Genomic DNA, 57,671 nt, shown 5'->3' on the forward strand with positions numbered 1-57,671 from the left:
AGCCGACCCCACAGTAACAGCAGGTGGACGCAGTGATCTGGCGGGCCATCAGCCTGCATCCCGCAGGGCCAGCATCACCCGGCCATTTTCCACCCGAGCCGGATGGTGATGGGCGCAGCCGATGTCCGGGGCCAGGGCTTCGCCGCTTTCCAGGTCGATTTGCCAGTTGTGCAACGGGCAGGCCACCCGCTTGCCGTAGATCAGACCTTGGGACAGCGGCCCACCCTTGTGCGGGCAACGGTCGTCGAGGGCGAACACTTCGTCGTCGCTGGTACGAAAAATCGCGATGTCGCCCTTGGGGCCGGCGACGATCCGCGAGCCCAGGGCATTGATCTCTTCCAGTGCGCAGATATCCAGCCAGTTCATGCCAGCACCTCCAGGTTTTTCACGGGGATGACGTCGAATTCTTTCTTCAGTTGTGGCTGTTCCAGGCGCTCTTTCCACGGGTCCTGTTCGAACGACAGGGAGAATTGCAGGCGATCGTTGAGCGCCTTGCGCCGCTCCGGGTCCTCGAGCACGGCTTTCTTGATGTGGTCCATGCCGACCCGTTGCAGGTAGTGCACGGTGCGTTCGAGGTAAAAGGCTTCTTCGCGATAGAGCTGCAGAAATGCACCGTTGTATTCGCGGACTTCTTCGGCGGTTTTCAGTTTGACGAAGAATTCCGCGACTTCGGTCTTGATCCCGCCGTTGCCACCGATGTACATCTCCCAGCCGGAGTCCACGCCGATGATTCCCACATCCTTGATGCCGGCTTCCGAGCAGTTGCGCGGGCAACCGGAGACAGCCAGTTTCACCTTGTGCGGTGACCACATGTTGAACAGGTCATGTTCCAGTTCGATACCCAGTTGTGTGGAGTTCTGGGTGCCAAAGCGGCAGAACTCGCTGCCGACGCAGGTTTTCACCGTGCGGATGGATTTGCCGTAGGCGTGGCCGGACGGCATGTCCAGGTCTTTCCACACCCCCGGCAGGTCTTGCTTGCGGATGCCCAGCAAGTCGATGCGCTGACCACCGGTGACTTTGACCATCGGCACGTTGTACTTGTCGGCAACATCGGCGATGCGCCGCAGTTCCGAAGGATTGGTCACACCGCCCCACATCCGCGGGACTACAGAGTAAGTGCCGTCTTTCTGAATGTTGGCGTGGGCGCGCTCGTTGATCAGGCGCGATTGCGGATCATCCTTGGCCTCGCCTGGCCAAGTGGAAATCAGGTAGTAATTGAGCGCCGGGCGGCACGTGGCACAGCCATTGGGTGTGCGCCAGTTCAGGTAGCTCATGGTGCCGGCGATGGTCAGCAGGTGCTGGTCGCGGATGGCCTGGCGGATTTGCCCGTGGTTGAGGTCGCTGCAACCGCAGATGGCTTTTTCGCTTTTCGGTTTGACGTCCGCCGCTCCGCCCACGGTGTTGATCAGGATCTGTTCGACGAGGCCTGCGCAGGAGCCGCAGGAGCTGGCGGCCTTGGTGTGTTTCTTCACGTCGTCGACGCTGAACAGCCCGTGTTCCTGGATGGCCTTGACGATGGTGCCTTTGCACACGCCGTTGCAGCCGCAGACTTCGGCCGTGTCGGCCATGCTCATGGCTTTGTCCTGGCCCTGATGTCCTACGTCGCCAAGCGCATTTTCACCGAACATCAAGTGATCGCGGATCTCGTCGATGGCGTGACTTTCACGGATCTGCCGGAAATACCAGCCGCCGTCTGCCGTATCGCCGTACAGGCAGGCGCCGACCAGCACGTCATCCTTGATCACCAGTTTCTTGTAGACCCCGCCAATCGGGTCCGAGAGGGTGATGGTCTCGGTGCCTTCACCGCCCATGAAGTCGCCGGCGGAGAACAGGTCGATACCGGTAACCTTCAATTTGGTCGAGGTCACCGAACCCTTGTAGGTGGCAAAACCCAGTTGGGCGAGGTGGTTGGCGCAGACTTTGGCCTGTTCGAACAGCGGCGCCACCAAACCATAGGCGATGCCGCGGTGGCTGGCGCATTCGCCGATGGCGTAGACCCGGGGGTCGTAGGTTTGCATCGTGTCGTTGACCAGAATCCCGCGGCTGCAAGGGATGCCGGATTTTTCCGCGAGTTCGGTGTTGGGGCGAATGCCGGCGGCCATCACCACCAGGTCGGCGGGGATGATGTTGCCGTTCTTGAACTGCACCGAGCCGACCCGGCCGTTGCCGGCGTCGTGCAGGGCCTGGGTCTGTTCGCACAGGCGAAAGTGCAGGCCACGAGCTTCCAGGGCGGTTTGCAGGAGTTGGCCGCTGGTTTTGTCCAGTTGCCGTTCCAGCAGCCATTCGCCGATGTGCACCACGGTGACGTGCATGCCGCGCAGCATCAGGCCGTTGGCGGCTTCAAGGCCCAGCAGGCCGCCGCCGATGACCACGGCGTGCTTGTGGGTCTTGGCGGTGTCGATCATCGCCTGGGTGTCGGCAATGTCGCGGTAGCCGATCACGCCCTGCAAGGTATTGCCGGGGATTGGCAGGATGAACGGGGTCGAGCCGGTGGCAATCAGCAGGCGATCGTATTCGGCTTCGGTGCCGTCTTCGGCGATGACCCGGCGTTTGACCCGATCGATCTCCACCACTTTGCGGTTGAGCAGCAGCTTGATGTTGTTTTCCAGATACCAGTCCAGATCGTTGAGCACGATCTCTTCGAACGTCTGCTCGCCCGCCAGTACGGGCGACAGCAGGATGCGGTTGTAGTTGGTATGGGGTTCGGCGCCGAAGACCGTGATGTCGTACAGTTCATTACTCAGCTTGAGCAGTTCTTCCAGGGTGCGAACCCCGGCCATGCCGTTGCCGATCATCACCAGTTTTAGTTTTTTCATCAGGTTCTCCGGGGAGCTCAGGCCTGCCTCATCAGGGTTCAGGCCATGCTCGACAAAATTTTGCGCAAACAAAAAAAGGCGTCCCGCTAGTTGCCTAGCGAGGACGCCTTTGTCCTGGTCCCGTTCTCTCGGGAAGTGCAGCCTTCGTCGTTGAAGCCCGCGCTTTATGTCTGTTGAGAGAGGTAATGCAGTGGTTGTGCCAACTCTCGCAAGGGCCTGATTTATGGGCTCTCGTCATGGGAGGAGGGTGTTTTCGTGCACCGGTTCAAGGCGCGATGCCCGGTTTTGAAGCAGAAAGATCTTTTGATCTTTTGGGTAATGAAAAACTCAGCCATGAAACAGCAAAAACAGCAGCACCAGATTCACCAGTAACGACACCAGCGCCAATGTCCGCCAGACTTTCAGCGGCTCGCGCTCCAGCAACGGTCTGGGGCGCACGCTCAAACTACGACGTTCTCCCTGTTCCAGTAGCAACAACCATTCTTCCGCCGTTTCGAAACGCCGATCCGGAGCCGCAGCCACCGCGCGCTCCAGGCTTTGCGCGATCCATTCCGGCAGGTCGGGCCGGTAGCGACTGGCGCTGACAGGCACACCAAACCGTGGTCGCTGGAACGCTTCGATTTCGCCGTAGGGATAATACCCGGTCAGCAGGTAATACAAGGTCACGCCGACTGCATACAAATCCTGTTGTGGCGTAGGAGGGTCGCCTCGAAAAGCCTCCGGCGCGATATAACTGGGCGTTCCGGGCAAGGCGCAAGCTTGATCTTCGGACAGCCCGGGGCAGTAGGCGAGGCCGAAATCCAGCAGGCGCAACTCGCCGTCGTCCCCCAGCAACAGGTTCTCCGGTTTGATATCGCGATGCAGAATCTGCCGTCGATGCAGGATGCCGACGGCCCGCAGCAGGCGTTCGGCCAGGTCCAGCCATTGAGCCAGTGGCAGCGTTGCGACACGCTCATGCAGCTCAGCCAGGGTAGACCCGGAATATTCACGCATCACGTAGTACAAATGCTGACGCTGACTGGAGGCATGGACTTCAGGAAAATGCCGCCCGGCCACACGCTTGAGAAACCATTCCTCCGATAACAATGCCTGCCCGGCCTGGTGATCGTCACGGAGCGCACCGGGCAAGGTTTTCAGCAACCAGGGTTGTTGCTGCGCGTCGCGCACCCGATACAGCAGCGATTGCTGGCTCTGGCCGAGGATCCCTTCCACGTGCCAGCCTTCGAAGGTCTGGCCCGGCTTCAGTGCAGGCGGGAGTGGCCATTGCTGCAGATGAATCAGCGCATCGCCAATGCTGGTTTCGCCAAGGGCATCGACCCGCACCAGCAGGGCGCTGGCATTGTCCTGGCTGCCGGCCAGGTGCGCGGCGCTGACCAGCGTTTGCGCGGCACTGTCCAAATCAGGCTGATCCCGCAGAATCGCCGCAATGGCCGTGTCGCCCAGCACGGCCCAGATGCCGTCGCTGAGCAGCACGAAACTCTCGTTCAGCCGAAGTTCGCCATCGAGAAAGTCCAGCACCAAGTGTTGATCCAGCCCGAGGGCCCGCTTAAGCACATGCTGCATGCCCGGCTGGTCCCAGACGTGATCCTCGCTCACCCGTTGCAGCGTGTCGGCGTGCCAGCGATAAACCCGGCAATCGCCAACGTGAGCCAAGGTAAAACGCCGGCCGCGCATCACCAAGGCACTGACGGTGGTCAGCAGCGGTTGGCCGCCACCGTTAGCCTGCAACCAGCGATTTTGCGCCAGCAGCAGGCGATCCAATGCCTGGGCGACGCCCCAGGTTTCCGGGGTGGCATAGTAGTCCAGCGCCAGGGCCTGCAAGGTCGAACGGGCCGCGAGACCGCCATCGGCACATTGGCTGACGCCGTCGGCGATGGCGAACAGATAACCTTTGCTCGCCGCCAGCGCCGGGGCCGGAGTGACCAGGCGCAGAGCGTCCTGGTTCTCCTCGCGGGGGCCGATGGCGCTGTGTTCGGCGAAGCTCAGTTGCAGGCTCATGCAGTCCTCACACCCGTGCAGCGGTGACGGCTGCCGAACCCCAAGTGGTTCTCCAGCGACGTTTCACCCCATGTAGACCGAACCAGGCGAGTACGCCGAGGCTGGCGAACAACCACAGCGCCAGTTGATAGCTGCCGGTGCTTTGCTTGATCGCGCCCATGCCGGCCGCCAGTGCGAAGCCGCCGATACCGCCGGCCATGCCGATCAGCCCGGTCATCACGCCGATTTCCCGACGAAAACGCTGCGGGACCAACTGGAATACCGCACCGTTGCCCGCACCCAAACCGAGCATGGTGCAGACGAAAAGCGCCAACGCTGCGTAGGAACTCGGCAGATTGAAACCCACCGTCGCAATGCAGATCGCCGCCACGGTGTACATCACCAGCAAGGTGCGAATCCCGCCAAAGCGATCCGCCAGTGCACCGCCCAACGGACGCATCAGGCTGCCACCGAACACACACGCAGCAGTGTAGTAGCCGGCAGTGACCGGGCTCAGGCCGTACTGGTCGTTGAAATAACCGGGCAGGGCACTGGCCAGGCCGATGAAACCGCCGAACGTCACGCTGTAGAAAAACATGAACCACCAGCTGTCACGATCGCCCAAGGCCTTGAAGTAGTCGGCGATGGCTTTGGCTTTTGGCCGCTCGGGGGCGTTTTTGGCCAGCCAGGCGAAGACGATCAAGGCCAGAATCAGCGGGATCAGGGCGAACCCGAACACGTTGCTCCAGCCAAACGCCGCCGCCAGCACCGGGGCGATCAATGCGGCGAACACCGTGCCCGAGTTCCCCGCACCGGCGATGCCCATGGCCTTGCCTTGATGCTGCGGTGGATACCACTGCGATGCCAGGGGCAGGGCGACGGCGAAAGAAGCGCCGGCCATGCCGAGGAACAGACCCAGCAGCAACGCTTGCTCGTAGCTGTGGATACCGAGTTTCCAGGCGCCGAACAATGCGCAGATCACGATGACCTGACCGATCAGGCCGGCAGTTTTTGGCGACAGGCGATCAGCCAGCATCCCCATCACGAAACGCAAGACCGCCCCGGCCAGAATGGGCGTGGCGACCACCAGCCCGCGTTGCTGCGTCGTCAGGTGCAGGTCGGCGGCGATCTGTACCGCCAACGGACCGAGCAGGTACCAGACCATGAAGCTCAGGTCGAAGTAGAGGAAGGCTGCGAACAATGTGGGTGTATGGCCAGATTTCCAGAAGCTTGAATTCATCGCGCACCTCAGCTGTGAAGAGTCTCGGAAGGAGTCATGAGCTTGCAGGTGGGGCGCCGTTACGGCCGCACCACCGGCCCCGTGCTGTGGGGCCAAAACGAAAAAACGCCGCCACCCGATTCGCCAGGGGCAAATGAGGTGCGCGACGTCTTTGTCGTAGGTGGGGCAACCGCCGTTGGTTACCTGTATCGATTACCTAGCCAGATCTGTGCCATATCGGAAATTTAGGTAAAGCAAAAAGATCGCAGCCTTCGGCAGCTCCTACAGAGAATGTGTGCGTCCCGTAGGAGTTGCCGAAGGCTGCGATCTTTATGTTGTTCAACCCAGCAGTTCGCTCATGGCAATAATCTGCTCCGCCACCTGAATCAGCTTCTGCTGGCGGCTCATCGCCTGGCGGCGCATCAGCGTGTAGGCCTCTTCTTCGTTGCAGTCCTTCATTTTCATCAGCAGTCCCTTGGCCAGTTCGATGCGCTTGCGCTCGGCCAGTTGCTGGTCGCGGGCCTGCAACTGGGCACGCAAGGCCTGATCGCTTTCGAAGCGCGCCATGGCCACGTCGAGAATCGGTTGCAGGCGTTGTGCGTGAATGCCTTCGACGATGTAGGCACTGACTCCGGACTTGATCGCCTGTCGCATCACACCGGGGTCGTGTTCGTCGGTGAACATCACAATCGGTCGTGGCTGGTCGCGAGTCACCAGCACCACTTGTTCCATGACATCGCGACCCGGTGACTCGGTATCGATCAGAATCACATCCGGACGCACCGTTTCGACGCGTTCGGGCAGGTCGATGGTCAGGCCGGATTCATCGATCACTTCGAATCCGGCCTCGGTCAGGGCGGCCTTCAGGCGTCCGACTTTTTTTGCGGTGTCGTTGATCAGCAGGATACGCAGCATGTTCGTGGTCTCCTGTCAGCGGCTGGCGGATCGAGGGGAGCTGTCGCTCATGGCGTGCAGTTTGAAACTGCGGGCATAACCGGCCGGGTCCGAGCCGTCCCAGATTTTGCCGTCGATCAACTGGCTGCTGCGCATTTCCTCGGCTGGCGAGGCGACGCCGACGGCACTGGCGGCCTCACGGTAGAGGTCCAGTTGCTGGACCTGCCGGGCCACCGCGAGATAGTCCGGGTCATCGCGCAACAAGCCCCAGCGGCGGAACTGGGTCATGAACCACATGCCGTCGGACAGGTACGGCAGGTTGACCTCGCCATCCCCGTGCAAGCGCAGTGCGTGCGGGTCTTGCCAGCGATGGCCAAGGCCGTCGGCGTATTCGCCCAGCAGGCGCGGTTCGATACAGTCCAGTGGCGCGTCAAGGTATTGATCGGCACTGAGCAATTGTGCGGTACTGCGACGATTCTCGGTGCTTTCTTCGATGAAACGGCTGGCCTCCAGAACCGCCATCACCAATGCCCGGGCGGTATTGGGGTATTGCTCGACGAACGCGCGGGTGCAGCCCAGGACTTTTTCCGGATGATCGGGCCAAAGGGTCTGGGACGTGGCCAGGGTGAAGCCGAGGTCCTGTTGCACGGCACTGGCGGACCAGGGTTCGCCGACGCAGAACCCATCGATACGCCCGGCTCGCAGGTGCGCGACCATTTGCGGTGGCGGCACCACCACGCTGTCGACATCCTGCAATGGGTGAATGCCCTGGCTGGCGAGCCAGTAATACAACCACATGGCGTGGGTGCCGGTTGGGAACGTCTGGGCGAAGGTGAGTTTTGAGCGAGTTTGGTGCACGTGCCGATCCAGTGCTTCAGGACTGGTCACTCCAAGTGCCTGCAAGCCGCCGGAAAGATTGATGCTTTGGCCATTCTGATTCAGGCCCATCAGCACGGCCATGTCGGTCGCCGCCACGCCACCGATGCCCAGGTGTACGGCGTAAATCAGACCGTAAAGGCTGTGGGCTGCATCGAGTTCGCCGCTGACCAGTTTGTCCCGCAGGTTGGCCCAGGACGACTGGCGCTTGAGGTTCAGGGTCAAGCCGTGGGGCTGGGCGAAGCCCTGGGTGGCGGCGACCACCACCGAGGCGCAGTCGCTCAGGGCCATGAAGCCGAGATTGATTTCGGTTTTTTCCGGGGCATCGCTGCCATTGACCCAGGCCAGAGGGCCGGCTGACGGTTCGTTCATCGCGTGTTCACCTTGCAAAAAAAACGTCGTCCCGAGTCCTCGCATGAGCAGGCCGTGGACGACGCCATTGTCTTTGCACACATTCCGTCGTCGGCATGGGTGCTGGTACCTGGATTGGTGCAAGGCATATGCCATTAACCGCTGATTTGCTCACGCGCCTCGCTTGCAACCCCGATGCCCGGCTATAATCGCCGCCTCAATTCGCCGCCAATCGAGTCAAATCCGCCCATGTACACCCTGGCCCGTCAGCTGTTGTTCAAACTCTCCCCGGAAACCTCCCACGATCTGTCCCTGGACCTGATCGGCGCGGGCGGGCGTCTTGGGCTCAACGGCTTGCTGTGCAAGGCCCCGGCGAAGATGCCGGTGAATGTCATGGGCCTGGACTTCCCGAATCCGGTGGGACTGGCCGCCGGCCTGGACAAGAACGGTGCGGCCATCGATGGTTTCGCCCAACTGGGTTTCGGTTTTGTCGAAATCGGCACCATCACGCCGCGTCCGCAGCCAGGCAACCCGAAGCCGCGCCTGTTCCGTTTGCCGCAAGCCGAGGCGATCATCAATCGCATGGGCTTCAACAACCTCGGCGTCGATCACCTGCTGGCTCGTGTGGCGGCGGCCAAGTACAAGGGCGTGCTGGGCATCAACATCGGCAAGAACTTCGATACGCCGGTCGAGCGTGCCGTGGACGACTACCTGATCTGCCTGGACAAGGTTTACGCCCACGCCAGCTATGTGACGATCAACGTCAGTTCGCCGAACACGCCGGGTCTGCGCAGCCTGCAATTTGGCGACTCGCTCAAGCAGTTGCTGGCCGATCTGGCCGAGCGCCGCGCGGAACTGGCATTGCGTCATGGCAAACATGTACCGCTGGCGATCAAGATCGCGCCGGACATGAGCGACGAAGAAACCGCACAGGTTGCGCAAGCGCTGATCGAAACCGGAATGGATGCCGTCATTGCGACTAACACCACCCTGAGCCGCGTAGGCGTCGAAGGTTTGGAGCATGGTGACGAAGCCGGTGGTTTGTCCGGCGCACCGGTTCGCGACAAGAGCACCCACACCGTGCAAGTGCTGGCGTCGGAGCTGGGTGGTCGGCTGCCGATCATCGCTGCCGGTGGCATTACCGAAGGCAAGCACGCCGCAGAAAAAATCACCGCAGGCGCGAGCCTGGTGCAGATCTATTCGGGCTTCATCTACAAAGGCCCGGCGCTGATTCGCGAGTCTGTGGACGCAATCGCAGCGCTACGCTGATCCCCTGTAGGAGCAGCCGGTCGACGCTCGATTGCTCGCGATGGACCCGAGAACACCGCGTGTATCCAGAAAGCACGCGTTATCGTTATCGACCATCGCGAGCAAGCTCGCTCCTACAGGGATTGTTTAGGGCCAACGAGCAGGCATAAAAAGGGCTCCATGAAGGAGCCCCTGGGCCGGAGCCCGCCGTCCGGATGGGACGCGCATGGTTAATTCAGTACAAAATCAGATTGTCGTGTCGGAGTGTTATGCCCTGTAATTAGCCGACGGCGTGAAGTTCGTTGAGTCTGTGGATTCCCGCAGTGCCGGTCATACCGTCCCAGTTGTCGCCGCGTCCTTCTCGCCAGCCGTTGATCCAGGCTTGACGTACCGACGGTAGAGTAAATGGGCAAAGCTCACGGGATTTACCACCAACGCCATATTGATATCCGCGCAAAAATGCTCTTTCCAACGGATCACGCTTAAGTCTTCTCATAGGGTGTTGCCCTCACTTGTTGACTGTATTTATCGCGTCGACCTCAATTGAGGTCTGGCAGAAAACTCTGCCGTTGGGGGCTCGTTGCCGGCGTGACGAGCCAAGGTGTTGGCGTCATTGCGGCGCCAACCTGTATTGAGTTCTAACCAATGCGTCACATCGAGGGAATGATCGTTTTGTCATAAGGACGTAACTGTTCATGTGCTAACGCCATAAGTAACAGCGTGTTTTACCGTATTTGTTGACCAAACCCCGGTATGATCGGCCTTGCGCTGGATGATGAGCTTAATCCTTTAGTGAGAATGGCTCCCGTTGCCGGGAAGCACTATTCGACGAAGGGTCGACTTATGACATTTTGTTGCATCAACTTTTTTATCTGTCCTTGCATCTAAGCTCATTTAACCCGGGCAGCAGGGGTGGAACGGCACACCTTCGTGCCACGCGGGCGCTCTTCGAGAAAAGCGCCTGATTGAAAACCGGACCGGCAATGCGTTGCCCGGTCACTCAGCTAAAGGTTCTGGAATTCCCATGTCCGATCGTTTCGAACTCTTCCTCACTTGCCCAAAAGGCCTTGAAGGCCTGCTCATCGAGGAAGCCGTCGGGCTTGGCCTTGAGGAAGCGCGGGAGCACACCTCGGCCGTGCGCGGCATGGCCACCATGGAAACCGCTTATCGCCTGTGCCTGTGGTCGCGCCTGGCCAACCGCGTGCTGTTGGTGCTCAAACGTTTCCCGATGAAGGACGCCGAAGACCTGTACCACGGCGTGCTGGACATCGAGTGGCAAGACCACATGCTCAATGACGGCACCCTGGCCGTCGAATTCAGCGGTCATGGCTCGGGTATCGACAACACCCACTTCGGCGCGCTGAAGGTCAAGGACGCCATCGTCGACAAGCTGCGCACCCCGCAAGGCGACCGTCCGTCCATCGACAAGCTCAACCCGGACCTGCGCATTCACCTGCGTCTGGACCGTGGCGAAGCCATTCTGTCCCTTGACCTGTCCGGCCACAGCCTGCACCAGCGCGGCTATCGCCTGCAGCAAGGTGCGGCACCGCTGAAGGAAAACCTCGCGGCCGCCATCCTGATCCGTTCCGGCTGGCCACGTATCGCGGCCGAAGGCGGCGCGCTGGCCGACCCGATGTGCGGTGTCGGTACCTTCCTGGTCGAAGCGGCGATGATCGCCGCCGACATCGCGCCGAACCTGCGTCGCGAGCAGTGGGGCTTCACCGCCTGGCTCGGTCACGTCCCGGCGCTGTGGAAAAAACTCCACGAAGAAGCGTCCGAGCGCGCCGCTGCCGGCCTGGCCAAAACACCATTGTGGATTCGCGGTTACGAAGCCGACCCGCGGCTGATTCAACCGGGCCGCAACAACGTCGAGCGTGCCGGCCTGAGCGAGTGGATCAAAATCTACCAGGGTGAGGTCGCGACTTTCGAGCCGCGCCCGGACCAGAACCAGAAAGGCCTGGTGATCTGCAACCCTCCATACGGCGAGCGTCTGGGTGACGAGGCGAGCCTGCTCTACCTCTACCAGAACCTTGGCGAGCGCTTGCGTCAGGCCTGCCTGAACTGGGAAGCGGCGGTGTTCACCGGTGCGCCGGACCTGGGCAAGCGTATGGGCATCCGCAGCCACAAGCAGTATTCGTTCTGGAACGGCGCCTTGCCGTGCAAACTGCTGCTGATCAAGGTGCTGCCGGATCAGTTCGTCACCGGCGAGCGCCGTACCCCGGAACAGCGCCAGGTCGAGCGTGAGCAAGCCGCCTACGATCAGGCGCCGAACGAGCCGCAGGAACGCAAGTTCAACAAGAACGGCAACCCGATCAAACCGACTCCGGCACAGGCGCCGGTGGTCGAGCAGCCGCGCCTGAGCGAAGGCGGGCAGATGTTCGCCAACCGCCTGCAAAAGAACCTCAAGGCCCTGGGCAAGTGGGTCAAGCGTGAAGGCATCGACTGCTACCGCGTGTATGACGCCGACATGCCGGAATATTCCATGGCCATCGACCTGTATCACGATTGGGTCCACGTCCAGGAGTACGCCGCGCCGAAATCAATCGATCCGGAAAAGGCCTCGGGCCGTATGTTCGATGCCCTGGCAGCCATCCCGCAGGCGTTGAACATCGACAAGAGCCGCGTGGTGGTAAAACGCCGTGAGCGCCAGAGCGGCACCAAACAATACGAGCGCCAGGCGGCGCAGGGCAAGTTCGTCGAAGTCAATGAAGGCGGCGTGAAGCTGCTGGTGAACCTCACCGACTACCTCGACACCGGGCTGTTCCTCGACCATCGGCCGATGCGCATGCGTATCCAGAAGGAGGCGGCCGGCAAACGCTTCCTCAATCTGTTCTGCTACACCGCAACGGCCAGTGTGCATGCGGCCAAGGGCGGCGCGCGCAGCACCACCAGTGTCGACCTGTCGAAAACCTATCTGGACTGGGCGCGGCGCAACCTGTCGTTGAACGGTTTTTCCGACAAGAACCGCCTGGAGCAGGGCGATGTGATGGCGTGGCTTGAAGCCAGTCGTGACGAGTACGACCTGATCTTCATCGACCCGCCGACGTTCTCCAACTCCAAGCGCATGGAAGGTGTCTTCGACGTGCAGCGCGACCAGGTGCAATTGATTGACCTGGCCATGGCGCGACTGGCGCCCGGCGGTGTGTTGTACTTCTCCAACAACTTCCGCAAGTTCGAACTGGAAGCCAATCTCGGCGAGCGTTATGCAGTCGAGGAGATCACCGCCCAGACCATCGATCCGGATTTTTCCCGCAACGCCAAGATCCATCGCGCCTGGAAAATCATGGCTCGTTGACACCTGGATCTGTGTAGGAGCGAGCTCTGCTCGCGATGGTCGACAACGATAACGCGTGCTTTCTGAATGCACGCGGTGTTCTTGAGTCCATCGCGAGCAAGCTCGCTCCTACAGTGCTGGTCAAATTAGTGGCTAATAGCTATAACTCAGTCCATGGCCAAAGGGCTTCTCCGCACCTGGCGTTTTGAGTTTGCGTTTTATGTCGTTGCACGCCGTGCGCCCCAAGATCCTGGGTTTTATCAGCGAAGATGTTTCGGCCTGGCTGGTCGCGCTGTTGGTATTGCTTGTCGGCGGGGTGCTCACCGGGTTACTGGCGTGGTCGACGCTCAATCTGTTTCACCATCAATTGCGGCAACGCTTTCAACTGCTGGCCAGTGAGCGTTACAGCCGTATCGAAGAGCGTTTTGAAGATCAGGAGCAGCGTCTCGATGGCCTGCGCCGGTTTTTCGCCAACTCCGATTCGGTTTCTCGAGCGGATTTCGACGGATACACCCAGCCTTTACTGCTGCGAACCCAGGCTTATTCCTTTGCCAAACGGGTCACTCGTGACGAGCGGGCGGCGTTCGAGGGGCGAGTGCGTGACGAAGGCTTGAGCGGCTTCACCCTGAGAGAACTCAACGCTGACGGCCAATTGCAACTGGCCGGCGAGCGAGATGAATACGTAGCGGTCCTGTATAGCCAAACGCAAAGCAGACTCGGCTCCCCCCTCGGTTACGACTTGCTGGCCCAGCCGCTACGGCGTGCCACGCTCGATCGGGCCGATCAGCGTGGTGGCATGGCAGTGTCGCAACCGATGCATCTGGTGAGTATCGAGCCGGCTTATGCGCGAGGCGTGTTGCTGGTCACGCCGGTCACGCAACATAACAGTCAGGGCCACAAAGCCACGAAACCCTACGGCTATGTCATGGCAGTGATCAGCATGCGCCAGTTGCTGGCGGACGGACTGCCGCAAGCGAGCCGTGACTATCTCTCGGTGCGCATCCTCGATTTGTCGACCGACGAGCAGCACGAGGTGCTGTTCGAGTCGGCCAACCCGCCGGCTATCAGCGAGTTGTCGGCCACGCGCCTGTTGCGCATGGCCGACCATGACTATCAAGTCGATATCCAGCCCAGCGACGCGTTCGTGCAGGCCAACCATTCTTCCGTGACCAGTCTGGTGGTGTTGGGTGGTTTGCTCAGCGTGTTGCTCAGTGCCTTGTTGTATGTGCTGGTCAGTCAGCGGCAGCGGGCGCTGAAACTGGTCGAGCAACGTACCCGGGAGCTGCGGGATCGAGAACAGGAGTTGCGTCGTACCCATGGTCAATTGCGTGGCGTGCTGAATGCCGCCACTCAGGTTGCGATCATCGCCACCGACTTGCGTGGCGTCATCAGTACCTTCAACGCCGGTGCCGAGCAGATGCTTGGCTATACCAGTGCCGAGGTGGTGGGGCACATGACCCTTGAGAACCTGCACCTGTCCCGGGAGCTGGTCGCTCGCTCGGCGCAGTTGAGCGCACGCTATGGCAAGCCGGTTCCAACCTGCCACGCGATGCTGGTCGAAGGCGATGTGGAGGGCAACCACGAGGCGCGGGAGTGGACGCTGGTGCGCGGCGATGGCAGCCATTTGATGGTCAACATGCTCGCCACGCCAGTGCTCGACGAGCAAGGCCTGTGGGTCGGGCACCTGGCGGTGTGCATCGACATCACCGAACGCAAACGGATCCACGAAGCGCTCGCGGCGCGGGACCTGCTGTTGAAGAAACTCAGTGCCCACGTGCCCGGTGGCATCTACCAGTTCAAGATGGAGTTCGACGGACGCTTCAGTGTGATCTACGCCAGCGACGGCATTCGCGAGATCTACGAACTCGAACCCGACGTGCTAGTGCTCAATGCCGAAGCGATCTTCACCCGGATTCACCCTCTGGACACCACCCGTGTCCGCGCTTCGATCCGCGCCTCGGCCGACACCCTCAGCCCCTGGCGCGAGGAATACCGGGTGCAACTGCCGCAACGTGGTTTGCGTTGGGTGCGCGGCGAAGCCACTCCGGAGGAACTGCCCGGTGGCGGTGTGCTGTGGCACGGCTACATCTCGGACATTTCCGATATGAAGCGGGTGGAAGAAGAACTGCGCGCGTTGTCGGTCACCGATTCGCTGACCGGTATCCACAACCGGCGTTATTTCCAGGAACGCCTGACCACCGAAATGGCCCGGGTGGCGCGCGGCGGTGGGAATCTGTCGGTGATCATGCTCGATATCGACCATTTCAAGCGTATCAATGACCTGCACGGCCATGCCATCGGTGATCGGGTGCTGCAGGCAGTGTGCGAACGGATCGGTCATCGGCTGCGCCGTACCGATGTGTTCTGCCGCCTGGGCGGTGAGGAGTTCATGGTGCTGTGCCCGGATATCAGCGGCGAACATGCCTACGTGTTGGCCCGGCAATTGTGGCAAGGCTTGCGCAGTTCACCCATTGAAGATGTCGGTACGGTCACCGCCAGTTTCGGGATTGCCAGTTGGCGGGCCGGGGAGGGCGCCGATGCCTTGCTGTTGCGCGCGGATTCGGGGGTGTATGCGGCGAAGCAGGCGGGAAGGGATCGGGTTGAGGCGGAATTGAACTAGAGGGTGCACGCAATCCCTGTAGGAGCTGCGGTGCGGCGATCCGACTTGCCAGCGAATGCGGCCGTTCAGTCAACATGAATGTTGAATGACAAATCGTCTTCGCTGGCAAGTCGGATCGCCGCACCGCAGCTCCTACAGGTTCGTGATGCTCTACAACACCGAAGCCGTCTGCGGCACTTTCGGTTGGCGATACAGGTCCAGCAGCACCTGATCGAGCACCGAAGAGGCGCCGAACGGGGCCTTGTCGTTGAGGATCGCCACCACCGCCCAAGTGTTGCCGTTGACGTCGCGACTGAAACCGGCAATCGCCCGCACGGTGTTCAGGGTGCCGGTCTTGACGTGGGCTTCGCCGCGCATGGCCGTGGTCTTCAGGCGCTTGCGCATGGTGCCGTCGGTGCCGGCAATCGGCATCGAACTGATGTACTCGGCGGCATACGGGCTGTGCCAGGCAGCTTCGAGCATCGAGGCCATTTCCCGGGCGCTGACACGCTCGGCACGGGACAGGCCGGAACCGTTCTCCATCACCAGGTGCGGCGCGGTGATGCCTTTTTTCGCCAGCCACTGACGCACGACACGCTGGGCGGCCTTGGCGTCGTCACCATCGGCATCGGTGCGGAAGCGTTGGCCCAGGCTCAGGAACAACTGCTGGGCCATGGTGTTGTTACTGTACTTGTTGATGTCGCGGATGATTTCCGCCAGGTCTGGCGAGAACGCCCGGGCCAGGACCTTGGCATCTTTCGGTGTTGGCGCCAGCACATCCTTGCCCTGAATGCTGCCACCCAGTTCCTTCCAGATCGCGCGGACGGCGCCGGCGGTGTAGGTCGCGTGGTCGAGCAGCGACAGGTAAGTCTGCGAGCTGCAGCCTTCACCCAGTTGGCCGCCGACCGTCACGGTCATGCTGCCATCCGCCTGCGTCACCGGGTTGTAGCGCACGCCGCCGGTGCACTGTTTGGAATTGAGGGCCTTGACCTGGTTGTCGATGCGGATGGTCGCAATGGGCGGTTCCACCGAGACCAGCACCTTGCCCGAGTCATTACGCGCGACGAAGCGCAGCGCCTTGAGGTTGACCAGCAGCGAGTCGGGTTTGACCAGGAACGGCTTGTTCTCGTCGTTGCCGTCGTCATTGAACTCCGGCAGTTGCGGTTGCACGAAGAAGGTTTTATCCAGCACCAGGTCGCCGGTGACCTGGGTGACGCCGTTGGCACGCAGGTCGCGCATCAGCAGCCAGAGTTTTTCCATGTTCAGCTTCGGATCGCCGCCACCCTTGAGGTAGAGGTTGCCGTTGAGAATGCCGCCACTCAAGGTGCCGTCGGTGTAGAACTCGGTTTTCCACTGGTGGTTCGGGCCGAGCATTTCCAGGGCCGCGTAGGTGGTGACCAGTTTCATGGTCGACGCCGGGTTGACCGAGACGTCGGCATTGAACACTGTCGCGGTGCCGGGGCCGGTGAGCGGGATCATCACCAGCGACAGGGCGTTGTCCTGCAACTTGCTGGCTTTCAGGGCTTTTTCAACGTTGGGCGACAACGCGGTATTGATCGGAGCTGCGGAAACGGAGAGGGCCAGGGGGAGAAGAAAACCGGCCAACAGCAATGGACGCAAAGATTTGATCATCTGAAATAAAACCCTACAGTCGAGGGGGAATAAGGTGAGGGCATGGAGATAAATTCCCTCAATGGTCATGAAAGTGTCGGCATTATGCCCCAAGGTGTCACCGCTTGTGCCGTGCGCGGGCATTCTGATCGGCTATTTTTTACCGACGGTAGGCGTAGTGGCCCAGAGAGTCAGGCAATCGGCGGCTTAAACTGCTAAAGTGCCGGCCGTTATTACTTAAGAGGATTGTTTCAATGGCGACTAACCGTTCCCAGCGTCTGCGCAAAAAACTGTGCGTCGATGAATTTCAAGAGCTGGGTTTCGAACTGAACCTGGATTTCAAAGAAGATTTGGCTGATGCAGCCATTGATGCTTTCCTCGACGCGTTCCTCAAAGAAGCCATGGAAGCCAACGGTCTGGGCTATGTTGGCGGCGACGACTACGGTCTGGTTTGCCTGCAGAAGCGTGGCTCGGTCAGCGCTGAACAGCGCGCTGCCGTTGAAGCCTGGCTCAAAGGCCGCACCGAGCTGACCAGCGTTGAAGTCAGCCCGCTGCTGGACGTCTGGTACCCGGAAAAGCCGATCAATCCGGTAGCTTGATGTTCTGAAAAAAACGGCGACCCAAGGGTCGCCGTTTTTTTTGCTTTTTTTGTAGGAGCGAGCTTGCTCGCGATGAACCTGAGAGCGCTGCGGGGTCTCAGGTTTCCAGCGTTATCATTGACGACCATCGCGAGCAGGCTCGCTCCTACAGTTCAGGATCAGCAGCGTCACCACCCCCGCGACAATCCCCCAGAACGCTGAACCAATGGAAAACAGCGTCAGCCCCGATGCCGTGACCATGAAGGTGATCAGCGCTGCTTCACGTTCCTTCACTTCGCTCATGGCGATGCTCAAGCCGTTGATGATCGAGCCGAACAGCGCCAGCGCCGCAATCGACAGCACCAGTTCCTTGGGCAGCGCGGCAAACAATGCTGCGAGCGTCGCGCCGAACACCCCGGCGATCCCGTAGAAAACTCCGCACCAGACTGCTGCGGTGTAGCGTTTGTGGCGATCCTCATGGGCGTGCGGTCCGGTGCAGATCGCCGCGCTGATCGCCGCCAGGTTGATCCCGTGGGAGCCGAACGGTGCCAACAGTAAACTGGCGATGCCGGTGGTGGTGATCAGCGGCGAGGCGGGCACCGTGTAGCCATCGGCGCGCAATACGGCGATACCGGGCATGTTTTGTGAGGTCATGGCGACGACAAACAGCGGGATACCAATGCTGATGGTCGCGGCCAGGGAAAAGTGCGGCGTGGTCCAGACCGGTGTGGCCACTTCCAGGTGGAAACCGCTGAAGTCCAGCAGCCCCATGAAGCCCGACAATGCCGTGCCGATCAGCAATGCCGCCAACACTGCATAGCGTGGCGACAGGCGCTTGACCACCAGATAAGTGACAAACATCCCCAGTACCAGGGCGGTGCGGTGTTGCGCTGCGACGAAAATCTCGCTGCCGATCTTGAACAGGATCCCCGCCAGCAGGGCAGCGGCCAGGGATGCTGGAATCTTTTTCATCAGCCGTTCGAAGCTGCCGGTCAGCCCGCAAATCGTCACCAGTACCGCACAGGTGATATAGGCACCGATGGCTTCGCCATAGCTCACGCCGCCAAGGCTGGTGATCAGCAGCGCGGCGCCGGGGGTCGACCAGGCAATGGTGATCGGCGTGCGATAGCGCAAGGACAGGCCGATGGAGCACACCGCCATGCCGATGGAAATTGCCCAGATCCACGAAGAAATCTGCCCGCTGCTCAGGCCCGCCGCTTGCCCGGCCTGGAACATCAGCACCAGGGAACTGGTGTAGCCGGTCATCATGGCGATGAATCCGGCGACGATGGCCGAGGGCGAGGTGTCGGCCAACGGGCGGATTTGCATGTGCGTGGCGTCGTTCATGACGGTGGTGTTCCTTTTACAGATGAAGATGTCTGCGAACCCAGCGTAGGAGCTGCCGAAGGCTCGGGCCGCGTTCGGACGATCTTTTGATCTCGGTTCTTAAAAGCAAAATCAAAAGATCGCAGCCTTCGGCAGCTCCTACACAGATAACGGGCAAATCGCGGATTTCGGGTTTAAGCCTAAACTCAAAAGTAACCAGACGTTGCGATACAGCCGAAGCAACATTCAGCCGTACAGTCGTGTTGCCACCGTCCATTGTGTACAATCGTTATGTTATTTACGCGATACTTGCCAGCGACCCGCCGTGCCGTCATACAGTCACCGTCAATTCGCCGCAGTTCTTCCGACTCGAGTGCCCATGAACGAACAGTTGCAACCCCTAAAGAAACAACCGCGAGCAGGCAAAGCCGGCCGTAGCGGTACCCAGGACGATATTGTCTACGCGCATATCTTCGAGGCCATCCTCGAACAGCGCCTGGCGCCCGGCACCAAGTTGAGCGAAGAAGCGCTGGGGGAAATTTTCGGGGTCAGCCGCACCATCATTCGCCGCGCCTTGTCGCGCCTGGCCCATGAAGGTGTGGTGCTGTTGCGTCCGAATCGCGGCGCCGTGGTCGCCAGCCCGAGCGTCGAAGAAGCCCGCCAGGTGTTCATGGCCCGCCGTCTGGTCGAGCGCGCGATCACCGAATTGGCGGTGCAGCACGCAACCGCCGAGCAGATTGCCGAATTGCGCCAGATGGTCAACGACGAGCGCGACAGCTTTTCCCGTGGCGACCGTGGTGCCGGCATCCGCCTGTCGGGCGAATTCCACCTGAAACTGGCTGAAGCGGCGAAAAATGCCCCGTTGATCAGTTTCCAGCGCAGCCTGGTGTCCCAGACTTCGCTGATCATCGCCCAGTACGAAAGCGGCAACCGCTCCCACTGCTCCTACGACGAGCACACCCAGTTGATCGACGCCATCGAGAAGCGCGACGCTGAACTGGCGGTGAACCTGATGATGCATCACATGGATCATATCGACAGCAAGCTCAACCTCGACGAGGAAAGTGCTTCGGATGATCTGCATGCGGTGTTCTCGCATTTGTTGCAGACCAAGAAGCCAGGGCGCTCGACCGCCAAGCTTTAAAAGATCGCAGCCTCGTTTCACTCGGCAGCTCCTACAAGGGAATGCGTACACCTGTAGGAGCTGCCGAAGGCTGCGATCTTTTGATCTTTCTGACAGGCAATAAAAATCCCCCGGGCTGAAAAGCGCCGGGGGATTTTTTTGTTCGGAAAAACCTTAGCGCTGATGCACCAGATTCCCCGCCGCATACGTCTGCAGCACAGTCCGGTCATCCCCCAGAGTCATCAACACAAACAACGTCTCGGCGATGTTATTGGCCTGCTTCAGGCGATAGCCCAGCAGCGGCGTGGCGTTGTAGTCCAGTACCAGGAAGTCGGCGTCGGTGCCCGGTTGCAGGTTGCCGATCTTGTCTTCCAGGCGCAGCGCACGAGCGCCGCCGAGGGTGGCCAGGTACAGCGACTTGAACGGGCTCAGGCGTGCACCTTGCAGTTGCATGACCTTGTAGGCTTCGTTGAGGGTTTGCAGCAGCGAGAAACTGGTGCCACCGCCCACATCGGTGCCGATGCCGACATTGAGATTGTGCTTCTCGGCCATCGGCAGGTTGAACAGGCCGCTGCCGAGGAAGAAGTTCGAGGTCGGGCAGAACGAGATGGCCGAACCGGTCTCTGCCAGGCGCGCGCACTCTTCATCGCACAGGTGCACACCGTGGGCGAACACCGAGCGCTCGCCGAGCAACTGGTAGTGATCGTAGACGTCCAGGTAGCCCTTGCGCTCCGGGAACAGCGCCTTGACCCACTCGATTTCCTTGAGGTTTTCGCTGATGTGAGTCTGCATGTACAGATCCGGGTATTCGCTCAGCAACTGGCCGGCCAGGGTTAGCTGTTCCGGAGTGCTGGTCGGTGCGAAGCGTGGGGTGACAGCGTAGTGCAGGCGACCCTTGCCGTGCCAGCGCTCGATCAGCACCTTGCTTTCGACGTAGCTGGATTCGGCGGTGTCGGTCAGGTAGTCCGGGGCATTGCGGTCCATCATCACCTTGCCGGCGATCATCCGCAGGTCGAGCTGCTCGGCCGCTTCGAAGAACGAGTTCACCGATTGCGGGTGCACGCTGCCGAATACCAGCGCAGTAGTGGTGCCGTTGCGCAGCAGTTCCTTGATGAAAATGTCCGCGACCTGGTCGGCGTGGGCCTTGTCGGCGAACTGGCTTTCGCACGGGAAGGTGTAGGTGTTGAGCCAGTCCAGCAACTGCTCGCCATAGGCGCCGACCATGCCGGTTTGCGGCAGGTGGATATGGGTGTCGATGAAGCCGGGAGTGATCAATGCGTCCTGATAGTGGGTGATTTCGACGTCAGCCGGCAGGGTCGGCAGCAATTCGCTGGCGTGGCCGAGGGCGCTGATCTGGCCGTTATCCACAACCAGCAAGCCGTCTTCGAAATACTCGTAGGAGGCTTCGATACCAACGATGGCGGGGTCGGCGATGCTGTGCAGGATGGCGGCGCGGTAGGCTTTGCGAGTCAGTGGCATGGGGATTCTCAATGGGAGGCTTGGCTGCGGCGTGACGCAGGCAGCAGTTTGGCAATCGATCCGGCGCTGGCGGTGTGCTGCCCGAAGTTCGCGTTATAGGTGGCGATGATTTCGCCGGCGATGGAGATGGCGATTTCCACAGGCAGCTTGCCTTTGACTTCGCCGATGCCCATCGGGCAGCGCATGCGTTGCACGACGCTGTTGTCGAAACCGCGCTCGCGCAGGCGATGTTCGAACTTCACCCGTTTGGTCTTCGAACCGATCAGGCCGAAGTAGGCGAAGTCGTTGCGCTTGAGGATCGCAGCGGTCAGTTCGAGGTCGAGTTGATGGTTGTGGGTCATCACGATGCAATAGCTGCCGGCGGGCAGGTCATCGATTTCATCCACCGGTTCTTCGCTGACGATCTTGCGCACGCCATGGGGGATCTGCTCGGGGAATTCTTCTTCCCGCGAGTCGATCCAGCGCACCCGGCAAGGCAGGCCGGCGAGCAGTGGCACCAGCGCGCGGCCCACGTGGCCGGCACCGAACACGGCGATCTGCGCCTGCACCTGGCCCATCGGTTCGAACAGCAATACCGTCGCACCACCACAGCATTGGCCGAGGCTGGCGCCGAGGCTGAAGCGCTCCAGATGCGTGTCCTGCTTGCCGCTGGCCAACATCTCACGGGCGATCTTCATCGCTTTGTATTCCAGGTGCCCGCCACCGATGGTGTCGAAGCTCTGGTTCGCGCTGATGACCATCTTCGAGCCAGCGTTGCGCGGCGTCGAGCCGAGCTCTTCGATGATGGTCACCAGCACGCAGGGCTCACCCCGGTTTTGCAGGTCGGCGAGGGCGTCGATCCAGTTGTACATAAACACCTCAACATCTCTGTTGTCTGTTCGGGCCTCATCGCGAGCAGGGCTCACTCCTACACTTGGAATGCATTCCCCTGTAGGAGTGAGCCTGCTCGCGATAGGCGCGCCTCGGTCTTAGAGCGAAGCCAACTCGGTCTCGGCCTCGACAGCCTTCGCCGCTTTCAACTGGCGCATCTGCTCACAACCCCACAGCACCCGCTCCGGAGTCGCCGGGGCGTCGATTTTCGGTTGATGCTTGTAATCGCCCAGGCTCGCCACGGCGTCCTTGATCGCACACCAGGAGGCAATGCCGAGCATGAACGGCGGCTCGCCCACGGCCTTGGAATGGAACACCGTGTCTTCCGGGTTCTTGCGGTTTTCCACCAGCTTGACGCGCAGGTCCAGCGGCATGTCCGCCGCGGTCGGGATCTTGTAGCTGGCCGGGCCGTTGGTCATCAGCTTGCCCTTGTCGTTCCACACCAGCTCTTCCATGGTCAGCCAGCCCATGCCCTGGATGAAACCGCCCTCGACCTGACCAATGTCGATGGCCGGGTTGAGCGAGGCGCCGACGTCGTGGAGGATGTCGGTGCGCAGCATCTTGTATTCGCCGGTCAGGGTATCGACCAGCACCTCGCAGCACGCCGCGCCGAAGGCGAAGTAGTAGAACGGACGGCCACGGGCCTGGCTGCGGTCGTAGTAGATTTTCGGGGTCTTGTAGAAGCCGGTGCTCGACAGCGACACCTGGGCGAAATACGCCTGCTGGATCAGTGCTTCGAAGGTCAGGATGTGATCTCGGACCCGCACGTGGCCGTTGTGGAATACCACGTCTTCTTCGCTGACCTTGTATTGGCGCGCGGCGAATTCCACCAGGCGTTTCTTGATGGTTTCAGCCGCGTTCTGCGCAGCCTTGCCGTTCAGGTCGGCACCACTGGAAGCGGCGGTCGGTGAGGTGTTCGGCACCTTGTCGGTGTTGGTCGCGGTGATCTGCACGCGGTCCATTTCCACCTGGAACACTTCGGCCACGACCTGCGCGACCTTGGTGTTCAGGCCCTGGCCCATTTCGGTGCCGCCGTGGTTCAGGTGGATGCTGCCGTCGGTGTAGACGTGCACCAAGGCACCGGCCTGGTTGAGGAAGCTGGCGGTGAAAGAGATACCGAATTTCACCGGGGTCAGCGCCAGGCCTTTTTTCAGGATCGGGCTGTTGGCGTTGTAGCGACGGATCGCTTCGCGACGCTCGGCGTACTGGCTGCTTTCTTCCAGTTCCGCGGTCATCTCTTCGAGCATGTTGTGCTCGACAGTCTGGTAGTAGTGGGTGACGTTGCGTTCGGTCTTGCCGTAGTAGTTGGCCTTGCGCACCGCCAACGGATCCAGGGCCAGATAACGGGCGATGGCGTCCATCACTTCTTCGATGGCAACCATGCCTTGCGGGCCGCCGAAACCACGGTAGGCGGTGTTCGACGCGGTGTTGGTCTTGCAGCGGTGACCGTTGATGGTCGCGTCGCCCAGGTAGTACGAGTTGTCCGAGTGGAACATCGCCCGGTCGACGATCGACGCCGACAGGTCAGGCGAGCAACCGCAGTTGCCGGCCAGTTCCAGGTTGATGCCGTGCAGGCGGCCGGTGCTATCGAAGCCGACGTCGTATTCGACATAGAACGGGTGACGCTTGCCGGTCATCAGCATGTCTTCGACACGCGGCAGGCGCATCTTGGTCGGCTGGCCGGTGAGGTGCGCGATCACCGCGCACAGGCACGCCGGGCTCGCCGCCTGGGTTTCCTTGCCGCCGAAACCACCGCCCATGCGGCGCATGTCGACGACGATCTTGTTCATCGATACATCCAGCACTTCGGCCACCAGTTTCTGCACTTCGGTGGGGTTCTGGGTGGAGCAGTAGACGATCATGCCGCCGTCTTCGGTGGGCATCACCGAAGAGATCTGGGTTTCCAGGTAGAAGTGCTCCTGGCCGCCGATGTGCAGGGTGCCCTGGATGCGGTGCTCGGCGGTGGCCAGCGCTGTGGCTGAATCGCCGCGTTTGTGGGTGTGGCTGTCGAGTACGAAGTGGCGTTTGCGCAGGGCTTCGACCACATCCAGCACCGGCTCGAGGTCTTCGTATTCGATGATCGCGGCCATGGCCGCTTTACGCGCGGTTTCCAGGTCTTTCGCGGCAACGGCGACCACCGGTTGACCGACGAATTGCACGGTATCGATGGCCAGCAGCGGATCGCCTGGCAGCAACGGGCCGATGTCTTTCAGGCCCGGCACGTCCTCGTGGGTGATGGCGATGCGCACGCCTTCGAAGGCGTAGCAGGGGGCGGTGTCAATACTGATGATCCGGGCGTGGGCGCGGTCCGACATGCGCGCATAAACGTGCAATTGGTTCGCAAACTCCAGGCGATCGTCGATGTACTGTGCTTCACCGGCCACATGCTTGGCGGCGCTGTCGTGCTTGACGCTGCGGCCGACACCGGTGGTCAGGTCCTTGGCGAACAGTTCAGCCAGTTCGGCTTGGGTCTTCTCTACGGTGTGATGATTAGACATAAGCGGTCACCCGAGTCTCGATGTGCGGTGTTTGCAGTTCAATGAAGTATTTGCGCAGCAGGTTCTGCGCGCTGAGCAGGCGGTATTCCTTGCTGGCGCGGAAGTCCGAGAGCGGCGTGAAGTCTTCGGCCAGGGCAGCGCAGGCGCGTTCAACGGTGACGCTGTTGAATGGCGAGCCGAGCAACGCGGCTTCGCAAGCAGCGGCGCGTTTCGGGATGGCCGCCATGCCGCCGAAGGCGACGCGGGCTTCAGCGACCACGCCGTTCTCCAGGCGAATGTTGAAGGCTGCACACACGGCAGAAATGTCGTCGTCCAGGCGCTTGGAGATCTTGTAGGCGCGGAACAGTTTTTCGACGCTGGCGCGCGGCACGATGATCTTCTCGATGAACTCGCTTTCCTGGCGCGCCGTGACGCGGTAATCGATAAAGTAATCTTCCAGTGCCAGGGTGCGGCGGGTTTCGCCTTTGCACAGCACGATTTGCGCGCCGAGGGCGATCAGCAGGGGCGGCGAGTCACCAATTGGCGAGGCGTTGCCGATGTTGCCGCCCAGGGTGCCCTGGTTGCGGATCTGCAATGAAGCGAAGCGGTGCAGCAATTCACCGAAGTCCGGGTACTCGGCGTTCAAGGCCTCGTAGCAATCGGAAAGGGCCGTAGCGGCGCCGATTTCCAGGCGATCGTCAAAGCGCTCGATGCGCTTCATCTCGGCGACGTTGCCGACGTAGATCATCACCGGCAGAGTGCGGTGGAACTGCGTGACTTCCAGCGCCAGGTCAGTACCGCCGGCCAGCAGTCGGGCCTGTGGATAAGCGTCGTAGAGGTCGGCCAGGTCGGCCACGGTCAGTGGCACCAGGCAGCGTTTGTCGCCGCTGTTGAGTTCGCCGATATCGGTCGGGGCAATGGCTTTCAGGCGCGCGATGGTGTCGGCCTCGCGGGCGTCGAACTGGTCCGGCTGCTTGGTGCAACAGGACTGCTCGGCGGCTTCCAGGATCGGCCGGTAGCCGGTGCAACGGCAGAGGTTGCCGGCCAATGCTTCGTGGGCCTTGGCATGGTCCGGTGCATCGCTGTTCTTTTGCAGGGCAAACAGCGACATCACGAAGCCGGGGGTGCAGAAGCCACATTGCGAGCCGTGGCACTCGACCATGGCTTTTTGCACGCTGTGCAGTTCACCCTTGTGCTTGAGGTCTTCAACGCTGATGAGCTGTTTGCCGTGCAGGGACGACACGAATGTCAGGCACGAGTTGAGGCTGCGATAGCGAATGTGTTCGCGGCCGTCATCATCGGTCTGCAATTCGCCGACCACCACGGTGCAGGCGCCGCAGTCACCGCTGGCGCAGCCTTCTTTGGTGCCGGGTTTGCCCACATGGTCGCGCAGATAATTGAGCACGGTCAGGTTCGGGTCCAGGGCGTGCTCGCTACGGAGTTCCTGGTTTAGTAAAAACTGGATCACGGAAGGCCTCGCAGACTCATTATTGTTGTTAACCGACAGGAACTGAATTTAGCAGGTCTGACTTTTCGGTCAATGATTTTCTGACTTAAAGGTCAGGAAATTGCAATTTGTCGATCAACCACCTGTTCCTTAATTATTGTCGCTGGTTCGATAGCCTGCTTTTTGGCTTGAATCGTGCCAAAAACCTCCGGGCGGGCACTGCGCCCTGATGCAGCAATTGCGCTACACTGCGCCGCTTGTACAGATCGAAGAGTTTGAAGGACAACCATGACGTTCAAGGCGCCGGACAGCCTCGCCGAGCAAATCGCTCACCACCTCGCCGAACGTATCATTCGCGGCGAAATGAAGCCCGGAGAGCGCATCCAGGAACAGAAAGTCACGCTGGCCCTCAATGTCAGCCGTGGTTCGGTTCGGGAGGCCTTGCTGATCCTCGAGCGTCGGCACCTGATCGCGATCCTGCCGCGACGTGGCGCCCACGTTACCGAGCTCACCGCACATAAGGTGCAGAGCCTGTGCACATTGATGAGCGAGCTCTACATCCTGCTCGGTAACTCGGTGGCCAGTAGCTGGAAAACCCAGGCCGACATGGCGCCGTTCGTGCAGATCCAGCAGCGCCTGACGGCCAGCTACGAGCGTCAGGACATCCGCACCTTCGTCGACGACAGCTTCAATGTGATGCGCGCCGCGTATCCGTTCGCCAACAACCCGTACTTGCAGGAAACCGTCGAGAATCTGCAGCCGGCCATGAGCCGCGCGTATTTCCTGGCTCTGGACCAGCGCAAAGCGTCGATGAGCGAATTCCTGGAGCTGTTCGAGCGCTTGCTCGCTGCGGTGCTGGCCCGTGATTTTCCGCAGATCCGCGAAGTGCTGACGGCTTATGCCCAGCGCAGCTGCGATCTGGTGGTTTCTGCCCTGACGGACGCCTGAGCGTGCGGCTCAAGTGCATCAAACTGGCGGGGTTCAAGTCCTTCGTCGACCCGACCACGGTGAACTTCCCCAGTAACATGGCGGCGGTGGTCGGGCCCAATGGCTGCGGCAAATCAAACATCATCGACGCCGTACGCTGGGTGATGGGCGAGAGTTCGGCGAAGAACCTGCGCGGCGAGTCGATGACCGACGTCATCTTCAACGGCTCCACCAGCCGCAAACCGGTGAGCCAGGCGAGCATCGAACTGGTGTTCGATAACTCCGACGGCACGTTGCTCGGCGAGTACGCCGCCTATGCGGAAATTTCCATTCGCCGCAAAGTGACCCGCGACAGCCAGACCACCTACTACCTCAACGGCACCAAATGCCGGCGCCGCGACATCACCGATATCTTCCTCGGCACCGGCCTCGGCCCGCGCAGCTACTCGATCATCGAGCAGGGGATGATCTCCAAGCTGATCGAGTCCAAGCCCGAAGACCTGCGTAACTTCATCGAAGAAGCGGCGGGCATCTCCAAGTACAAGGAGCGCCGGCGCGAGACGGAAAACCGCATCCGCCGCACCCATGAAAACCTGGAGCGCCTGACTGACCTGCGTGAAGAGCTCGAGCGTCAACTCGAACGCTTGCACCGCCAGGCGGAGGCCGCCAAGAAGTATCAGGAATTCAAGGGCGAGGAGCGTCAGCTCAAGGCCCAACTGTCCGCCCTGCGCTGGCAGGCGCTGAACGATCAGGTCGGCCAGCGTGAAGCGATCATCGGCAACCAGGAAGTTTCTTTCGAAGCCTTGGTGGCCGAACAGCGCAATGCCGATGCGAGCATCGAACGCCTGCGTGACGGCCACCATGACCTCTCGGAACGCTTCAATCTGGTGCAGGGGCGTTTCTACTCGGTCGGTGGCGACATCGCCCGGGTCGAGCAGAGCATCCAGCACGGTCAGCAACGTTTGCGCCAGTTGCAGGACGACTTGAAAGAAGCCGAGCGCGCGCGCCTGGAAACCGAATCTCACCTGGGCCACGACCGCACGCTGCTGCTGACCCTCGGCGAAGAGCTGGACATGCTCACCCCGGAGCAGGAAGTCACCAGCGCCGCCGCCGAAGAGGCCGCTGCCGCGCTGGAAGAATCCGAGACCACCATGCATGGTTGGCAGGAGCAGTGGGATACGTTCAACCACACCGCGGCCGAACCACGACGTCAGGCTGAAGTGCAGCAATCGCGGATCCAGCAGCTGGAAACCAGCCTGGAGCGTCTGGCGGACCGGCAGAAGCGTCTTGGCGAAGAACGCGCCTTGCTTTCAGCAGATCCCGAAGACGCGGCAATCATGGAACTCAGCGAGCAGCTCGCTGAATCCGAAGCGACCCTTGAGGATTTGCAGACCAGCGAAGAAGCTCAGGTCGAAAAGCTCGAACAGTTGCGTCAGGAACTGCAGCAGGCGCTGACGGCGCAACAGCAGGCCCAGGGCGATTTGCAGCGCCTCAACGGTCGGCTGGCTTCACTCGAAGCCTTGCAGCAAGCCGCGCTCGATCCGGGCACCGGCACCGCCGAATGGTTGCGTGAACAGAATCTTGCGAATCGCCCGCGCCTGGCCGAAGGCCTGAAGGTTGAAGCCGGTTGGGAGTTGGCGGTGGAAACCGTACTCGACGCCGACCTGCAAGCGGTGCTGGTGGACGACTTCAATGATTTCGATCTGTCCGGGTTTACCCAGGGCGACTTGCGCTTGCTCAGCCCGTCCAGCGATGGCGTACGGGTGCCGGGCAGCCTGCTGGACAAGGTCGAGGCGCAGGTCGATCTGTCACCGTGGCTGGGGCAGGTCAAGCCGGTCGACAGCCTCGAGCAGGCCCTGGCCTTGCGCACTCAACTGGCTGCCGGGCAGAGCCTGATCAGCCGCGACGGTTACTGGGTCGGTCGGCATTTTCTGCGGGTGCGTCGGGCCAGTGAAGCCGAAAGCGGCGTGCTCGCCCGTGGTCAGGAAATCCAGCGACTGGGTCTTGAGCGTGAGGAGCGCGAAGCCGCGGTCGAAACCCTGGAAACCCAACTGCAAAACCTGCGCGCGCAGCAGCGTCAGCAGGAAAATGGTCGCGAACATTTGCGCCGTTTGCTGCAGGACGAAGCCCGCCAGCAAGGTGAGCTGAAAGCCCAGTTGTCCGCCGGCAAGGCCAAGGCCGAACAATTGACCCTGCGCCGAACCCGCCTCGACGAAGAACTCACCGAGCTGGACGAGCAGCGGGCCCTTGAGCACGAAAACATCGGTGAGGCACGCCTGCAGTTGCAGGAAGCCCTCGACAGCATGGCGCTGGACACCGAGCAGCGTGAGTTGCTGTTGGCCCAGCGTGACAGCCTGCGTGAACGTCTGGACCGGGCGCGTCAGGAAGCCAGGCAGCACAAGGATCACGCCCACCAGTTGGCGGTGCGTCTGGGCTCGCTCAAGGCGCAGCACGACTCCACACGCCAGGCGCTGGAGCGTCTGGAGATGCAGTCCGAGCGGCTGACCGAAAAACGCGAGCAACTGAGCCTCAATCTGGAGGAGGGCGAAGCGCCACTGGAAGAACTGCGTCTGAAGCTCGAAGAGTTGCTCGACAAACGCATGACCGTCGACGAAGAACTCAAGACTGCACAGATCGCTCTCGAAGACGCCGACCGCGAACTGCGCGACGCCGAGAAGCGCCGCAGCCAGGCCGAACAACAATCCCAGTTGATTCGCAGCCAGCTCGAAACCCAGCGCATGGAATGGCAGGCCCTGAGCGTACGCCGCAAGACCTTGCAGGACCAATTGCTGGAAGACGGCTACGATCTCCATGGCGTACTCGCGACGTTGACCGCCGAGGCCAGCGAGAAGGATGCCGAGGAAGAACTCGAGCGCATCGCTGCGAGGATCCAGCGCCTGGGCGCGATCAACCTGGCGGCCATCGATGAGTACCAGCAACAATCGGAACGTAAACGTTATCTGGATGCGCAGAACGACGATCTGGTGGAAGCGCTCGATACCCTTGAGAACGTGATTCGCAAGATCGACAAGGAAACCCGTAACCGTTTCAAGGATACCTTTGATCAGATCAATGGCGGTTTACAGGCGCTTTTCCCAAAAGTTTTCGGTGGAGGCCGCGCGTATTTGGAACTGACGGGCGAAGATTTACTCGATACAGGGGTAACAATCATGGCGCAGCCGCCCGGAAAGAAGAACAGCACCATCCATTTGCTCTCCGGCGGCGAAAAAGCCCTGACCGCATTGGCCCTGGTTTTTGCGATCTTCAAGTTGAACCCGGCGCCGTTCTGCATGCTCGATGAGGTTGACGCGCCACTGGATGACGCTAACGTTGGACGCTACGCGCGATTGGTAAAAGAGATGTCACAGACAGTGCAGTTCATCTATATCACCCACAACAAGATCGCCATGGAAATGGCCGAGCAACTGATGGGAGTGACAATGCACGAACCCGGTTGTTCGCGTCTGGTGGCAGTGGATGTCGAGGAGGCGATGGCAATGGTGGATGCCTGAGTCGTGGTTGCAGGAAAGGGTGTTTACGGTTTGTAGGACTCTTTTACTGGCTTCGACCTGCTGGCCAATCGACATATTCGCGCTAGCCAATGTGGTAGACGGTGTAAAGTTACCTTTGGTCGTGCTAGTTTAATGTCAATTTTTCGTATACGTGGGCAAAACGCCTGTCAGAACATAGAGTTGGCGCCACGTTTTAAAGCGGTTTGCAGGTTGTAAACCCCTTATTTTTCAGCATTTTTCATAGAGGCACGGGATTACATGGAAATCGGTCTGCGCGAGTGGCTGATCGTCATCGGCATTATTGTCATTGCCGGTATTCTTTTCGATGGCTGGCGCCGTATGCGCGGCGGCAAAGGAAAACTGAAGTTCCGTCTTGATCGAAGTCTGTCCAGCCTGCCGGACGAGGAAGGCAGCACCAGCGCCGAGCTGCTGGGCCCGCCGCGCGTGCTGGACACACATAAAGAGCCGCAACTGGACGAACAGGATCTGCCGTCGGTGAGCGTGCCGGCCCGCGAGCCTCGCGAGTCGGGGTCCAAGCGCGGCAAGCGTGGCCACGGCGAACCTTCCCAGGGCGACATGAACCTCAGCCTGGATCTGGACGGCGGCCCGAGCTTCAGCAGTCGCGACGACGACTTCCCGGATGACACCAAGGCTTCGCCTTCGGTCAACGGCAAAGAACAACCGCAAGCTGAAGAAGTGCTGGTGATCAGCGTGATCTGCCGCGACGCTGCCGGCTTCAAGGGGCCGGCGCTGTTGCAGAACATTCTGGAGAGCGGCCTGCGTTTCGGCGAAATGGATATTTTCCACCGTCACGAAAGCATGGCAGGCAACGGCGAGGTGCTGTTCTCCATGGCTAACGCGGTCAAGCCGGGCGTTTTCGACCTGGACGACATCGACCACTTCAGCACCCCGGCGGTGAGCTTCTTCCTCGGTCTGCCAGGCCCGCGTCATCCAAAGCAAGCTTTCGATGTGATGGTGGCAGCGGCGCGCAAATTGTCCCAGGAGCTCAACGGCGAACTGAAGGACGACCAGCGCAGCGTACTGACCGCCCAGACGATCGAGCACTACCGTCAGCGCATCGTCGAATTCGAACGCCGCGCTTTGACCCAGAAGCGTTGATTCAAGTGGTGGGAGCGGGCTCTTGTGGTGAGGGGGCTTGCCCCCGTTGGGCTGCGAAGCGGCCCCGTTTTTTTCCAGTCGCATCTGGTTCACTGGTTTTGCGACGGCTTCGCCGCCGAACGGGGGCAAGCCCCCTCGCCACAAATGCAGCCCCTTGCCGGGCCGAAATATGAAAATTGAGCAGCCTCGGCTGCTCTTTTGCTTTATGAGAGAACACCCATGACCGCCGCCAAGAACCGTATTTTAGAGCTGCGCGCTGAGCTGGATCAGCACAACTATCGCTACTACGTGCTCGACGAGCCAAGCATTCCGGACGCCGAATACGACCGTTTGTTCAACGAGCTCAAGGCGCTGGAAGCGGCCAATCCCGAACTGATCACCAGCGACTCGCCAACCCAGCGAGTGGGCAGTGCGGCGCTGTCGGCGTTTACCCAGGTGCGTCACGAAGTGCCGATGCTCAGCCTCGGCAACGCCTTCGAAGAAACCGACATGCGCGAGTTCGATCGCCGCGTGACCGAGGGCCTGGATTTGCCAGCGGGCGACCTGTTGGGTGGCGGCGCGACAGTCGAGTACAGCTGCGAACCCAAGCTCGATGGCCTGGCCGTCAGCCTGCTGTATCAGGACGGCGTACTGGTACGCGGCGCCACCCGCGGCGACGGTACGACGGGTGAAGACATCAGCGTCAACGTGCGCACCGTGCGCAATATCCCGCTCAAGCTGCACGGCACCGGTTGGCCGGCGACCCTGGAAGTGCGCGGCGAGGTGTTCATGTCCAAGGCCGGTTTCGAGCGGCTCAACGCTACGCAACTGGAAGTCGGCGGCAAGACCTTTGCCAATCCGCGCAATGCGGCGGCGGGCAGTTTGCGCCAATTGGATTCGAAGATTACCGCCAATCGTCCGCTGGAGTTCTGCTGCTACGGCATCGGCCAGGTGTCTGCCGATATCACCGATTCCCACATCGGCAACCTCAAGCAGTTGCAAGCCTGGGGTATGCCGATCAGCCACGAACTGAAGCTGGCCAACGGCATCGCTGAATGCCTGGATTACTATCGCGACATCGGTGAGCGTCGCAATGCGCTGCCGTATGAAATCGACGGCGTGGTGTTCAAGGTCAACAGCATTGCCTCCCAGCGCGAACTGGGTTTTCGCGCCCGTGAGCCGCGTTGGGCCATCGCCCACAAATTCCCGGCGATGGAAGAACTCACCGAACTGCTCGATGTGGAATTCCAGGTCGGCCGCACCGGTGCGGTGACGCCGGTGGCACGCCTGAGACCGGTCAAGGTCGCGGGTGTCACGGTGGCCAACGCCACGCTGCACAACATGGACGAAGTCGCGCGCCTGGGCCTGATGATCGGCGACACGGTGATCATTCGCCGCGCCGGTGACGTGATTCCGCAGGTGGTGCAAGTGGTCATGGAGCGTCGTCCGGAAAACGCCCGGCCGGTGCAGATTCCCGAGCGGTGCCCGGTGTGCGGTTCCCATGTCGAGCGCACGCAGCTGATCAAACGCAGCAAGGGGCGCGAGACGGTCAGCGAAGGCGCGGTGTATCGCTGCGTCGGTCGCCTGGCCTGCGGCGCGCAACTCAAGCAGGCAATCATTCACTTCGTTTCCCGTCGTGCCATGGACATCGAAGGCCTGGGCGAGAAGAGCGTCGAGCAACTGGTCGACGAAGGCCTGGTGAGTTCGCCGGCCGATCTGTACGCCCTGACCTTCGAGCAGATCGTCGATCTGGAAGGCTTTGCCGAACTGTCGAGCAAGAACCTGCTCGGCGCCATCGAAGACAGCAAGAAGCCGAGCCTGGCGCGGTTCATCTACGCCCTCGGGATTCCCGATGTCGGTGAGGAGACGGCCAAGGTCCTGGCGCGCTCCCTGGGTTCGCTGGAGCGGGTGCAACAGGCCTTGCCACAGGTGCTGACGTACTTGCCGGATGTCGGGCTGGAAGTCGCGTACGAAATCCACAGCTTCTTCGAGGACGCGCATAACCAGCAGGTGATCGCTGATTTGCTCAGGCATGGCATGCAGATTCAGGATCAGGGCGAGTTGGGGGCCGAGTTTTCGGCGAGCACCACACTGGGTGGTTTTCTCGACAAGCTGCATATCCCCTTGGTCGGGCCGGGCGGGGCGCAGAAACTGGCGGACAAATTCGGCTCGCTGCAAGGAGTGATCGGCGCGGACTGGCTGGACATGCGTCAGGCGCTGCCGGAGAAACAGGCCAATTCGGTACGCGAGTTTTTTGCGGTCGAAGAAAATCGCCAATTGGCCGAAGCGGCCGAGAAGCAACTGGCCGATTTCGGCATGCACTGGCAGAGCGAGAAGAAGGTCGTCGAAGGCTTGCCGCTGGCTGGACAGACCTGGGTGCTGACCGGCTCGCTGGAGTTGATGAGCCGCGATGTGGCCAAGGATAAACTCGAAAGTCTGGGGGCCAAGGTAGCAGGCTCGGTGTCGGCCAAGACCCATTGCGTGGTCGCAGGTCCTGGCGCCGGGTCGAAGTTGGCCAAGGCTAATGAGTTGGGGCTGAAGGTGCTGGATGAAGAGGCGTTTGTTGAAACATTGCGCGGGTACGGCAAGGTAGATTGAGTAGCAATTCAACCTGTAGGAGCGAGCCTGCTCGCTCCTACAGGTGTTGCGTTCGACCTGGGAACGATCCTTCTTGGGAAATGATCTAGTCTTGGCAAGCCCCAGGGAGAGATCGCCATGTACCCTTTCTTCGAGCAGCTCAGCTCGCGCATCGCCGCGCCATTCTTGGGCGAGCGTTCACGCAACAGCAAGGTCTGGTCCTGTCGTTGCGGGCAGTCGTTGTTCTTTCGCAACAGCCAGTGTCTGGCTTGTTCAACGGCCTTGGGTTATCAGCCGGAGCGGAGTCGCCTGTCTGCGCTGCAACCGGGTGTACAAACGGGCACCTGGCAGCTTGATGTCGATCCCGGGGCTGGCCTGTTTCGACGCTGCGCCAACCTCGACTCCCCGGCAGCCTGCAATTGGTTGCTGCCAGCCAATGACCATGACGTCTTGTGCATTGCCTGCAGCCTCAATCGCACCATTCCTGATCTGTCGATAGCCGACAACCACGAGCGCTGGGGCAAGGTGGAAACCGCCAAGCGGCGTCTGGTCGCGCAATTGCTCAGCCTGGGGTTGCAGGTGATTCCCAAAACAGTCGATGAAGAGACTGGCCTTGCCTTCGATTTCATTGGCGTCGACCTGGAAGGAAAGCTGCCGACCACGGGCCACGCCAACGGCCTGATCACCCTCGATATCAAGGAAGCCGACGACGCTCACCGCGAGCAGGTGCGGGTGCAAATGCACGAACCCTATCGCACGTTGCTCGGGCATTTTCGTCACGAAGCCGGGCATTACTACTGGGATCGATTGATCGCCAATAGCCACTGGCTTGAGCCTTTTCGCGGATTGTTCGGCGATGAGCGCGCCAGCTATGCCGAAGCCCTCGAGCGACATTATCAGCAGAGCGCGCCGCTTGACTGGCAGCAGCACTACGTCAGCGCCTACGCCACCATGCACCCGTGGGAAGACTGGGCCGAGACCTGGGCGCATTACCTGCACATGATGGATGCGGTGGACACCGCGCTGGGCTTCGGCATGAGCGCCCGGGACATGGACTTCGACTATCAGCCGTTTCCGCTGGATACCCTCTATGATCCGCAGCATCCCGATGGCGCGGCATTTCTGTCGTTCGTCAATGCCTGGATCGAACTGGCCGGCATGCTCAATGAACTGTCGCGCAGCATGGGGCAGCCGGATTTCTATCCTTTCGTCCTGCCGTCGGCGGTGATTGCCAAGCTGCACTTCATTCATCTGGTGATTCAGCAGGAGGGTGGCCGGGCGGATGAGGTGTTGGCGCAATAGGATCAAAAGATCGCAGCCTGCGGCAGCTCCTACAGGTGTACGCCGATCCATGTAGGAGCTGCCGCAGGCTGCGATCTTTCAAGGTCCGCGCATGTCCTTGAAGCTGCTCATATTTTTTAATATCCCCGAACGGTTGTAACTTCGCCTCAGATAGGTACAATGGCGCGGCTCGCCGACAGGTGAGCGTCGTTATGGTGACCCCATCGGTCCCCCCGCAACGATCAACCGTGAACCCGGTCAGGCCTGGAAGGGAGCAGCCGCAGCGGTGACATTGTGTGCCGGGGTGTGGCTGGTGGGGTCGCCACCTTAACGCCACGCGAGTGTTCTCTCGCGTTATTTATCTGAAAACAGACTTTCGCTAGCTGCCAGGATCTTGTCCGGGGCGGTTTTTCGTCGTTTGCGGTTTATCCACAGCCGCGGGCTCGCCGCCGATATACAGCCGAACTATCGCATCGATCTCTCCAGACATTTTCATCCGCACCAGGGTGCGCAGAATGCGCTGCACCGGCACTTGCGGATCGTTGCGTACATAGCAGCCGAGATTCTGCTCCTGCAGCACCGCCACGCTGTGCAGTTGTTGGTCCGACAGCAGCCGCTGATTGAACCAGTCCAGGCTCCATTGATTGCTGACGGCATAGCGGTTGCGGCCGGCGAGGAGTTTTTCCAGCACCAGTTCCTGATTGCGTGCGTCGTCGCGCTGCAGTTGGCCGGCGTCGAACAGCGGTTGCAGGGCCGGATAGCTGTAACCCAGCACGGTGCCGATGGGTTGATCTGGCAAATCCGCCGGGTTCACAGCAGTGGGGCGCGCATTCCGGGTGATCAACAGGTCGGGCTGGGTAAAGAGCGGGATGCTCCAGAGATAATCGCCAGACTGATTGGGTAGCCACGATTGCGCGGCATAACAGCGGACATCGACTTCGCCTTGCTCCATGGCGTTTTGCACCCGCCCGCGGGGCAATACATGGAATTCGGCCGGTACGCCGACCTGGGTCGCGAGGCTGAGCATCACGTCATACAGGATGCCCTGGGTCGGTTTGTCCTGTTCAAGTTGCACCATGGGCATGGTCCAACTGTCGGTTATCACGAAGCGCAGCGGTGCTTGCGCCGCCAGGCCGTCCAGGCTGATCAACAGCAATGCCCCCAAGGCCAGCCGCATAAACACTCCGTTAATAGCCCCCGATGTGCAGCTTAGCCACAATACACGAGCGCACCGGATGCAATTTGTGCCTTGCTCCGCTAGCATTAGCCGCTTCTGCTTCCTTCGCTGCGACGGTTTTCGATGAGTTATCAGGTTCTTGCACGTAAATGGCGTCCGCGCTCGTTCCGCGAAATGGTCGGCCAGACCCATGTGCTCAAGGCTCTGATCAATGCCTTGGACAGCCAGCGGCTGCACCACGCATACCTGTTTACCGGTACCCGGGGGGTCGGCAAGACCACCATCGCGCGGATCATTGCCAAATGCCTTAACTGCGAAACAGGTATCACTTCGACCCCCTGTGGCGAGTGTTCGGTGTGTCGCGAAATCGACGAAGGCCGCTTTGTCGACTTGATCGAGATCGACGCCGCGAGCCGCACCAAGGTCGAAGATACCCGCGAGTTGCTCGACAACGTGCAGTACGCCCCGAGCCGCGGGCGCTTCAAGGTCTATCTGATCGACGAAGTGCACATGCTCTCCAGCCACTCCTTCAACGCGCTGCTCAAAACCCTCGAGGAGCCGCCACCCTACGTCAAGTTCATCCTGGCCACCACCGACCCGCAGAAACTTCCTGCAACGATTCTGTCACGGTGCCTGCAGTTCTCCCTGAAGAACATGACGCCGGAACGCGTGGTCGAGCACTTGACCCATGTTCTGGGTGTCGAGAACGTGCCGTTCGAAGACGATGCGTTGTGGCTGCTGGGCCGCGCCGCCGATGGGTCGATGCGTGATGCCATGAGCCTGACCGACCAGGCCATTGCCTTCGGTGAGGGCAAGGTCATGGCCGCCGACGTGCGGGCGATGCTCGGGACCCTCGACCACGGGCAGGTCTACGACGTCCTGCATGCGCTGATCGAAGGCGATGCCAAGGCGTTGCTCGAAGCCGTCCGCCACCTGGCCGAGCAAGGCCCGGACTGGAACGGCGTGCTTTCGGAAATTCTCAATGTGCTGCACCGCGTTGCCATCGCCCAGGCGTTGCCGGAAGGCGTCGATAACGGTCATGGCGACCGCGATCGCGTGCTGGCACTGGCCCAGGCCCTGCCGGCCGAAGACGTGCAGTTCTACTACCAGATGGGCCTGATCGGCCGCCGCGATTTGCCGCTGGCGCCGGACCCCCGGGGCGGTTTTGAAATGGTGCTGCTGCGGATGCTGGCGTTCCGGCCCGCAGACACCGCGGATGCCCCGAGGCAACCGCTAAAGCCAGTGGGGATCAGCCAGGCCACAGTTGATTCCGCAAACTCAGTGGCTGCCGCGCCGGTTGTTGCGCCGGTAGTCGCTGCGGCCGTTGCACCGATAGCGGCGGCGCCAGCGCCTGCACCGGAATCGGAACCGGTTGCGCCGGTCGTTGTACCTGTTCCAGAGCCTGCGCCTGTGGTTGAAGCGGTCGTGGTCGAAGAAGTTGTCGACTTGCCGTGGAATGACCCGGTCGAGCCCGCGCCCGTTCAGCAAACGGCGGTGGAGCCTGTACTGGAAACCGTCAGCGATCAACCCGAATTACCGCCGATGCCGTTGCCGACGTCGGACAGCGTGGTGCCGGACGCCCCGGAGTGGGCCGCCGCGCCGATCCCGGAACCTTCGGTGGCCGATGTCGATTCCGCGACGCCGGGCATGGACCTGGATGACGAGCCGCCGCTGGACGAGGATTACATCGAGCCGGACATGGATTCGGCCTACAGTTACCTCGACGAGCTGGCCAGCGAGCATGCCGCCGACCCGGCTCCTGAGCCCGAGCCTGAGCCCGCGGCAATGCCGGCCACCGGTCTGGCCCTGCAATGGCTGGAGCTGTTTCCGAAATTGCCGATCTCCGGCATGACTGGCAGTATCGCCGCCAACTGCACGCTGATCGCGGTGGATGGCGACAATTGGCTGATGCACCTGGACCCGGCCCACAGTGCCTTGTTCAACGCCACTCAGCAGCGTCGCCTGAACGATGCGCTGAACCAGTATCACCAGCGCACGCTGACCCTGAGCATCGAGCTGATCAAGCCCGAGCAGGAAACCCCGGCACAAGCGGCTTCACGTCGCCGCGCCAACCGTCAGCGCGAGGCGGAGGAATCGATCCACGGTGATCCGTTCATCCAGCAAATGATGCAGCAGTTCGGTGCGGTGGTCCGTAACGATACTATTGAACCTGTCGACGCCCTGGTCACTCAGGGCTAATAACTGAAGGCGTTCGGCCGCTTGGGCCGGGTGCTGTTTTGATCCAAGTACTTTTGAGGTGATTACCATGATGAAAGGTGGCATGGCCGGCCTGATGAAGCAGGCGCAGCAGATGCAGGAAAAAATGGCCAAGATGCAGGAAGAGCTGGCCAACGCCGAAGTCACCGGTAAGGCCGGTGGCGATATGGTCACCGTGGTGATGACCGGTCGTCATGACGTCAAGAGCGTGACCATCGACCCAAGCCTGGTTGAAGGCATGAGCGAAGACGACAAGGAAATGCTGGAAGCGGTCATTGCGTCCGCGGTCAACGATGCCGTGCGCAAGATCGAAGCCAACAGCCAGGACAAAATGGGCAGCATGACTGCCGGCATGCAACTGCCGCCGGGCATGAAACTGCCATTCTGATTCGCCTTCAGGCGGCAGATGAGTTACAAAAATGCCAGGCATAGCGCCTGGCATTTTTGTTTCTGGCATTGGAAATGTGGTGTCTGGAATGCCGCCATCGCGAGCAGGTCGGATCGCCGCACCGTCGCTCCCACAGGGGATCGCATTCCAAATGTGTGCGAGCCTGCTCGCGAAGAGCTCACCCTGGTCCAACTGAAAACACATCGAACGCCATACCGCCACAAAGGTCTGCTCCCTATATCACCGAGCCCCATCGATCACAGGAGACGCTGCCATGTCCGACCCCATGACCCTCAATCAACGCATTGTCCTGGCTTCACGCCCGATAGGCGCGCCAACGCCGGAAAACTTTCGCATGGAGCGGGTGGCGCTGCCGGACCTGGCCGACGGTCAGGTGCTGCTCAAGACCGTTTTTCTGTCGCTGGATCCCTACATGCGCGGACGCATGAGTGACGCACCGTCCTACGCAGCACCGGTGGAAATTGGCGAAGTCATGACCGGTGGCGCTGTCAGCCGGGTCGAGCGCTCGCTCAATCCGAAGTTTCAGGAGGGTGATCTGGTGGTCGGTGCCACCGGTTGGCAAAGCCACAGCATCAATGACGGGCGCGGCATCATCCCCGTGCCATCGGGATTGCCAAGTCCTTCGATGGCCCTTGGGGTGCTGGGGATGCCGGGCATGACCGCGTATATGGGGCTGATGGATATCGGCCAGCCCAAGGCCGGCGAGACCCTGGTGGTTGCAGCGGCGTCCGGGGCGGTGGGTTCGGTGGTCGGCCAGGTGGCGAAGATCAAGGGCTTGCGTGTGGTCGGCGTGGCGGGTGGTGCGAAAAAGTGCCGTTATGTGGTCGGCGAGTTGGGCTTCGACGCCTGCATCGACCACAGGAGCCCGGATTTTGCTGAGGAACTGGCGCAAGCCTGTCCCAAGGGGATCGACATCTACTACGAAAACGTCGGCGGCAAGGTATTCGACGCCGTGGTGCCGTTGCTCAATCCCAAGGCGCGGATTCCACTCTGCGGCCTGATTGCCTCCTATAACGCCTATGAAGCGCCGAGCGGGCCGGATCGCCTGCCACTGTTGCAGCGCACCCTGTTGACCAAGCGGGTGCGCATCCAGGGCTTCATTGTGTTCGATGACTATGGTGATCGCCAGCCGGAATTCCTCAGTGCCATGGCACCTTGGGTACGCGATGGCAAGGTGAAGTTCCGCGAAGACGTGGTCGATGGCCTGGAGCAGGCGCCAGATGCGTTCATCGGCATGCTGGAAGGGCGCAACTTCGGTAAATTGGTGGTTCGGGTTTCCCGTGACTGAGTAATTGACGCTGCAATTTGACGCTCAACCGAGGCGCGGGTATAAACCGCGTCTCGTTGTTTTGTCGGACTTTTCCACCATGAGCTTCAGCCCTTTGATTCGCCAACTGATCGACGCCCTGCGAATTTTGCCCGGCGTGGGTCAGAAAACCGCCCAGCGCATGGCATTGCAGTTGCTCGAGCGTGACCGCAGCGGCGGCTCGCGACTGGCGCTGGCCCTGAGCCAGGCCATGGAAGGGGTCGGTCACTGCCGCTTGTGCCGTACGCTGACCGAAGATGATCTCTGCCCGCAATGCGCCGATACCCGTCGCGACGACACCTTGCTCTGCGTGGTGGAAGGCCCGATGGACGTCTATGCGGTGGAGCAGACCGGTTTTCGCGGGCGTTATTTCGTGCTCAAGGGGCATCTGTCGCCGCTCGACGGCCTGGGGCCGGAAGCCATCGGCATTCCGCAATTGATGGCACGGATCGAAGAGGCCGGCACTTTCACCGAAGTCATCCTGGCCACCAACCCGACCGTGGAAGGCGAAGCCACCGCGCACTACATCGCCCAATTGCTCAGCAACAAAGGCCTGATCGCCTCGCGTATCGCCCATGGTGTGCCGCTGGGTGGTGAGCTGGAGCTGGTGGATGGCGGCACGCTGGCGCATTCGTTTGCCGGGCGTAAGCCGATCACTCTGTAATTTGTGTTGTTCGGGCTGACGCCATCGCGAGCAGGCTCGCTCCTACAGATTTTGTGTACGCCGCAATACCCTGTAGGAGCGAGCCTGCTCGCGATAAGGGCACCTCGGTCTACCTGATTCACACAATCCTGTTGAAAACCAAGCAAGCGCTCGGTTAACTTCACTGACCCCTTCAGTGGAGCTCGACGATGTCTGCCTTTCAGGAATACTTCGACCCCAGCCACCAATTGGTCCGTGACAGCGTCAGACGTTTCGTCGAGCGCGAGATCCTTCCTGATATCGAGCAGTGGGAAGAAGCCGAAAGCTTCCCTCGCGAGCTCTACCTCAAGGCCGGTGCAGCGGGGATTCTCGGAATCGGTTACCCCGAAGCCTACGGAGGCAGCCACGAAGGGGATCTGTTCGCCAAGGTGGCCGCCAGCGAAGAGTTGATGCGCTGCGGGTCAGGCGGGCTGGTTGCCGGCCTGGGCTCGCTGGATATCGGCTTGCCGCCCATTCTCAAGTGGGCCCGGCCGGAAGTGCGTGATCGTGTGCTGCCGCAGGTGCTGTCGGGAGAGAAGATCAGCGCCCTGGCCATTACCGAACCCGGCGGCGGCTCCGACGTCGCCAACCTGCAAACCCGTGCCGTGCGCGACGGCGATTTCTACCGGGTCAGTGGCAGCAAGACCTTTATTACCAGCGGTGTGCGTGCGGATTTCTATACCGTCGCGGTGCGAACGGGTGAGCCAGGTTTCGCGGGCATCAGCCTGTTACTGATCGAGAAGGGCACGCCCGGTTTCACCGTAGGGCGGCAGCTGAAGAAAATGGGCTGGTGGGCGTCAGACACGGCCGAATTGTTCTTCGATGATTGCCAGGTGCCCGCAGGAAATCTGATCGGCACCCAGAACATGGGCTTTGCCTGCATCATGGGTAATTTCCAGCGCGAGCGTCTGGCCCTGGCATTGATGGCCAACATGACCGCACAACTGGCGCTGGAGGAGAGCCTGAAATGGGCGCGCCAGCGCGAAGCCTTTGGCAAACCGATCGGCAAGTTTCAGGTGATCAAGCATCGCCTTGCCGAGATGGCGACCGCGCTGGAAGTATCCCGGGAGTTCACTTACCGCCAGGCTGCGAAAATGGCGGCGGGGCAGAGCGTGATCAAGGAAATTTCCATGACCAAGAACTTTGCTACGGATACGGCAGACCGGATCGTCACCGATGCGGTGCAGATACTCGGTGGGCTGGGTTACATGCGCGAGAGTCTGGTGGAGCGGTTGTATCGGGATAACCGGATCCTGTCGATTGGCGGCGGGACGCGGGAAGTGATGAACGAGATCATCAGCAAGCAGATGGGGCTGTAATGCAAAAGGTCGCAGCCTTCGGCAGCTCCTACAGGATCAAAGCCATCCCAATGTAGGAGCTGCCGAAGGCTGCGATCTTTTGACCTTTGTTACTTATCAGTCAACGCAAACTGCGTCAGGCAGAAGGTAGGAATACCCATGTCTTCCAGGCGCTGCGAGCCACCCAGTTCCGGCAGATCGATAATCGCCGCCGCTTCATGCACCCGCGCGCCCATGCGACGGATCAGGTTGGCGGCGGCAATCAGGGTGCCGCCGGTCGCAATCAGGTCATCGAACATCACCACCGAATCCCCCTCGCACAGGCTGTCAGCGTGCACTTCCAGGAAGGCTTCGCCGTATTCGGTCGCATAGCCCTCGGCCAGCACGTCAGACGGCAGTTTGCCTTGCTTGCGGAACAGCACCAGCGGCTTGTTCAACTGATAGGCCAGTACCGAACCGATCAGGAAGCCACGGGCGTCCATTGCGCCGACGTGGGTGAAGTCCGCCTCGACGTAACGGTGGGCGAAGCTGTCCATCACCAGGCGCAGTGCCGTGGGCGACTGGAACAGCGGGGTGATGTCGCGAAAGATCACACCCGGCTTCGGGAAGTCGATGACAGGGCGGATGAGGGATTTGATGTCGAAGGAGTCGAAGGCCATAGTCGAAGAATCCTGGCAGGGCTGCAAACGACTCAGTATAACGGCGGCTGAACCGTTTCGTGCAGCCGCAACGGTTTGTTTCAGCTTTCCAGTGAGCCACCGGCCAGGGCGCACAGCTGGATCGGGTCGATAATCCGGATTTCCTTGCCTTCTGCCGCGATCAGTTCGTTTTGCTGGAAGCGCGTGAAGACGCGGGACACGGTTTCCACTGCCAGGCCCAGGTAGTTGCCGATTTCGTTACGCGACATGCTCAGGCGGAACTGATTGGCGGAAAAGCCCCGGGCGCGGAAACGTGCCGAGAGGTTGACCAGGAAGGTGGCGATGCGTTCGTCGGCGGTCTTTTTCGACAACAGCAGCATCATCTGCTGGTCGTCACGGATTTCGCGACTCATCACCCGCATCAGCTGACGGCGCAACTGTGGCAATTGCAGGGCCAGTTCGTCGAGGCGTTCGAAAGGAATTTCACACACCGAAGTGGTTTCCAGGGCTTGTGCCGACACCGGGTGCTTTTCGGTGTCCATGCCCGACAGACCGACCAGTTCGCTGGGCAGGTGGAAACCGGTGAGCTGTTCTTCACCGGTGTCACTCAGGCTGAAGGTCTTGAGGGCGCCGGAACGGACTGCGTAGACAGAATCGAAGGTATCGCCCTGGCGAAACAGGAATTCGCCTTTTTTCAGCGGCCGGCCACGTTTGACGATTTCGTCCAGCGCATCCATGTCTTCCAGATTCAGCGAAAGTGGCAGGCAAAGAGGGGCCAGGCTGCAATCCTTGCAATGGGCTTGATTATGAGCGCGCAGTTTTACTGGCTCGGACATTTCTTCAATCCTTGTGGGAATTCACACATAAGACGTAAGGGTAACTCACCATAGGATATCGAGGCCAGTCTGGGGCGCTTGCTTGCAGAATTAGATTACCCGTGAGAAGCGCTGGCGACTGTGTTGTTCCAGGTACGCGTCGAACACCATGCACACCGAGCGCACCAATAGTCGCCCGGCGGGCAGGATGGTGATCCTGTCGCGATCGAGTTCGATCAGCCCGTCTTTGGCCATGTCTTGCAGTTGGGGCCAGAGATCGCCGAAATAGCCCTGGAAGTCGATGTTGAAGGCCTGCTCGATGTCGGAAAACTCCAGGCTGAAGGTGCAGATCAATTGCTGGATGACTGCGCGCCGTAAACGGTCGTCCGCGTTGCACTGCAGGCCTCGGCTGGTGGCCAGTTGCGACGTGGCAAGGATGTTCTGATACTCGTTCAGGTCGCTGCTGTTCTGGCAGTACAGGTCGCCGATCTGGCTGATTGCCGACACGCCGAGGCCGATCAAGTCGCAATGACCGTGGGTGGTGTAGCCCTGGAAATTGCGTTGCAGGGTCGATTCTTCCTGGGCAATCGCCAGCTCATCATCGGGCAGAGCAAAGTGGTCCATGCCGATGTAGCGGTAGCCGGCCGTGATCAGTTGCTCGATGGTGCGATGCAGCATTTCCAGTTTCTGCGCGGGTGTCGGCAGTTCATTGCTGTTGATGCGCCGCTGCGGCATGAAGCGTTCCGGCAGGTGGGCGTAGTTGAATACCGATAAACGGTCCGGTTGCAGGTGGATGACCTCTTCGACGGTGCGGGCGAAGTTCTCCGGCGTCTGTTTCGGCAGGCCGTAGATCAGGTCGATGTTGATCGAGCGAAACTGCAAGGTGCGGGCGGCATCGATCACCGCGCGGGTTTCTTCCAGGCTTTGCAGGCGATTGACTGCACGTTGCACTGCCGGGTCGAGGTCTTGCAGGCCGATGCTGACCCGATTGAAACCCAGTTCGCGCAGCAGGCCCATGGTCGACCAGTCGGCCTCGCGCGGGTCGATCTCGATGCCGTAGTCGCCGGAGTCGTTGTCCAGCAAATTGAAGTGTTTGCGCAAATGCGCCATCAACTGGCGCAGTTCGTCGTGGCTGAGAAAGGTCGGCGTGCCGCCGCCGAAATGCAGTTGCTCGACTTTCTGCGTGGGGTCGAGGTGGCAGGCGATCAACTGGATTTCCTGTTCCAGGCGCTGCAAATACGGCTGCGCCCGGCCGCGATCCTTGGTGATGACTTTGTTGCAGGCGCAGTAATAGCAAATGTTCGCGCAGAACGGCACGTGCACATACAGCGACAACGGGCGTTGAGCCTTGCGGCTGTCGCGCAGGGCATGGAACAGGTCGAAAGTGCCGACCTGGCTGTTGAACTGCACGGCGGTCGGGTACGAGGTATAGCGTGGTCCCGCCAGGTCATAACGGCGGATCAGATCGGTGTCCCAACGAATGGCGTCGAGCATCATGCGGGCATTCCCCCGGATAGGCTGGCAGTGTTTGCGAGTCTAGGGAGAAGTGCGCAAAGGCATCTTGATTTGCATCAAAGGGTGTCAAGATCAAAAGATCGCAGCCTTCGGCAGCTCCTACAGGTGTACGCCAATCCATGTAGGAGCTGCCGAAGGCTGCGATCTTTTGATCTTTGCTTTTTTTAATGCCCCATCAGCCAATGCTGATGCGGCCCCGGCAAGGTCCAGATGCCGAACAGCATCACCAGCAGTCCGCCCGCCATCCGCACGCTGCGCTTGCGCAACAATGCGGTGATGCGTTCGGCGGCAAGGCCAGTCGCCAACAGCACCGGCCAGGTGCCGAGGCCGAACGCGAGCATCAACAATGCGCTGTCCAGCGCGTTGCCCTGACTGGCCGACCACAGCAAGGTGCTGTAGACCAGGCCGCACGGCAGCCAGCCCCAGAGCGCACCCAATAGCAGCGCGCGCGGAACGCTCGACACCGGCAGCAACCGGTTGGCGACTGGCTGGATATGCCGCCACAAGCCCCGACCGAGACTTTCGATACGGGTCAGGCCGCTCCACCAGCCGGCCAGGTACAGGCCCATGGCAATCAGCAACAATCCGGCGAGGATACGCAGGAACATCGCTGCCGGGCTGCTGGCCACGGCCCATCCGGCCAGGCCGATCAGCAGTCCGGCGCAGGCATAGCTCAGAATCCGGCCCAGGTTGTAGGCCAGCAGCAAACGAAAGCGGCGGTTGCGTTGTTCCTTGGGAATCGCCAGGGTCAGCGCGCCCATCAAGCCGCCGCACATGCCCAGGCAATGGCCGCCACCGAGCAGGCCGAGGATCACCGCAGACACCAGCAGGGGCGCCAACTCAAGCATGGGGTGGGGCCTTGTCGTCCGTTTTGGCCGGTTGGCCGCTGGCCTCATCGACGGCGGCGGTGTGGTTCGGGTCCTGGTCGTCGAACAGGATGCTGTGGGCCGGGCCGTCGAGGTCGTCGTACTGACCGCTGTCGACCGCCCAGAAGAAGATATAGACGGCGATGGCCACGATCAGCAGCGCGGCGGGAATCATCACGTATAGAGCTGGCATCTGGACTCCATGCCCGCGCGGCTCAGGCCGGCAGCGGGCGGGTTTCTGGCGTGGTGCCAGCGGCAGGTGCGCTCGGCATGCGAGTCAGGCGCAGGGCGTTCAACACCACGGTCAACGAACTGATCGACATGCCCACCGCCGCCCAGACCGGAGTGATCCAGCCGAGGGCGGCGAAGGGCAACATGAGGCCATTGTACAGCCCCGCCCACAGCAGGTTCTCGATAATGACCCGGCGGGTGCGCCGCGCCAGGCCGAAGGCTTGCACCAGCGCATCGAGGCGGTTGGACAACAACACGGCATCGGCACTGGTTTTCGCCAGGTCAGTGGCCGAGCCCATGGCGACGCTGATATCCGCCGCCGCCAACACCGGCACGTCATTGACCCCGTCACCCAGCATCAATACCTTGCGACCCTCCTTGTGCAACTGTTGCAGGACCTGCAGTTTGTCGTCCGGACGCAAGCCGCCGCGGGCTTCATCGATGCCCAGTTCCGCCGCCACACTGGCGACCATCGGCGAGCTGTCGCCGGACAACAACAGCGTGCGCCAGCCACGCGCCTTGCACGCGGCCAGCAGCGCAGGCGCGTCGGCACGCAAGCGATCATCGAGGACGAGCCAGGCCAGCGGCCCCTGGCTGTCACCGAGCAGCAGCCATTGGCCAGCCTCTTCGGGCATCGACGGCACCACGGCGCCGCTGAGTTCGCAGACGAAGCGAGGTTGGCCGATGCGCAGGCGTCGCCCTTCAACCAGCCCCTCAAGGCCGAGGCCCGGTGTGCTGTGGACTTCTTCGGCAGCCATCGGCGCGCGTCCGAACGCACGGGCGATCGGGTGTTCGGAGCGATTTTCCAGGGCGGCGGCGAGGCTCAGGCATTGATCGCTGTCGAGCGCGCCGAGGGGGCGGATCGAGCGTAGCGCCAGGCGACCTTCGGTGAGGGTGCCGGTCTTGTCGAAAATCACCGTGTCGATCTGGTTCAGGCCTTCCAGCACATGGCCGCGCGTCAACAGCAGGCCAAGTTTGTGCAATGTGCCAGTGGCGGCTGTGAGGGCGGTCGGCGTCGCCAGCGACAAGGCGCACGGGCAGGTTGCCACGAGCATTGCCAGCACAATCCAGAAGGCCCGCGAGGCGTCCAGCTCCCACCACAGCAGGCCAATCGCGGCGGCGGCGATCAGCGACAACAGCAGGAACCATTGCGCGGCGCGGTCGGCGACTTCCGCCAGTCGCGGCTTTTCGGCCTGGGCACGATCGAGCAGGCGAACGATGGCCGAGAGGCGAGTGTCCTGGCCCAGGGCCTGGACCTCGACGGTCAGCGCGCCTTCGACGTTCAGGGTGCCGGCAGTGACCGCATCGCCGAGGCTGCGTGGTTGCGGCAGGTATTCGCCGGTCAACAACGACTCGTCGACACTCGACTGACCATCGAGGATCTTGCCGTCAGCCGGAAGAATGGCGCCCGGATGAACCAGCACTTGATCGCCGACACGCAGTTCACTGAGCAGAATGCGTTCGCTCTGGCCGTCGGGCGTCAATCGCAGGCACGAGGCGGGCAGCAGATTCACCAGCTGCGCAGTGGCGGCAGCCGTGCGTTCGCGGGCGCGCCGCTCCAGATAACGCCCGGCCAGCAGGAACAGGGCAAACATGCCGACGGCATCGAAATACAGTTCGCCAACCCCGGTGATCGAGGTCCAGATCCCGGCGATGTAGGCACTGCCGATGGCCAGCGACACTGAAACGTCCATGGTCAGGTGGCGGGTGCGCAGGTCGCGCATGGCACCTTTGAAGAACGGCGCGCAGCTGTAGAACACGATCGGGGTGGTAAGGAACAGGGCGACCCAGCGCAGGATGGTGTGCATTTCAGGGCTGAGGTCGATGTTGAATTCAGGCCAGGTAGCCATGGTTGCCATCATCGCCTGGAACCACAGCAGCCCGGCCACGCCGAGCTGGCGCAGGGCCAGGCGGTTTTCGCTGGCCAGTTGTTCGCAGGCGCGGTCGGCCTGATACGGGTGTGCAGCGTAACCGATCTGGCGCAGTTCGCTGAGCATTTGGCTCAGGGGTAATTGCGCGTCGGCCCAGCGTACGTGCAGGCGGTGGTTGGACAGGTTAAGGCGCGCTTCGGCCACGGCCGGCAAGGTGCGCAGGTGTTTTTCGATCAGCCAGCCGCAGGCCGCGCAGCTGATGCCTTCCATTAACAGTGTGATTTGCGCCACTTCGCCTTCGTGGCGAACAAAGGGTTGCTGCACATCGGCGCGGTCGTACAGTGCCAGTTCGTCCACCAGTTGCACCGGCAGCGCCTCGGGGTTGGCCGAGGCTTCGCTGCGGTGCTGGTAATAGCTTTCCAGACCGCCGGCGACAATGGCCTCGGCCACGGCCTGGCAACCCGGACAGCAGAATTCGCGGGATTCCCCGAGTACGACGGCGATGAAGCGGTTGCCGGTCGGGACGGGCAGGGCGCAGTGGTAGCAGGGGGTTGGGGTGGTCATGGGCAATCTATGGTGTCTGGATGGGCCTCTTCGCTGGCAAGCCAGCTCCTACGCAGATTCGTGTGATCCTGTAGGAGCTGGCTTGCCAGCGAAGCGCGAAGCGCAAACATTATTTCTTCAGGTCTTCGGCACCTTGCAGCGGCTCGTCGCCCAGCAGCAGATCCTTGTCATGGCTGACCAGTTCCTCTTCGAACATGCGCCAGATGTGGTCGTCCTGGGTGCCGAGCAACTCGATAAAACGCCGGCCTTCGATCTTGTCGCTCAACTGGCCGATGTAGCGGCCCTGTTCGGTTTCGCTGCGGGCCAGGGTGATCTTGCGATCCTTTTCCGGCTGGGTCGGCGAGATCAGGTTCAGCTCCAGGGTCTTGGGCTGGCTCTCGCCGCTCAGGCGCAGGTCAACCTCGCCGGTCACGCCATCGAGATGAACGCTGGCGCGCATTTTCAGGGTCTGGGCCAGCAGCTCACGGTCGAGGGAGCGGTTGATGCCTTTGCCAGCCTCGTAGTAGTTGTCGTTGACCAGATTGTCCGGGTTGTTCACCGCGATGGTCACCATGGACAAGGTCAAGGCCACCGAGCAGGCCAGGATCCCGATGATGATCCACGGCCAAAGGTGCTTGTACCAGGGGCTTGCGGCAGTTGCTGCGGGCATGTTCAGTTCTCTCAACGAATTTGTGGGCCGATGAACCGGCTCTTGGCTTCAATGTGAACGCTGTCGTCATCAGCGTCCTTGAGGATGAATTTCACCTCATTGGTGCTCGACGGCAGTTTTTCCGGCGCAACGGACAGCTCGGCAGGCTGGCTGACGATCTCGCCGGCCGCGACCTTGATCTCGCGCCGGCCCTGCAATTTGAGATCCGGCAGGCCAGAGGCTTCGAGCACGTAGGTATGGTCGCGCTGGTCCTTGTTCATGATTTTCAGGCTGTAGACGTTTTCGATCCGGCCTTCGGCGTTCTCGCGGTACAGCACGCGGTCCTTGCTGACATCGAAACCCACCAGCGCACGCATGAAGAATGCCGTCGCCAGCAAGCTGATCATCGCCAGCAGCACCACGGCATAGCCGATCAGGCGCGGGCGCAGTTTATGGGTTTTCTGCCCGGACAGGTTGTGCTCGGTGGTGTAGCTGATCAGCCCGCGCGGGTATTCCATCTTGTCCATGATGGCGTCGCAGGCATCGATGCAGGCGGCGCAACCGATGCATTCGATTTGCAGGCCGTCACGGATGTCGATACCGGTCGGACAGACCTGGACGCACATGGTGCAGTCGATGCAGTCACCCAGGCCCTGAGCCTTGTAGTCGATGCCTTTTTTACGCGGGCCACGGCTTTCGCCACGGCGCGGATCGTAGGAAACGATCAGGGTGTCCTTGTCGAACATCACGCTCTGGAAGCGTGCGTACGGGCACATGTAGATGCACACCTGTTCGCGCAACCAGCCGGCATTGCCGTAAGTGGCGAGGGTGAAAAAACCGACCCAGAAGTACGACCAGCCATCCGCCTGGCCGGTGAAGAAGTCGAACACCAGTTCGCGGATCGGCGAGAAGTAACCGACGAAGGTCATGCCGGTGACGAAACCGATCAACAGCCACAGGGTGTGCTTGCTGAGTTTGCGCAGGAACTTGTTGGTGCTTATCGGCGCCTTGTCGAGCTTGATGCGCTGGTTGCGGTCACCTTCGGTGACTTTTTCGCACCACATGAAGATCCAGGTCCAGACGCTTTGCGGGCAGGTATAACCGCACCAGACCCGTCCGGCGTACACGGTGATGAAGAACAGGCCGAACGCGGCGATGATCAACATGCCGGACAGCAGAATGAAATCCTGGGGCCAGAAAGTGGCGCCGAAAATGAAGAATTTGCGCTCCGGCAGGTTCCACCACACGGCCTGATGACCGCCCCAGTCCAGCCACACCGTGCCGAAGTACAGCAGGAACAACAGGGCGCCGCCGGTCATCCGCAGATTGCGGAACAGGCCGGTGAAGGCGCGGGTGTAAATCTTTTCTCGAGAGGCGTAGAGGTCGACGCTGTTGTTCGCGTTCTTGGCAGGTGGAGTGACGTCGTGTACCGGAATCTGGTTGCTCATCATTGCATCCCACGGCAGTGGAAAAGTGCCTCGGTCAGTACGTGCCGACCGCGGTCAAAAAGGGGGTGTTGCAGTGGCTCAATGATACGCCTGTCGCTCTAGCCTGCGGGTGCGACCTTTGGTCACGTTTGGCAAAATCATTTGATGGTGTAATGACTTGAATCAATTGACTTGGAAATTATGGACTGCTTTGCGCAGGTCGACGGTCATTCGGCCCATGGGTTGATCAGTTGTACGCCGCTGGACTGAAAGTCTGCGACATTGCGTGTGACCACCGTCAAACCATGAACCAGCGCCGTGGCCGCAATCAAGGCATCGCTTTCATTGGCTCTGTCGGGGACATGCAGACTGGCGCAGCGAATCGCTACGGCGGCATCGACCGGAAGGATTCGGGCGTCGAAGGCTGGCATGACGTGATGCTTCAACCAAGTGCGCAAGACTTTCCCTTGGACGGGATCCCGACGCTCCATTCGTAGAACGCCTGTCTCCAGTTCCTTCAAGGTAATAGCCGAAATGAACATGCGTGGAGCGATGACACTTTTGGCCCACGCAACGACGTTCGCGTCAGCCTGGGGTTTGCGTAGTTCAGAAATTACGTTGGTGTCGAGTAGAAACATCAGGACAGATCCACAGGGCGATGTTTGATCACGGCACGCTCGGTTTCGAATTCGATATCGGCTGCTTCTGGCATGACCAGCAGTTCGGCGATGTCGACGTTAGTGCCAGTCAGTTTTTGGTAGTCCTCAATGCTTAGCAGCACATGGGCCGGTTTGCCCCGGTCAGTGATGAAAACAGGCCCCTGGCGTGTGGCTTTTTTGGCACCGCTTGTGTCTTGGTTGAATTCGCGGCTGGAAATCGTGGTGATGGCCATCATGGTTGGCCCTCCTGAAATAGCTTTGTAGAAACGTTACTACTATGTGCGGCATCCGACAACCTCGCAGAAGGTGTTGGGCATTACCATCGGTCGAATCCCAATAGACTGTTTTAAACAAAACGGCCCCGCCAATTCACATTGGCAGGGCCGATTTTTGTTGCTTCAAGCGTTTGCCTTACTGGGCGTCCGCTGCCTTCTCGCCATGAGACAGGCTGTAGACGTAAGCGGCCAGCAGGTGAACCTTGTCGTTACCCTGCATCGCCTCTTGCGCAGGCATCTGGCCCTGACGGCCGTAACGGATGGTCTGCTGCAGTTGAGCGAAGCTCGAACCGTAGATGAACGCGGCCGGGTGAGTCAGGTCAGGCGCGCCCATCGCTGGTGTGCCTTTGCCTTCCGGACCGTGGCACGCCACGCAGTTGGTGGCGAACAGTTTCTGCCCGGCAACCGGGTCGGCCTTGGTGCCTTCCGGCAGCTTGCGGCCATCGAGGTTGGTCAGGACAAACGCGGCCACGTCGGCCACGCCTTGCTCGCCGATCACTTCAGCCCACGCAGGCATCACGGCATGACGGCCGCCCATGATGGTGGTCTTGATGGTTTGCGGCTCGCCGCCCCAGCGCCAGTCGGCGTCGGTCAGGTTAGGGAAACCATAGGCGCCCTTGGCGTCGGAACCATGGCAAACCGAGCAGTTGGAGGCGAACAGGCGGCCACCCATCTTCAGCGCTTGCGGGTCCTTGGCCACTTCCTCGATTGGCATGGCAGCGAACTTGGCGAAAATCGGACCGAACCTGGCGTCCGACCTGGCCATTTCCTTTTCCCACTCGTGAACGCCGGTCCAGCCGGTCTGGCCGTTGGCGAACGGGGTCTGCTTCTCGTTGTCGAGGTAGCCGTAACCCGGCAGCAGGCCTTTCCAGTTACCCAGGCCCGGATACAGCGCCAGGTAGCCCAGTGCGAAGATGATGGTGCCCACGAACAGCATGAACCACCATTTCGGCAGCGGGTTGTCGTACTCCGCGATCCCGTCGAAAGAGTGCCCGACTGTCTCGTCTGTCTGCTCGGTGCGCTGGCCCTTGCGGGTCGACAGCAGCAGCCAGGTCAGGGAAAAGATAGTACCGAGACTGAGGACTGTGACGTACAGACTCCAGAATGTAGTCATTCTTTGTTACTCCTAGAAGCTTGCTCGACGTGCTTGATGGCTTCGGGATCATCCGCGAAAGGCAGCAAGGTCGCGTCTTCAAACTCCGACTTGCGCTTGGGACTGAACACCCACAGTGCCAGTCCGATGAAGGCCACCATCACGACAACGGTGCCCAGGCCACGAATCATCCCGATATCCATCCAATTCACCGTTTGCTTTTGATGATGGTGCCCAGGCCTTGCAGATAGGCCACCAGCGCGTCCATTTCGGTTTTGCCCTTCACGGCATCCTTGGCACCGGCGATGTCTTCGTCGGTGTAAGGGACGCCGAGCGTGCGCAAGACCTCCATTTTTTTGGCGGTATCTTTGCCGTCGAGCTTGTTTTCCACGAGGAACGGGTAGGCCGGCATTTTCGACTCAGGCACGACGTTGCGCGGGTTGTACAAGTGCGCACGCTGCCAGTCATCGGAGTAACGACCGCCGACACGGGCCAGGTCCGGACCGGTACGCTTGGAACCCCACAGGAACGGGTGGTCCCAGACGCTTTCACCGGCGACCGAGTAATGGCCGTAGCGTTCGGTTTCAGCACGGAACGGACGGATCATCTGCGAGTGGCAGCCGACACAACCGTTGGCGATATAAATGTCCCGGCCTTCCAGTTCCAGGGCGGTGCGGGGCTTCATGCCCTCGACCGGCTTGTTGGTGACATCCTGGAAAAACAGCGGAACGATCTGGGTCAGGCCGCCGACGCTGACGGCAATGACCATGAAGAAGGCCAGCAGGCCAATATTCTTCTCGACTGCTTCATGCTTCATCAGTGAGCTCCAACTACGGCAATCTTGGCGGCGGCTTCGGCTTCAGCCGGGTTCGAGGCGCGTACGGTGCGCCATACGTTGTAGGCCATGAACAGCATGCCGGTGGCGAAGAACGCACCGCCCAGGGCGCGAACGATAAAGCCCGGGTGGCTGGCTTGCAGCGCTTCGACGAACGAGTAGGTGAGGGTGCCGTCGTCGTTGATTGCACGCCACATCAGGCCCTGGGTGATGCCGTTGACCCACATCGAGGCGATGTACAGCACGGTACCGATGGTCGCGAGCCAGAAGTGGGTGTTGATCAGGGCAGTGCTGTGCATCTGCGCACGACCGAACAGTTTCGGGATCATGTGGTAGATGGCGCCGATCGAGATCATCGCCACCCAGCCCAAGGCGCCTGCGTGTACGTGGCCGATGGTCCAGTCGGTGTAGTGCGACAGCGAGTTGACGGTCTTGATGGCCATCATCGGGCCTTCGAAGGTCGACATGCCGTAGAACGCCAGGGAGACGACCAGGAAGCGCAGGATCGGGTCGGTGCGCAGCTTATGCCAGGCGCCCGACAGGGTCATCATGCCGTTGATCATGCCGCCCCAGCTCGGCGCGAGCAGGATGATCGACATCGCCATGCCCAGGGACTGAGCCCAGTCCGGCAGTGCGGTGTAGTGCAAGTGGTGCGGACCTGCCCAGATGTACAGGGTGATCAGCGCCCAGAAGTGCACGATCGACAGGCGATAGGAGTAGATCGGACGCTCGGCCTGTTTCGGCACGAAGTAGTACATCATGCCCAGGAAGCCGGTGGTCAGGAAGAAGCCCACGGCGTTATGGCCGTACCACCACTGGATCATCGCGTCCGTCGCGCCCGAGTAGGCCGAGTACGACTTGAACAGGCTGACCGGCAGCGACATGTGGTTGACGATATGCAGCATCGCCGTCACGACGATGAAGGCACCGTAGAACCAGTTACCGACATAGATGTGCTTGGTCTTGCGCTTGGTGATGGTGCCGAAGAACACCAGACCGTAAGTAACCCAGACGATGGCCAGCAGAATAGCCAGGGGCCATTCCAGTTCCGCGTATTCCTTGGTGGTGGTGTAACCCAGCGGCAAGGTCACGATCGCGCCGACGATCACCGCTTGCCATCCCCAGAAGGTGAAGGCGGCGAGGCTGTCGGAAATCAGTCGCGTTTGGCAGGTTCGCTGCACGACGTAATAAGAAGTGGCAAACAGTGCACATCCACCGAAGGCGAAAATCACCAGGTTGGTGTGCAACGGGCGCAGGCGTCCAAAGCTCGTCCATGGCAGACCGAAGTTCAACTCCGGCCAGACCAGTTGCGAGGCGATGAATACGCCGAGCCCCATGCCAAGGATCCCCCAGACCACCGTCATGATGGCGAACTGGCGGACTACCTTATAGTTATAAGCAGTCGGACTGATTGCTGTGCTCATTCTAAGGTTCCACGGTTTGGGTGTTTTATTAGGATTAAAAATCGGCCGCAAGTATGGAGAAAGCAAGGGGTCATTGCAACGCGCCATGACCTGGGTCAATGCGTTCAAAAGCTGATTCTGCGGCCTTTCCATGCGCCGCGTAAGGACAAAATTGCCCGCGGGCAAAACGTCCCGGCGGACTGATCAGGCGAGGGGGTCAGGTCGGATGTAACGGGGTGTGTTCAAACGCAACGTTTGGCTGACCGAAGGCAATTGGTGCGACAGCCGGTATCTACCAGCCTTTGCGGCCTGTCATCGGGCAGATTCGTCGAACACATCGTTCAGGGTCGACCTGGAACCGGCACCGGCCAGTCCGCATCGGGGGAAGCTTAGACCCGAATCCAGGGATCCGAAAGGAAGAGTCAAAGAGGGTGCGACAATGCGTCGCAAAGGGGCAGGGAACTGCCGCATCCGCGAGAATGCGGCAGCAGAGCGGTCGGGATTTATTTGCGGTTGTCTTCAGCCTGTAAGCGCTCGGTATTCAAGCCGTGGGACAGGCTGTACACATACGCGGCCAGCAATTGCACTTTGTCGTTGCCGAGCAGTTCGGCCTGTGCCGGCATATGGCCTTGGCGGCCATGCCGAATCGTCTGTTCAAGTTGCGTCAGGCTCGTCCCGTAGATGAAGCCTGCCGGGTGCGTCAGGTTCGGTGCGCCCATGGCTTCAGTGCCCTGGCCGTTTGCCCCATGGCAAGCCACGCAGGTGGTGCTGAACGCTTGCTGTCCGGCCTGCAGATCGGCTTTGCTGTCGGCAGGCAATGGCAGCTTGGCCAGGCCATGGCGCACATACGCGGCGACGTTCTTCACGCCGTCTTCCCCCAGGACTTCACCCCAGGCCGGCATCATCGCCATCCGGCCACCCGTGATGGTGGTCTTGATGGTTTCTGCATTGCCGCCCCAGCGCCAGTCGCTGTCGGTCAGGTTGGGGAAGCCGAACGCACCCTTGGCATCCGAGCCGTGGCACACCGAGCAGTTGGAGGCAAACAGGCGGCCGCCCATTTTCAGCGCTTGCGGATCCTTGGCCACTTCTTCCACAGGCATCGCCGCGAATTTGGCGAAGATCGGCCCGAACTTCGTGTCGGCCTTGGCCATTTCCTTTTCCCATTCGTGCACCCCGGTCCAGCCGTTTTCGTAGCCGGGGAGAACGCCTTTCCAGTTGCCCAGGCCTGGATAAAGGATCAGATAGCCGATGGCAAACACCAGCGTGCCGGCGAACAGCATGAACCACCATTGCGGCAATGGGTTGTCGTATTCCTCGATGCCGTCGAAGCTGTGGCCCATGGTCTGGTCGACACTGCCCTTGGTTTCCCCCTTGCGGGTACCGATCAGCAGCCAGGTCAGGCCGATCAGGCTGCCGATGGTCAGTACGCAGATCCACGTACTCCAGAAGGTGGTCATGGGCGGGTACTCCTTGTGACAGGTTCGTCAGTAATGTCGGGTTGTGGCTCGTCGGCGAACGGCAGCAGGCGTGCTTCGGCGAATTCCGGGCCGCGCTTGCCGTTGAACACCCATAGCGTCAGGCCGACGAAGGCCACGAACACCACGACGGTGCCCAGGCCACGGATCATTCCAGTGCTCAATTCAAACATTGCTCACCTCTTGCTCTTGATCGCAGTGCCGAGCACTTGCAGGTAGGCGACCAGCGCATCCATCTCGCTCTTGCCCTTGAGCGAAGCGACGGCGCCGGTGATGTCCTCGTCGGTGTAAGGCACGCCCAGGGTACGCATGGCCTTGATCTTGGTTTCGGTATGACTGCTGTCGAGCTGGTTGGCCACCAACCACGGGTAGGCGGGCATCTTCGACTCCGGCACGACGTTGCGCGGGTTGTACAAGTGCGCGCGGTGCCAGTCATCCGAGTAACGCGCGCCGACCCGCGCCAGGTCTGGCCCGGTGCGTTTCGAACCCCAGAGGAACGGGTGATCCCAGACGCTTTCGCCAGCCACCGAATAGTGGCCGTAGCGTTCGGTCTCGGCGCGGAACGGACGGATCATCTGCGAGTGACAGCCGACGCAGCCTTCGCGGATGTAGATGTCGCGACCTTCCAGTTGCAGCGCGGTATAGGGCTTCATGCCTTCCACCGGTTTGTTGGTCACGTCCTGAAAGAACAGCGGGACGATTTGGGTCAGGCCGCCGATGCTCACGG

At 60.8% G+C, this 57,671-nt stretch carries 48 protein-coding genes and 1 other RNA gene (2 of these 49 cut by a window edge); 17 read left to right on the top strand and 32 right to left on the bottom strand.

The genetic code is table 11. The features are described 5' to 3' along the window. The 5 genes from KW849_RS22805 to KW849_RS22825 form a co-directional block, all read right to left on the bottom strand. A protein-coding gene (locus tag KW849_RS22805) for a nitrate reductase (RefSeq protein ID WP_218431369.1) crosses the window boundary here: on the bottom strand, positions 1-49 show its start. 2,669 nt of this gene lie to the left of the window's left edge; 49 of the gene's 2,718 nt are visible here — the first part of the coding sequence; its start codon is at positions 47-49; the stop codon falls past the left edge of the window. Then, positions 49-366, bottom strand: a complete 318-nt coding sequence (gene nirD, locus KW849_RS22810) for a nitrite reductase small subunit NirD (protein ID WP_108218910.1) — start codon at positions 364-366, stop codon at positions 49-51. Before nirD ends, KW849_RS22805 begins: the two co-directional genes overlap by 1 nt. After that, on the bottom strand, positions 363-2,816 hold the full coding sequence (nirB, locus tag KW849_RS22815; protein WP_218431370.1) for a nitrite reductase large subunit NirB: 2,454 nt from the start codon (positions 2,814-2,816) through the stop codon (positions 363-365). The genes nirD and nirB overlap by 4 nt, the downstream gene beginning before the upstream one ends. A gap of 327 nt (positions 2,817-3,143) precedes the next feature. Then, entirely contained in the window at positions 3,144-4,814 is a 1,671-nt protein-coding gene (locus KW849_RS22820) for a bifunctional protein-serine/threonine kinase/phosphatase (protein WP_218431371.1), read from the bottom strand. Between the two features lie 7 nt (positions 4,815-4,821). After that, complete coding sequence (locus tag KW849_RS22825; RefSeq protein ID WP_218431372.1) at positions 4,822-6,033, bottom strand: NarK/NasA family nitrate transporter; 1,212 nt, start codon at positions 6,031-6,033, stop codon at positions 4,822-4,824. 36 nt (positions 6,034-6,069) lie between these two features. Here KW849_RS22825 and KW849_RS31900 point away from each other — a divergent pair, with 36 nt between their 5' ends. After that, positions 6,070-6,261, top strand: a complete 192-nt coding sequence (locus KW849_RS31900) for a hypothetical protein (RefSeq protein WP_371319172.1) — start codon at positions 6,070-6,072, stop codon at positions 6,259-6,261. 90 nt (positions 6,262-6,351) lie between these two features. Here KW849_RS31900 and KW849_RS22830 read toward each other — a convergent pair whose 3' ends face one another. Together KW849_RS22830 and KW849_RS22835 are read right to left on the bottom strand one after the other, a co-directional pair. Next, positions 6,352-6,927 (bottom strand): ANTAR domain-containing response regulator, encoded by a 576-nt coding sequence (locus KW849_RS22830; RefSeq protein WP_108218906.1) that lies wholly within the window; start codon positions 6,925-6,927, stop codon positions 6,352-6,354. A gap of 15 nt (positions 6,928-6,942) precedes the next feature. Further along, the gene (locus KW849_RS22835; RefSeq protein WP_218431373.1) at positions 6,943-8,154 is read right to left on the bottom strand and encodes a CmpA/NrtA family ABC transporter substrate-binding protein; all 1,212 of its coding nucleotides are present in this window, start codon (positions 8,152-8,154) and stop codon (positions 6,943-6,945) included. A 228-nt stretch (positions 8,155-8,382) separates the two neighbouring features. On the opposite strand from KW849_RS22835, the gene KW849_RS22840 reads away from it, so the two are divergent. Then, positions 8,383-9,402 carry a quinone-dependent dihydroorotate dehydrogenase gene (locus tag KW849_RS22840; RefSeq protein ID WP_218431374.1) on the top strand — a complete coding sequence of 340 codons (1,020 nt, stop codon included), beginning with the start codon at positions 8,383-8,385 and terminating at the stop codon, positions 9,400-9,402. Positions 9,403-9,661: 259 nt separating this feature from the next. Here the strand turns inward: KW849_RS22840 and rmf are convergent, their stop codons facing one another. After that, complete coding sequence (gene rmf, locus KW849_RS22845) at positions 9,662-9,877, bottom strand: ribosome modulation factor (protein WP_003223300.1); 216 nt, start codon at positions 9,875-9,877, stop codon at positions 9,662-9,664. Between the two features lie 528 nt (positions 9,878-10,405). On the opposite strand from rmf, the gene rlmKL reads away from it, so the two are divergent. Together rlmKL and KW849_RS22855 are read left to right on the top strand one after the other, a co-directional pair. Continuing rightward, positions 10,406-12,676, top strand: a complete 2,271-nt coding sequence (rlmKL, locus tag KW849_RS22850; protein WP_218431375.1) for a bifunctional 23S rRNA (guanine(2069)-N(7))-methyltransferase RlmK/23S rRNA (guanine(2445)-N(2))-methyltransferase RlmL — start codon at positions 10,406-10,408, stop codon at positions 12,674-12,676. A gap of 199 nt (positions 12,677-12,875) precedes the next feature. Beyond that, a complete protein-coding gene (locus tag KW849_RS22855; protein ID WP_218431376.1) occupies positions 12,876-15,275 on the top strand; it encodes a GGDEF domain-containing protein in 2,400 nt (799 codons plus the stop codon). A 150-nt stretch (positions 15,276-15,425) separates the two neighbouring features. Here KW849_RS22855 and dacB read toward each other — a convergent pair whose 3' ends face one another. Further along, positions 15,426-16,886 (bottom strand): D-alanyl-D-alanine carboxypeptidase/D-alanyl-D-alanine-endopeptidase, encoded by a 1,461-nt coding sequence (gene dacB / locus KW849_RS22860; RefSeq protein ID WP_218431377.1) that lies wholly within the window; start codon positions 16,884-16,886, stop codon positions 15,426-15,428. A 233-nt stretch (positions 16,887-17,119) separates the two neighbouring features. Here dacB and KW849_RS22865 point away from each other — a divergent pair, with 233 nt between their 5' ends. Continuing rightward, positions 17,120-17,464, top strand: a complete 345-nt coding sequence (locus KW849_RS22865; protein ID WP_108218900.1) for a YggL family protein — start codon at positions 17,120-17,122, stop codon at positions 17,462-17,464. A gap of 114 nt (positions 17,465-17,578) precedes the next feature. Here KW849_RS22865 and KW849_RS22870 read toward each other — a convergent pair whose 3' ends face one another. Beyond that, a complete protein-coding gene (locus KW849_RS22870) occupies positions 17,579-18,790 on the bottom strand; it encodes a benzoate/H(+) symporter BenE family transporter (protein ID WP_218431378.1) in 1,212 nt (403 codons plus the stop codon). 358 nt (positions 18,791-19,148) lie between these two features. Here KW849_RS22870 and KW849_RS22875 point away from each other — a divergent pair, with 358 nt between their 5' ends. After that, positions 19,149-19,913: a GntR family transcriptional regulator gene (locus KW849_RS22875; RefSeq protein ID WP_008050187.1), complete on the top strand. Its 765-nt coding sequence runs from the start codon at positions 19,149-19,151 to the stop codon at positions 19,911-19,913. 153 nt (positions 19,914-20,066) lie between these two features. Here the strand turns inward: KW849_RS22875 and guaD are convergent, their stop codons facing one another. The 4 genes from guaD to xdhA form a co-directional block, all read right to left on the bottom strand. Continuing rightward, positions 20,067-21,371, bottom strand: a complete 1,305-nt coding sequence (gene guaD / locus KW849_RS22880) for a guanine deaminase (protein ID WP_218431379.1) — start codon at positions 21,369-21,371, stop codon at positions 20,067-20,069. A gap of 8 nt (positions 21,372-21,379) precedes the next feature. Further along, a complete protein-coding gene (gene xdhC / locus KW849_RS22885) occupies positions 21,380-22,222 on the bottom strand; it encodes a xanthine dehydrogenase accessory protein XdhC (RefSeq protein ID WP_218431380.1) in 843 nt (280 codons plus the stop codon). A gap of 117 nt (positions 22,223-22,339) precedes the next feature. After that, positions 22,340-24,739: a xanthine dehydrogenase molybdopterin binding subunit gene (gene xdhB / locus KW849_RS22890; RefSeq protein ID WP_218431381.1), complete on the bottom strand. Its 2,400-nt coding sequence runs from the start codon at positions 24,737-24,739 to the stop codon at positions 22,340-22,342. After that, positions 24,732-26,186: a xanthine dehydrogenase small subunit gene (gene xdhA / locus KW849_RS22895; RefSeq protein WP_218431382.1), complete on the bottom strand. Its 1,455-nt coding sequence runs from the start codon at positions 26,184-26,186 to the stop codon at positions 24,732-24,734. Before xdhA ends, xdhB begins: the two co-directional genes overlap by 8 nt. 267 nt (positions 26,187-26,453) lie before the next feature. Between xdhA and KW849_RS22900 the strand changes: the two genes are divergently transcribed. The 6 genes from KW849_RS22900 (at position 26,454) to ffs (ending at position 35,879) form a co-directional block, all read left to right on the top strand. Beyond that, a complete protein-coding gene (locus tag KW849_RS22900) occupies positions 26,454-27,113 on the top strand; it encodes a GntR family transcriptional regulator (RefSeq protein WP_108218892.1) in 660 nt (219 codons plus the stop codon). Positions 27,114-27,115: 2 nt separating this feature from the next. Beyond that, positions 27,116-30,604, top strand: coding sequence for a chromosome segregation protein SMC (gene smc / locus KW849_RS22905; RefSeq protein WP_218431383.1), 3,489 nt, complete (start codon positions 27,116-27,118; stop codon positions 30,602-30,604). Between the two features lie 258 nt (positions 30,605-30,862). Continuing rightward, entirely contained in the window at positions 30,863-31,723 is an 861-nt protein-coding gene (zipA, locus tag KW849_RS22910) for a cell division protein ZipA (protein ID WP_218431384.1), read from the top strand. A 219-nt stretch (positions 31,724-31,942) separates the two neighbouring features. Beyond that, complete coding sequence (gene ligA / locus KW849_RS22915) at positions 31,943-34,300, top strand: NAD-dependent DNA ligase LigA (protein WP_218431385.1); 2,358 nt, start codon at positions 31,943-31,945, stop codon at positions 34,298-34,300. A gap of 117 nt (positions 34,301-34,417) precedes the next feature. Next, on the top strand, positions 34,418-35,581 hold the full coding sequence (locus KW849_RS22920; protein ID WP_218431386.1) for a putative zinc-binding metallopeptidase: 1,164 nt from the start codon (positions 34,418-34,420) through the stop codon (positions 35,579-35,581). A gap of 201 nt (positions 35,582-35,782) precedes the next feature. Beyond that, an RNA gene (gene ffs / locus KW849_RS22925) (signal recognition particle sRNA small type) lies at positions 35,783-35,879 on the top strand. A gap of 60 nt (positions 35,880-35,939) precedes the next feature. Here the strand turns inward: ffs and KW849_RS22930 are convergent. Next, positions 35,940-36,737 carry an ABC transporter substrate-binding protein gene (locus tag KW849_RS22930; RefSeq protein WP_218431387.1) on the bottom strand — a complete coding sequence of 266 codons (798 nt, stop codon included), beginning with the start codon at positions 36,735-36,737 and terminating at the stop codon, positions 35,940-35,942. Positions 36,738-36,860: 123 nt separating this feature from the next. Here KW849_RS22930 and dnaX point away from each other — a divergent pair, with 123 nt between their 5' ends. From dnaX to KW849_RS22955, 5 genes are all read left to right on the top strand, one after another. Then, the gene (gene dnaX / locus KW849_RS22935) at positions 36,861-38,936 is read left to right on the top strand and encodes a DNA polymerase III subunit gamma/tau (RefSeq protein WP_218431388.1); all 2,076 of its coding nucleotides are present in this window, start codon (positions 36,861-36,863) and stop codon (positions 38,934-38,936) included. Positions 38,937-39,003: 67 nt separating this feature from the next. Further along, the gene (locus tag KW849_RS22940) at positions 39,004-39,342 is read left to right on the top strand and encodes a YbaB/EbfC family nucleoid-associated protein (RefSeq protein WP_007971455.1); all 339 of its coding nucleotides are present in this window, start codon (positions 39,004-39,006) and stop codon (positions 39,340-39,342) included. Between the two features lie 274 nt (positions 39,343-39,616). Beyond that, a complete protein-coding gene (locus tag KW849_RS22945; protein WP_218431389.1) occupies positions 39,617-40,651 on the top strand; it encodes an NADP-dependent oxidoreductase in 1,035 nt (344 codons plus the stop codon). 79 nt (positions 40,652-40,730) lie between these two features. Continuing rightward, positions 40,731-41,333 carry a recombination mediator RecR gene (gene recR, locus KW849_RS22950; RefSeq protein ID WP_116261740.1) on the top strand — a complete coding sequence of 201 codons (603 nt, stop codon included), beginning with the start codon at positions 40,731-40,733 and terminating at the stop codon, positions 41,331-41,333. A gap of 188 nt (positions 41,334-41,521) precedes the next feature. Further along, entirely contained in the window at positions 41,522-42,670 is a 1,149-nt protein-coding gene (locus tag KW849_RS22955; RefSeq protein WP_218431390.1) for an acyl-CoA dehydrogenase family protein, read from the top strand. Positions 42,671-42,759: 89 nt separating this feature from the next. Here KW849_RS22955 and KW849_RS22960 read toward each other — a convergent pair whose 3' ends face one another. The 17 genes from KW849_RS22960 to ccoO (KW849_RS23040) all read right to left on the bottom strand — a co-directional run. Further along, entirely contained in the window at positions 42,760-43,308 is a 549-nt protein-coding gene (locus KW849_RS22960) for an adenine phosphoribosyltransferase (RefSeq protein ID WP_218431391.1), read from the bottom strand. An 80-nt stretch (positions 43,309-43,388) separates the two neighbouring features. Beyond that, a complete protein-coding gene (fnr, locus tag KW849_RS22965) occupies positions 43,389-44,123 on the bottom strand; it encodes a fumarate/nitrate reduction transcriptional regulator Fnr (protein ID WP_007995802.1) in 735 nt (244 codons plus the stop codon). Positions 44,124-44,213: 90 nt separating this feature from the next. Further along, positions 44,214-45,596: an oxygen-independent coproporphyrinogen III oxidase gene (gene hemN / locus KW849_RS22970; RefSeq protein ID WP_218431410.1), complete on the bottom strand. Its 1,383-nt coding sequence runs from the start codon at positions 45,594-45,596 to the stop codon at positions 44,214-44,216. Positions 45,597-45,781: 185 nt separating this feature from the next. Then, the gene (locus KW849_RS22975) at positions 45,782-46,465 is read right to left on the bottom strand and encodes a sulfite exporter TauE/SafE family protein (protein WP_218431392.1); all 684 of its coding nucleotides are present in this window, start codon (positions 46,463-46,465) and stop codon (positions 45,782-45,784) included. Beyond that, positions 46,458-46,676 carry a cbb3-type cytochrome oxidase assembly protein CcoS gene (gene ccoS, locus KW849_RS22980; protein ID WP_056721958.1) on the bottom strand — a complete coding sequence of 73 codons (219 nt, stop codon included), beginning with the start codon at positions 46,674-46,676 and terminating at the stop codon, positions 46,458-46,460. Before ccoS ends, KW849_RS22975 begins: the two co-directional genes overlap by 8 nt. 22 nt (positions 46,677-46,698) lie before the next feature. Continuing rightward, a complete protein-coding gene (locus KW849_RS22985) occupies positions 46,699-49,149 on the bottom strand; it encodes a heavy metal translocating P-type ATPase (protein WP_218431393.1) in 2,451 nt (816 codons plus the stop codon). A 109-nt stretch (positions 49,150-49,258) separates the two neighbouring features. Beyond that, positions 49,259-49,798, bottom strand: a complete 540-nt coding sequence (locus KW849_RS22990; RefSeq protein WP_218431394.1) for a FixH family protein — start codon at positions 49,796-49,798, stop codon at positions 49,259-49,261. Between the two features lie 11 nt (positions 49,799-49,809). Further along, positions 49,810-51,225 (bottom strand): cytochrome c oxidase accessory protein CcoG, encoded by a 1,416-nt coding sequence (gene ccoG / locus KW849_RS22995; RefSeq protein ID WP_218431395.1) that lies wholly within the window; start codon positions 51,223-51,225, stop codon positions 49,810-49,812. Positions 51,226-51,431: 206 nt separating this feature from the next. After that, positions 51,432-51,842: a type II toxin-antitoxin system VapC family toxin gene (locus KW849_RS23000; RefSeq protein WP_218431396.1), complete on the bottom strand. Its 411-nt coding sequence runs from the start codon at positions 51,840-51,842 to the stop codon at positions 51,432-51,434. Continuing rightward, positions 51,842-52,096, bottom strand: coding sequence for a type II toxin-antitoxin system Phd/YefM family antitoxin (locus KW849_RS23005; protein WP_218431411.1), 255 nt, complete (start codon positions 52,094-52,096; stop codon positions 51,842-51,844). Before KW849_RS23005 ends, KW849_RS23000 begins: the two co-directional genes overlap by 1 nt. 178 nt (positions 52,097-52,274) lie before the next feature. Next, on the bottom strand, positions 52,275-53,252 hold the full coding sequence (ccoP, locus tag KW849_RS23010) for a cytochrome-c oxidase, cbb3-type subunit III (protein ID WP_108219168.1): 978 nt from the start codon (positions 53,250-53,252) through the stop codon (positions 52,275-52,277). Continuing rightward, positions 53,249-53,434: a CcoQ/FixQ family Cbb3-type cytochrome c oxidase assembly chaperone gene (locus KW849_RS23015; protein ID WP_003175465.1), complete on the bottom strand. Its 186-nt coding sequence runs from the start codon at positions 53,432-53,434 to the stop codon at positions 53,249-53,251. The genes ccoP (KW849_RS23010) and KW849_RS23015 overlap by 4 nt, the downstream gene beginning before the upstream one ends. 5 nt (positions 53,435-53,439) lie before the next feature. Then, entirely contained in the window at positions 53,440-54,048 is a 609-nt protein-coding gene (gene ccoO, locus KW849_RS23020) for a cytochrome-c oxidase, cbb3-type subunit II (protein WP_010456412.1), read from the bottom strand. Continuing rightward, positions 54,048-55,490, bottom strand: coding sequence for a cytochrome-c oxidase, cbb3-type subunit I (gene ccoN / locus KW849_RS23025; protein ID WP_218431397.1), 1,443 nt, complete (start codon positions 55,488-55,490; stop codon positions 54,048-54,050). The genes ccoO (KW849_RS23020) and ccoN overlap by 1 nt, the downstream gene beginning before the upstream one ends. 482 nt (positions 55,491-55,972) lie before the next feature. Further along, the gene (gene ccoP / locus KW849_RS23030) at positions 55,973-56,926 is read right to left on the bottom strand and encodes a cytochrome-c oxidase, cbb3-type subunit III (protein WP_218431398.1); all 954 of its coding nucleotides are present in this window, start codon (positions 56,924-56,926) and stop codon (positions 55,973-55,975) included. Continuing rightward, entirely contained in the window at positions 56,923-57,117 is a 195-nt protein-coding gene (locus KW849_RS23035; protein ID WP_218431399.1) for a cbb3-type cytochrome c oxidase subunit 3, read from the bottom strand. The genes ccoP (KW849_RS23030) and KW849_RS23035 overlap by 4 nt, the downstream gene beginning before the upstream one ends. Before the next feature lie 3 nt (positions 57,118-57,120). Next, positions 57,121-57,671: the 3' portion of a cytochrome-c oxidase, cbb3-type subunit II gene (gene ccoO, locus KW849_RS23040; RefSeq protein ID WP_008020035.1), read on the bottom strand. Its footprint extends 58 nt past the window's final position; only the last 551 of its 609 coding nucleotides appear in the window; its start codon lies beyond the right edge, outside the window — the gene reads right to left on this strand; it ends in the stop codon at positions 57,121-57,123.

This window comes from Pseudomonas sp. PDM26 (assembly GCF_019219185.1).
Classification (GTDB): Bacteria; Pseudomonadota; Gammaproteobacteria; order Pseudomonadales; family Pseudomonadaceae; genus Aquipseudomonas.

Excerpts from the sequence above, each read along its gene's own strand:
- zipA (WP_218431384.1), top strand. The coding sequence starts at position 30,863 with ATGGAAATCGGTCTGCGCGAGTGGCTGATCGTCATCGGCATTATTGTC.
- hemN (WP_218431410.1), bottom strand. The coding sequence starts at position 45,596 with ATGCTCGACGCCATTCGTTGGGACACCGATCTGATCCGCCGTTATGAC.
- KW849_RS31900 (WP_371319172.1), top strand. The coding sequence starts at position 6,070 with ATGAGCTTGCAGGTGGGGCGCCGTTACGGCCGCACCACCGGCCCCGTG.
- KW849_RS22955 (WP_218431390.1), top strand. The coding sequence starts at position 41,522 with ATGTCTGCCTTTCAGGAATACTTCGACCCCAGCCACCAATTGGTCCGT.
- recR (WP_116261740.1), top strand. The coding sequence starts at position 40,731 with ATGAGCTTCAGCCCTTTGATTCGCCAACTGATCGACGCCCTGCGAATT.
- guaD (WP_218431379.1), bottom strand. The coding sequence starts at position 21,371 with ATGCCACTGACTCGCAAAGCCTACCGCGCCGCCATCCTGCACAGCATC.
- ccoO (WP_010456412.1), bottom strand. The coding sequence starts at position 54,048 with ATGAAGCATGAAGCAGTCGAGAAGAATATTGGCCTGCTGGCCTTCTTC.
- KW849_RS23015 (WP_003175465.1), bottom strand. The coding sequence starts at position 53,434 with ATGGATATCGGGATGATTCGTGGCCTGGGCACCGTTGTCGTGATGGTG.
- KW849_RS22930 (WP_218431387.1), bottom strand. The coding sequence starts at position 36,737 with ATGCGGCTGGCCTTGGGGGCATTGCTGTTGATCAGCCTGGACGGCCTG.
- dacB (WP_218431377.1), bottom strand. The coding sequence starts at position 16,886 with ATGATCAAATCTTTGCGTCCATTGCTGTTGGCCGGTTTTCTTCTCCCC.
- KW849_RS22835 (WP_218431373.1), bottom strand. The coding sequence starts at position 8,154 with ATGAACGAACCGTCAGCCGGCCCTCTGGCCTGGGTCAATGGCAGCGAT.
- KW849_RS22825 (WP_218431372.1), bottom strand. The coding sequence starts at position 6,033 with ATGAATTCAAGCTTCTGGAAATCTGGCCATACACCCACATTGTTCGCA.
- KW849_RS23000 (WP_218431396.1), bottom strand. The coding sequence starts at position 51,842 with ATGTTTCTACTCGACACCAACGTAATTTCTGAACTACGCAAACCCCAG.
- KW849_RS22990 (WP_218431394.1), bottom strand. The coding sequence starts at position 49,798 with ATGCCCGCAGCAACTGCCGCAAGCCCCTGGTACAAGCACCTTTGGCCG.
- dnaX (WP_218431388.1), top strand. The coding sequence starts at position 36,861 with ATGAGTTATCAGGTTCTTGCACGTAAATGGCGTCCGCGCTCGTTCCGC.
- KW849_RS22900 (WP_108218892.1), top strand. The coding sequence starts at position 26,454 with ATGACGTTCAAGGCGCCGGACAGCCTCGCCGAGCAAATCGCTCACCAC.
- ccoG (WP_218431395.1), bottom strand. The coding sequence starts at position 51,225 with ATGAGCAACCAGATTCCGGTACACGACGTCACTCCACCTGCCAAGAAC.
- fnr (WP_007995802.1), bottom strand. The coding sequence starts at position 44,123 with ATGTCCGAGCCAGTAAAACTGCGCGCTCATAATCAAGCCCATTGCAAG.
- ligA (WP_218431385.1), top strand. The coding sequence starts at position 31,943 with ATGACCGCCGCCAAGAACCGTATTTTAGAGCTGCGCGCTGAGCTGGAT.
- xdhC (WP_218431380.1), bottom strand. The coding sequence starts at position 22,222 with ATGTACAACTGGATCGACGCCCTCGCCGACCTGCAAAACCGGGGTGAG.
- KW849_RS22975 (WP_218431392.1), bottom strand. The coding sequence starts at position 46,465 with ATGCTTGAGTTGGCGCCCCTGCTGGTGTCTGCGGTGATCCTCGGCCTG.
- KW849_RS22940 (WP_007971455.1), top strand. The coding sequence starts at position 39,004 with ATGATGAAAGGTGGCATGGCCGGCCTGATGAAGCAGGCGCAGCAGATG.
- KW849_RS22875 (WP_008050187.1), top strand. The coding sequence starts at position 19,149 with ATGAACGAACAGTTGCAACCCCTAAAGAAACAACCGCGAGCAGGCAAA.
- rlmKL (WP_218431375.1), top strand. The coding sequence starts at position 10,406 with ATGTCCGATCGTTTCGAACTCTTCCTCACTTGCCCAAAAGGCCTTGAA.
- ccoP (WP_108219168.1), bottom strand. The coding sequence starts at position 53,252 with ATGACTACATTCTGGAGTCTGTACGTCACAGTCCTCAGTCTCGGTACT.
- nirB (WP_218431370.1), bottom strand. The coding sequence starts at position 2,816 with ATGAAAAAACTAAAACTGGTGATGATCGGCAACGGCATGGCCGGGGTT.
- KW849_RS23035 (WP_218431399.1), bottom strand. The coding sequence starts at position 57,117 with ATGTTTGAATTGAGCACTGGAATGATCCGTGGCCTGGGCACCGTCGTG.
- KW849_RS22945 (WP_218431389.1), top strand. The coding sequence starts at position 39,617 with ATGTCCGACCCCATGACCCTCAATCAACGCATTGTCCTGGCTTCACGC.
- KW849_RS22960 (WP_218431391.1), bottom strand. The coding sequence starts at position 43,308 with ATGGCCTTCGACTCCTTCGACATCAAATCCCTCATCCGCCCTGTCATC.
- ccoS (WP_056721958.1), bottom strand. The coding sequence starts at position 46,676 with ATGCCAGCTCTATACGTGATGATTCCCGCCGCGCTGCTGATCGTGGCC.
- nirD (WP_108218910.1), bottom strand. The coding sequence starts at position 366 with ATGAACTGGCTGGATATCTGCGCACTGGAAGAGATCAATGCCCTGGGC.
- KW849_RS22855 (WP_218431376.1), top strand. The coding sequence starts at position 12,876 with ATGTCGTTGCACGCCGTGCGCCCCAAGATCCTGGGTTTTATCAGCGAA.
- KW849_RS22840 (WP_218431374.1), top strand. The coding sequence starts at position 8,383 with ATGTACACCCTGGCCCGTCAGCTGTTGTTCAAACTCTCCCCGGAAACC.
- ccoN (WP_218431397.1), bottom strand. The coding sequence starts at position 55,490 with ATGAGCACAGCAATCAGTCCGACTGCTTATAACTATAAGGTAGTCCGC.
- KW849_RS22820 (WP_218431371.1), bottom strand. The coding sequence starts at position 4,814 with ATGAGCCTGCAACTGAGCTTCGCCGAACACAGCGCCATCGGCCCCCGC.
- KW849_RS22920 (WP_218431386.1), top strand. The coding sequence starts at position 34,418 with ATGTACCCTTTCTTCGAGCAGCTCAGCTCGCGCATCGCCGCGCCATTC.
- KW849_RS22865 (WP_108218900.1), top strand. The coding sequence starts at position 17,120 with ATGGCGACTAACCGTTCCCAGCGTCTGCGCAAAAAACTGTGCGTCGAT.
- KW849_RS23005 (WP_218431411.1), bottom strand. The coding sequence starts at position 52,096 with ATGGCCATCACCACGATTTCCAGCCGCGAATTCAACCAAGACACAAGC.
- KW849_RS22870 (WP_218431378.1), bottom strand. The coding sequence starts at position 18,790 with ATGAACGACGCCACGCACATGCAAATCCGCCCGTTGGCCGACACCTCG.
- KW849_RS22985 (WP_218431393.1), bottom strand. The coding sequence starts at position 49,149 with ATGACCACCCCAACCCCCTGCTACCACTGCGCCCTGCCCGTCCCGACC.
- ccoP (WP_218431398.1), bottom strand. The coding sequence starts at position 56,926 with ATGACCACCTTCTGGAGTACGTGGATCTGCGTACTGACCATCGGCAGC.
- xdhB (WP_218431381.1), bottom strand. The coding sequence starts at position 24,739 with ATGTCTAATCATCACACCGTAGAGAAGACCCAAGCCGAACTGGCTGAA.
- KW849_RS22830 (WP_108218906.1), bottom strand. The coding sequence starts at position 6,927 with ATGCTGCGTATCCTGCTGATCAACGACACCGCAAAAAAAGTCGGACGC.
- rmf (WP_003223300.1), bottom strand. The coding sequence starts at position 9,877 with ATGAGAAGACTTAAGCGTGATCCGTTGGAAAGAGCATTTTTGCGCGGA.